Below are 57,103 nucleotides of genomic sequence, written 5' to 3'. Positions count from 1 at the left end.
CGCTGGAGCCGCGAGGTCACGAGCGTCGCGGCCAACGAGTCGAGCAGAGCGCTGGCCAGCTCGAGGTTCGCCTCGGCGTTCTCGAACCGGATCGGATTGATCTTGTGGGGCATGGTCGACGACCCGGTCGCGCCGGGCTGCGGGATCTGCCGGAAGTAGCCCATCGAGATGTAGCTCCACACGTCGGTGCACAGGTTGTGCAGCACGCGCCCGACGTGGCTGATGCGCTGGTAGAGCTGGGCCTGCCAGTCGTGCGACTCGATCTGGGTGGTGAGCGGGTTCCAGGTGAGGCCGAGCCCCGTGACGAAGTCGCGGGATGCGCTGATCCAGTCGTGGTCGGGATCAGCGGCGAGGTGCGCCGAGAAGGTGCCGGTCGCGCCGGAGAACTTGCCCCGGTACTCGACCTCGTCGACCGAGGCGAGCAGCAGCTCGAGACGGTGCACCGTGACGGCGAGCTCCTTGCCCATCGTCGTGGGGGTGGCCGGTTGGCCGTGCGTGTGGGCGAGCATCGGTTGGTCGCGCAGCTCGAGGGCGAGCGTGCGCAGGGTCTCGACGAGCGAGCGGGCGCGGGGCATCCACACGTCGCGCACGGCCGCGCGGATGGTGAGGGCGTAGGCGAGGTTGTTGATGTCTTCGCTCGTGCAGGCGAAGTGCGTGAGCTCGGCGATCTCGGTGAGGCCGAGCGCGGCGAGCTTGTCGCGCACGAGGTATTCGACGGCCTTGACGTCGTGCCGCGTGACGGCCTCCCGGCGGGCGAGGTCGGCGATGTCGTCGTCGCCGAACTCGGTGACGATCGCCCGCAGCTGGCGTGCCTCGTCGGCGGTGAGCCGCCGTGAGCCGAAGAGCTCGGCGTCGGTGAGGTGGATGAGCCACTCGACCTCGACTTGAATGCGCGCGCGGTTGAGCCCCGCCTCGCTGAGGTGCTCGCCGAGTGCGGCGACCTGGGCTTGGTAGCGCCCGTCGAGCGGGCTGAGGGGCTGGATGCTGAGCGGGCTCATGAGACGACTCCCTGTCGTATGCCGGGTTCGAGTTGGCGGAAGAGCGCGAGGCACGACCGCTCGATCATGCCGAGCACGGCGTCGAACATCGCCGCGTCGGAGTAGTAGGGGTCGGGCACGTCGAGCGCACCGCCGGCATCGGGGTCGAAGCTCAGCAGCAGGTGCACCTTCGCGCGCGCGTCGTCGTCGGGCGCCCACGATTTGAGGATGCGCTCGTGCGTGCGGTCGAACGCGATGATCAGGTCGAGGCTCTCGAACCAGCCCACGTCGAACTGACGAGCACGGTGCCCGCCGCCGTCGTAGCCTCGTGCCTGCAGTGCGCCGACCGTGCGCGGGTCGCTGCTCTCCCCCACAGGCCACTCCCCCGTGCCGGCCGAGTGCACGCTCACCTGCTGCTCCCAGCCGCGCGCACGGATCAGCTCGCGGAAGACGGCCTCCGCCATGGGCGACCGGCAGATGTTGCCCGTGCAGACGAAGCAGATGCGGAACATGCCGGGTGCATCGAGGACCCGGTCGAAGCTCATGCCCCCATTGTGTCCCAGTTCCCCCTCCTCCACACCCGGCCGCCCGGCCCCCCGGCACCCCCGTCACCTCGTCCGAGCAGGGCCGCGCGCGCGGTCGCGGCACGATCGGGGCGAGGGATGCGGCGCCGCCGCGGAGAGGAGCCTCGCGTGCTCGACACCACGGTCGCATGCCTCCCCCCGGGCTCCGGGGGCGATCCGGCCGGTGAGTTCCGCCGTCAGGCCGTGCTCGTCGACGACCTCCGTCTCCGGCTCGACGACATCGTGCGGGCCCTTCCGAGCGACGATGCGCTCGCGGGGTGGTGGGGCCCTGCGCGGGATGCCCTCCAGGGCGCGATCGATCTCGAACGGGCCCGGCTGGGGCGGGAGGCCGCGCGACTCGACGGCGTGCGCATCCAGCTGCAGGCGGCGGCCGCCGCGGCGCCCGGCCTCGGGGGCGCCTCGTCGTGACCGGGGGTCTCGCCGTCGGTGTGGGTGCGGGGGTCGCTCTCGACGAGATCGAGCGGCTGGCGCGCGCCCTGCAGGCGGCGGCGCAGCAGTGCCACGAGGTGGCGATCCGCATCCCCCCGCTGCGCACCGGGGAGAGCGCCGGACGCGACGCCGACCTCTGGGAGGTGCAGGGATCGGTGAACCGATCGATCGAGCAGCTGGGGGCGCTCTCGGGAGCGCTGCGCACGGCCGCGGGTCTCTACGACACCGCCGAGCGGACAGCGGCGCGCTCCGTCGAAGTGCTCGCAGCGCAGTTCGCCGCGGCCGCGGGCCTCGTGCTCTCACGGCTCGGCGCGCTGCTGCTGCCCTCGCTGCTCTCGGCCGCGGGCAGGGTCGCCCTCGTGTGGGGGCTCGTTCCCGACGAGCATCGGGAGACGGCGATGGCCGCCATCGCTCCCGCCCTCGCCCCGCTGCTGAGCGAGAGCCGCGTCATCGAGGTGCTGCGCGTCGCACTGTCGCTCGCCGACGATGTTGCTCTCGGCACGGTCGGCGTGCCGCCCGTTCTGGCGGGCGTCGTCGGCGAGACGGGCCTCGGGCTCTCGGGCATCGATACCGCGGCGCTCGCCGTCGCGGCGCTCGCCTCGGCGGCCGGGGCAAGCGGCACCGCCCCCGTGCGCGTCGATCGCGCGGGCAGCGACCTGCGCCGCGGTGGTGAGAGCCGGCCGGTGATCGCACCGGGCTCGCTCGCCGACCGCGTCGCACGCATCCCCGAGCCCTCGGCGCCCATCGTCATCGAGCGCTACACGCTGCCCGACGGCCGGGAGCACGTCGAGGTGTACATCGCCGGCACGGACGCGCAGGCGCCGATGGGCGGCGAGCAGCCGTGGGACATGTCGAGCAACGTGGCGATCATCGCCGGGGCCGACTCCTCATCGATCCAGGCCGTGCGCGCGGCGCTCGCTGCCGACGGCGTCACGAGCGAGACCTCGATCGTCTTCACCGGGTACTCGCAAGGCGGGGCGATCGCGACCGTGCTTGCCGAGTCGGGCGACTTCCGCACGACGGGGCTCGTCACGGTCGGCGCACCGAGCGGCGGGCTGCCCGTGCAGGGCGACTACCCGGCGATCGTGATCGAGCATCGGGAGGACCTCGTTCCGGTGCTGTCGGGCATCCGGCGCGACACGACCGCCGTCATCGTGCGCGGCGACGCGTTCGCGGGAGGCGAGGCGCCCGCAGGCATGCTGCCGGCGCACGAGATCGAGCGGTACCGGAGCACCGCGTCCGCCGCCGATGCGCACGTCAGCGCGGTGCTGCGCGCCGCCATCGATGCACTGCCGGCGCCCGGCGCGGCGGGCACGAGCAGCGCCTACACGGCGACGCGCATCCCGCGCCCGACTGGCGGGTGACGCTCGCCCGCCGGGTCAGCTGCGCTTGCGGCCGACGAACGGCCGCAGCAGCACGCCGATGAGCCAGCTCAGCAGGCCGAGCACGACGGCTCCGAGCACGCCCCACCAGAAGCCGTCGACCGTGAGGCCGAAGCCGAGCAGGCTCGAGATCCACGCCACGAGCAGCAGCAGCAACCCGTTGACGATGAGCGCGATGAGGCCCAGCGTCAAGATGTAGAGCGGGAACGCCACGATGCGGATCGTGTTGCCGATGATCGAGTTCACGAGACCGAAGATGCCGCCCACGAGCAGGTAGGTGAGCACGAGCGCGACCGTATCGCCCTCGGCACCGTACGACACCACCTTCACCCCCTCGACGATGAGCGTCGTCAGCCACAGCGCGATGGTGTTGATGATCAGGCGGATCAGGAAGCGTCCCATGCGACAACTATGCACGCGTCGTCGCAGACCCGGCAATCGAACGGCGGGCGAACGGCGGTCGCGCAGCGGGCGGCCCTCGGGGCCGACGTAGGCTGAGAGGGTGACCGAGACCCCCGCGAACCCCGTGCGCCTGCGCCCGGAGATCGTCTCGCTGCCCGCCTACAAGCAGGGGCGGGCGGCGTCGTCCGAGGCCTTCAAGCTCTCCAGCAACGAGAACCCGTTCCCCCCGCATCCCGCCGTGCTCGCGGCGATCCGCGATCTCGACATCAACCGCTATCCGGATGCCACGGCTCTCGTCGTGCGCGAACGCTTGGCCGAGCGGCACGGAGTGACCCCCGACGAGATCATCGTCGGGGCCGGATCCGTCGCGCTGCTCGCGCAGCTCATCAGCGCCGCGGCCACCGTCGGCGACGAGGTCGTATTCGCCTGGCGCAGCTTCGAGGCGTACCCCGGGCTCGTGACGGTCGCGGGGGCGACGAGCGTGCGCGTGCCGCTCACCCACGATGCGCGGCACGATCTGCCCGCCATGGCGGCCGCGGTGACCCACCGCACCCGCGCCGTCATCGTGTGCACGCCCAACAATCCCACCGGCACCGTGGTCACGGCCGCAGAGTTCGACGACTTCATGGCCGCGGTGCCGAGTGACCTCCTGGTCATCCTCGACGAGGCCTACGCCGAGTTCATCGACGACCCGGCGGCCGTCGACGGCGCGCAGCTCGTGCGGCGCTACCCCAACCTCGTGATCCTGCGCACCTTCTCGAAGGCCTACGGGCTCGCCGGTCTGCGCGTCGGATACGCGATCGGTCCGGTCGCGGTGCTCGACGCCGCGCGCAGCACGGCGATCCCGCTCAGCGTGACCGAGGCCGCGCAACGCGCCGTCCTCGCGGCGATGCAGGTCGAGCCCGAGCTGATCGCGCGCGTGCGCGAGCTCGCGGTGCGGCGCGACGCGGTGCAGGAGGCGCTGCGGGAGCAGGGGTGGCCCCTGCCGGTGTCGCAGGGCAACTTCGTCTGGCTGCCGACCGGGCCGGCTACGGCCGCCGCGGGCGAGGCCTTCGCCGCGGCCGGGATCGTCGCACGCGTGTTCCCTCCGGAGGGCATCCGCGTCTCGATCGGCGAGGCCGAGTCTGTGGAATCTCTGCTGGCCGTCGCGGGCGAGGTTGTCCGAACCCTCTGACCAGCGGCCGCACCACCGGGCCTAGAGTGGAATCCATGTCGTACACCCCGGACACGCTGCAGCTGCTCGCGCCCGACGGAACGCGGGTCGCGAGCGACGCCACCGAGGCCTACCTGCCCTACGTGGATGCTCTGACCGAGCAGCAGCTGCGCGAGTTCTACCGCACCATGCGTGTGATGCGCCGCTTCGATATCGAGGCCGGCAACCTGCAGCGCCAGGGCCAGCTCGCCCTCTGGATCCCGAGCCTCGGCCAGGAGGGCGCTCAGGTCGGCTCGGGTTTCGCGGCCCGGGCGCACGACCACATCTTCCCCGCCTACCGCGAACACACGGTCGGGCACATCCGTGGCCTCGACGTCGTGCAGATCATCAAGATGCTGCGCGGTCTCACGCACGGCGGGTGGAACCCCGCCGAGACCGGCAACTTCCACCTGTACACGCTCGTGATCGGCGCACAGACCCTGCACGCGACGGGCTACGCGATGGGCGTGATGTTCGACGGTCTCGTCGGCACGGGCGATGCGGAGACAGACACCGCCGTGCTCGTGTACTTCGGCGACGGCGCGACGAGTCAGGGCGACGTCAACGAGGCCCTCGTCTTCGCGCAGAGTTACCAGACGCCCCAGGTGTTTTTCCTGCAGAACAACCACTGGGCGATCTCGGTGCCGGTGCGCGTGCAGTCGCGCACGCCGCTCTTCCACCGCCCGCGCGGCTTCGGAATTCCCAGCGTGCAGATCGATGGCAACGACGTGCTCATGAGCTTCGCCGCGACGGCGGCGAGCCTCGACGCCGCGCGCGCCGGTGAGGGCCCGCAGTTCATCGAGGCCCTGACCTACCGCATGGGTGCGCACACCACGAGCGACGATCCGACGAAGTACCGCGACGACGACGAGCTGCACTACTGGCAGGAGCGCGACCCGATCGCCCGGTTCGAGACCTACCTGCGCGGGCTCGGCGAGAGCGAGGCTTTCTTCACCGAGGTGCACGACGAGGCCGAGCAGTTCGCCTCCGAGGCGCGCGCTCGCACGCTCGCCCTCGAACCGCCGCCCGCGGAGTCGATGTTCGCGCACGTCTACAGCCAGCCGCATCCGGTCATGGATGCTCAGCGCCAGGCGCTCGCCGACTACGAGGCCTCGTTCGAGGGGGGTGCCTCATGACGGTCGAGACCCTGACCATGGCCAAGGCCCTCACGCTCGGCCTCGCCGCCGCGATGCAGGCTGACGAGAAGGTCATTCTCATGGGGGAGGACATCGGGCCGCTCGGCGGCGTGTTCCGCGTGACCGAGGGGCTGCAGCAGCAGTTCGGTGCGCACCGCGTGCTCGACACCCCGCTCGCCGAGTCGGGCATCGTGGGCACGGCGATCGGCCTCGCGATGCGCGGGTACCGGCCCGTCGTCGAGATCCAGTTCGACGGCTTCCTCGTCCCGGCCTTCGACCAGATCACCACGCAGCTCGCGAAGCTCACGGCACGCCACGAGGGCGCGCTGCAGCTGCCCGTCGTCATCCGCGTGCCCTATGGCGGGCACATCGGAGCGGTCGAGCACCACCAGGAGAGCCCCGAGGCCTACTTCGCCCACACCGCCGGCCTGCGCCTCGTGAGCCCCGCGACGCCGCACGACGCCTACTGGATGATCCAGCAGGCGATCGCGAGCACCGACCCCGTCATGTTCTTCGAGCCGAAGAGCCGCTACTGGCCGAAGGGCGAGGTCGACCTCGCGTCGGCGGGCGCCGAGCTGCATGCCTCGCGCATCGTGCGCGCGGGCACCGACGTCACCGTCGTCGGGCACGGCGCGATGGTGAGCATGCTGCTGGATGCCGCCGAGGTCGCCGCCGAGGAGGGCACGAGCATCGAGGTCGTCGACCTGCGCTCGCTCTCGCCGATCGACTACGGCCCGCTGCTCGACTCGGTGCGGCGCACCGGTCGCCTCGTCGTCGCCCAGGAAGCGCCTGGCTCGGTGAGCATCGGCTCGGAGATCGCGGCGACCGTGACCGAGAAGGCGTTCTACTCGCTCGAAGCCCCCGTGCTGCGCGTGAGCGGCTACGACACCCCGTTCCCCCCTGCCAAGCTCGAGGGCGCGTACCTGCCCGACGTCGACCGCATCCTGCACGCGGTCGACCGCGCGCTGGCCTACTGAACGCACTGGAGGAATCGTGAGCATCTCCGAGTTCCCGCTCCCCGATGTCGGGGAGGGCCTGACCGAGGCCGAGATCGTGTCGTGGCGCGTCAAGCCGGGCGACACTGTCACCATCAACCAGGTGCTCGTCGAGATCGAGACGGCCAAGTCGCTCGTCGAGCTGCCCTCCCCCTTCGCGGGCACGGTCGACGCGCTGCTCGTCGAGGAGGGGCAGACGGTCGAGGTCGGCACGCCGATCATCACGGTGCGGGGGGATGCGGCGGGCCAGCCCTCAGACGCGACCGATCCCGGCGTCGCCGACACCGCATCCAGCATCGCCAGCGAGGCGGAGGCCGAGAAGCCCGGCGCCGTTCTCGTGGGCTACGGGGCCAAGGGCCACGTCGCCTCGCGCCGCACCCGCGGTCGCACCGCGGCCCCCGCGGCCGCCGCTCCGGCCGTCGCACCGCGCCTCAGCTCGGTGCCCGCCGCCGAGTCAGGCCCCGTCATCGCCAAGCCGCCGATCCGCAAGCTCGCGAAAGATCTCGACGTCGACCTCACCGCTGTCACGGCCACGGGTCTCGCGGGCGAGATCACGCGCGACGACGTCATCCGGCACGCGCAGCAGGCGAGCGTCTTCCGCAACATCCAGACGCCCGCCTGGCCCAACGAGCGCGAAGACCGCATCCCCGTGAAGGGTGTGCGCAAGGCGATCGCCGCGGGCATGGTGAAGAGCGCGTTCAGCGCCCCCCACGTGAGCGTGTTCGTCGACGTCGACGCGACCCGCACGATGGAGTTCGTCAAGCGCCTCAAAGCCAGCCCCGACTTCGCGGGCATCAAGGTGTCGCCGCTGCTGATCATGGCGAAGGCGATGATGTGGGCCGTGCGCCGCAACCCCACGGTGAACTCGACGTGGACCGACACCGAGATCATCGTGCACCACTTCGTCAACTTCGGATTCGCCGCGGCGACGCCCCGCGGCCTCGTGGTGCCGAACATCAAGAACGCGCAAGACCTCAGCCTGCGCGAGCTCGCCCAGGCCATTGAGGCGATGACGATCACGGCGCGCGACGGCAAGCTGCAGCCCGCCGACATGGCCGACGGCACGATCACGATCACGAACATCGGCGTCTTCGGCATGGATACCGGCACGCCGATCTTGAACCCCGGCGAGGTCGCGATCGTCGCGCTCGGCACCATCAAGCAGAAGCCCTGGGTCGTCGACGGCGAGGTGCGGCCGCGTTTCGTCACGACGCTCGGCGCCTCGTTCGACCACCGCGTGGTCGACGGCGACGTGGCGAGCCGGTTCTTGGCCGACGTCGCGAGCGTCATCGAAGAGCCCGCGCTGCTGCTCGACTAGCGCGCGCCGCCCGAGGCGCGCGTGCTCCTGCCGGCAGCCCGTCAGGGCTCGAGCGGCTCCAGGATGACGACGGGGATCTCGCGCGCCGTCTTGCGCTGGTACTCGGCGTAGCCGCGGTACGCCGCTACCGCGAGGGGCCACAGCCGCGCGCGCTCCTCCGGCTCGGCGGTGCGCGCTCGATAGGGGCGGGGATGCTCGCCGACCCTCGCCACCTGCACGGCCGGCTCCGCCACGAGGTTGAGGTACCACGCGGGCTGCAGGTCGTCGCCTCCCCGGCTCGCGATCACGATGAGCCGCTCGCCGTGCGGGCCCGGCTCGCGATGCGGCACCGTGAGGATGGCCGTGCGCGGCTGCCCGCTCGAGCGCCCGGTGGTGGTCAGCTCGATGACGGGCATGCCGCCGAGCTGCCGGCCGAGGCGCCCGCCCGTGCGGCGCAGCAGCGCGCGGTGCAGCCCGGTCATGGTCAGCATCGCGCGGCGGTTCGACATGCCCGGAACGCTAGCCGGGCATCCTGAACCGCACCCGGCAGGGCACCGCGCCGGGCTTATTGAGAATCGTTTTGACAATCATTCTCGATAAGCCCTAGCATCGAGCCATGACCTCGACCCGCCGCGCTCTTCCCGCCCTGCTCGTCGCCTCCGCCGCCGGCCTCGCCCTTACCGGGTGCGCCGCGCCCGCGCCCGAGGCGACCGGACTCTCGATCGTCGCCTCGACGAACGTCTACGGCGACATCGCCGCCGCCATCGCCGGCGACCTCGCGACCGTCACGAGCATCATCGACTCGCCTGCGCAAGACCCGCACAGCTACGAGGCGAGCGCGCAGGATCAGCTCGCCATCGCGGGCGCCGACCTCGTCATCGAGAACGGCGGCGGCTACGACCCCTTCATCGACCTGCTCGTCGAGGGCTCGGGCACGAGCGCTGTCGTCGTCTCGGCGTCCGCGGTCGCTGGCCTGGAGGAGGACGCGCACTCGGAGGAGGAGGCGCACTCGGAGGAGGAAGCCCATTCCGAGGACGAGGCGCACTCGGAGGAGGACGGCCACAGCCACCTCGAGGGTGCCAACGAGCACGTGTGGTACGACGTGCACGTCATGGGCGATGTCGCCGCCGCGATCACGGCCGAGCTCGCCGAGCTCGACGCCGCGAACGCCGCCACCTACGAGCAGAACCTCGCCGCGTGGACCAGCGAGCTCGAGGCCCTCGAGGCCGAGCTCGACGCCGCTGCGGCTGAGCTCGGCGGCGGCACGGTCGCCGCGACCGAGCCCGTGCCCGCCTACCTGCTCGCCGAGCTCGGCTTCTCCAACGAGACCCCCGAGGAGTTCCTCGAGGCCATCGAGGAGGGCGCCGACGTTCCGCCGCTCGCGCTCCAGCAGACCCTCGACCTCATCGCTTCGGGCGAGGTGCGCCTGCTCGCCTACAACGAGCAGACCGCGAGCCCCGAGACCGAGCGGGTGCGCGAGGCGGCCGAGGCGGCGGGCATCCCCGTGGTCTCATTCGTCGAAACCCTGCCCGACGGGGAAGACTACGTCTCGTGGATGCGCGCGAACATCGAAGCGGTCGTGGGAGCCGTGACCCCGGCGTGACGCCGTCGACCAGCTCGACCGACCCCGCCGCGGTGCTCAGCATCCGCGGCGGGGCGCTCGGCTTCGGCGACCGCGAGCTCTGGAGCGGTCTCGACCTGGAGGTGCGCCCCGGCGAGTTCATCGCCGTGCTCGGCGGCAACGGCACGGGCAAGACGAGCCTGCTGCGCGCCATGCTCGGCGAGCAGAAGCTCGATGCGGGCGAGGTGCTCGTCGACGGGCATCCGGCGCATCGCGGTCACCGGCGCATCGGCTACATTCCGCAGCAGAAGATCGTGGCACCGGGAACCCCCCTGCGCGGGCGCGACCTCGTGATGCTGGGCGTCAACGGTCACCGGTACGGCCCGCCGATCACGCGGCGCGCCGATCGCGAGCGAGTGGATGCCCTGCTCGCCTCCGTCGGAGCCGTCGACTACGCCGACCGGCCGCTCGGCAGCCTCTCGGGCGGCGAGCAGCAGCGCCTGCGCGTGGCCCAGTCGCTCGCGGACGACCCGACCCTGCTGCTGTGCGACGAGCCGCTCATGAGCCTCGACCTGCACCACCAACGGGCGGTGAGCGAACTCATCGACCGCCGACGCCGTGAGCACGGCACGGCCGTGGTCTTCGTCACGCACGACGTCAACCCCGTGCTCCGCATGGTCGACCGCGTGCTCTACCTCGCCCACGGCCGGTTCACGATCGGCACCCCCGACGAGGTGCTGCGCGACGACGTGCTCAGCCGCCTGTATGGCACGACGGTCGAGGTCATCCGCTCGCGCGGCCGGGTCATCGTCGTCGGTGTTCCCGATGACGAGCACCACCACGAGGTCATCGCATGATCGGCGTCGACTGGGCGACCTACGTGCAGCTGCTCGCGCTCGTGCAGAACTCGATCATCGCCGCGGCGGTGCTGGGAATCGTCGGCGGGCTCATCGGGGTCTTCGTCATGCAGCGCGACATGGCCTTCGCCGTGCACGGCATCAGCGAGCTGTCGTTCGCGGGGGCCGCCGCCGCACTGCTGCTCGGCCTCAACATCGTTGCCGGGTCGATCGTCGGCTCGCTCATCGCTGCGGGCCTCATCGGTGTGCTCGGCACCAAGGCGCGCGACCGCAACTCGATCATCGGTGTGCTCATGCCGTTCGGGCTGGGCCTCGGCATCCTCTTCCTCGCCCTGTACCCCGGGCGCAGCGGCAATAAGTTCGGCCTGCTGACCGGCCAGATCATCAGCGTCGACCTGCCCCAACTGGGCCTGCTGCTCGGCATCAGCATCGTCGTGCTCGTCGCCCTGCTCGTGGTTTGGCGCCCCCTGACCTTCGACAGCCTCGACCCCGAGGTGGCGAGCGCCCGCGGCGTGCCGGGCCGCGCGCTGAGCATCGTCTTCATGACCCTGCTCGGCCTCACGGTCGCCGTCTCGGTGCAGATCATCGGGGCGCTTCTCGTGCTCGCGTTGCTCGTGACACCCGCCGCGGCCGCGTTGCGCGTGTCGTCGTCGCCCGTGCTCGTGCCGGTGCTCAGCATGGCGTTCGGTCTCGTCTCGGCCGTCGGCGGAATCCTCCTGGCCCTCGGCGGCTCGCTGCCGATCAGCCCCTACATCACGACCATCTCGTTCGCGATCTACCTCGTCTGCCGGTTGCTGGGGTCTCGTCAGAAGGTCGCTCGATGAAGCGCAACACCTGGCAGCGCGAGGCGGTGCGTGCGGCGCTCGCCGAGCGCGAGGGCTTCGTGAGCGCGCAAGCGCTGTATGCGGCCTTGAAGGATGCGGGCTCGAGCATCGGCCTCGCCACGGTGTACCGCGCCCTCGCCGATCTGGCCGAGGAGGGCGATGCCGACGCGCTGCAGCAGGAAGGCGAAGCGCTCTACCGCGCGTGCACTCCCGGTAGCCACCATCACCACCTCATCTGCCGGACCTGCGGGCTCACCGTCGAGATCGAGGCGCGCGCGGTCGAGGAGTGGGCGCGGCAGATTGCGGCTCAGCACGGCTTCACGCGCGCCGAGCACGTCGTCGACGTGTTCGGGCTGTGCAAGGCGTGCTCGAGATTGCAGGCCGACCACCTTTCGTCGTAGGCTAGGGGTTTGTGTTGGGCGGCCATCCGCCCATCTTGTACGCGCTCCCGTCTCGCCAGCACCACCGGCGAGAGCAGCGGGTGTCTGCGTGCCGACAAGTGACCTTGGGTACGGCGCTCGCCGTACGGTAGCCACATATTGGAGGAACCATGGCAGCCGTCTGCCAGGTGACCGGAGCCGTTCCCGGCTTCGGGCACAACATCTCGCACTCGCACCGTCGCACGAAGCGCCGGTTCGACCCGAACATCCAGAAGAAGACGTACTTCGTGCCGTCGCTTCGCCGCAACGTCACCCTGACGCTTTCGGCTAAGGGCATCAAGACGATCGATGCCCGTGGCATCGAGGCCGTCGTGAAAGACCTGCTCGCGCGTGGGGAGAAGATCTAGTGGCCAAGCAGCAGGACGTCCGTCCGATCATCAAGCTCAAGTCGACCGCCGGCACCGGGTACACCTACGTGACCCGCAAGAACCGTCGTAACGACCCCGACCGCCTCGTGCTCAAGAAGTACGACCCGGTCATCCGCAAGCACGTCGAATTCCGCGAGGAGCGCTAAGTCATGGCGAAGAAGAGCAAGATCGCGCGCAACGAGCAGCGCAAGGTTGTCGTGGAGCGGTACGCCGCGAAGCGCCTGGAACTGAAGAAGGCCCTCGTCGACCCGAACGGCACCGACGAGTCGCGCGAGGCCGCCCGCAAGGGCCTGCAGAAGCTGCCCCGCAACGCCTCGCCCGTGCGCGTGCGGTCGCGCGACGCCGTCGACGGCCGCCCCCGCGGTGTGCTGACGAAGTTCGGCATCTCGCGTGTGCGGTTCCGCGACATGGCCCACCGCGGCGAGCTGCCCGGCATCACCAAGTCGAGCTGGTAGCACCCGCTCGCACCACGCACTGCCTCGAGGAGGGGGCGCCCCGACCGGGGCGCCCCCTCCTCCTGTTATCGCCACGCGGTCGCGGGTTGCGGCACACCGCGGCGAAATGCCCGGAATCATGCGGGAGTGCTGGTACCGTCAAGGCGGTTCGCGGTCAGATCACGACCGGGAACCATCTCCACCAAACTGTTGAGGTCCGAGGAGGACACCATGAACCGTTCCGAGCTTGTCGCGGCCATCGCCGCAGAGTCGGGCCTGAGCCAGGCTGATGTGAACCGCGCGATCGACGGCCTCTTCTCGGTCGTCTCCGGCGCCGTCAAGGGCGGCACCAAGGTCGCCATCCCCGGCTGGATCGCCTTCGAGCGCACCCACCGCGACGCCCGCACCGGCCGCAACCCGCAGACCGGCGAGGCCATCCAGATCGCCGCGTCGTACGGCGTGAAGGTCAGCGCCGGCAGCAAGCTGAAGGCCGCCGCCAAGTAGGCAGCTGCTTCTCGACGCGCGAAGGGCGGCGACCCCATGAAGGGGGCCCCCCGTAGCGCGGCGGGCGGGTGTGCGCGGTCAGCGCCGTGCCCGGCCCCTGAGCAGCCGCTCAGCCCGGTCGCCTAGCCTGGAGGGGTGACGATCACGGCCCCTGCGACCCGCACCGCCCTGCTGCCCTGGGGTCTGATCGGTGTCGTCAGCCTCGGTGGGGCGGCGCTCGCGGCCCTCCTCATCGGCCTCGTGCTCGGCGGCGGAGCGGAGGCCCCGCTGCTGACCGACCCCGGCGCGGTCGTGCGCTACGGCCTGCCGATCGCGAAGCTCGCCGCGACGCTCGGCGCGTCCGGCGCGATCGGCGGACTGCTGCTCGCGGTTCTCGCCCTCGCCCCCGCGCGGCCCGAGCACGGCCGCGCCCTCGATATCGCCGCCGCATCCGCCGCGGTCTGGACGGTCGCCTCGGCCGCGTCGGCGTTCTTCACCTTCCTCGCGGCCTACGTCGAGCCCGTCGCCCTCGATGACCGGTTCGGCCGCCTCATCGCCGCCTTCCTCAGCACGACCGAGCTCGGCCAGGCGTGGCTCGCGACGACGCTCATGGCGGCCGTCGTCACGGTGCTGTGCTTCGCGGTGCGCAGCCCCGCCGTGCTCGCGGTCGTGGCGCTCATCGCCGTGGCAGCTCTGTGGCCCGTCGCGCAGACCGGCCACACCGGCGGCACCGCCGATCATGACGCCGCCGTCACGGCCGTCTACCTGCACAGCGTCTTCGCGGCAGCGTGGGTCGGCGGGCTCCTCACCATCGTGCTCGCGCGCGGTGCGCTCGCCGACCGCCTGCCGGTCGTGCTCGCGCGCTACTCGACCATCGCCCTCGTCGCCTTCATCGTCGTCGCGACCTCCGGGCTCGTGAGCGCGCAACTGCGCATGGGCGGTCTCGACGCGCTCGCCACGCCCTACGGCGCCATCGTCGCCGCCAAGGTCGTCGCTCTCATCGGGCTCGGAGCCTTCGGCGCGGCGTACCGGCGATCCCTCATCCGCCGGCTCGAGCGCGAGCAGCGGCCGCGCTCGACGTTCTGGATCATCGTCACGGCCGAGCTCGCGCTCATGGGCATCGCGTCCGGGCTCGCGACCGCCCTCGCGCGCACCCCGACCCCGGTGCCGCAGGTGCCCGTCGATCAGCTCGCCGACCCGAGCCCCGCCGAGATCTTGACCGGTGCACCGCTCCCTCCCGCATTCGAGACCTGGCGCCTCGCGACGGAGTGGGACCTCAACCTGCTGTGGGCCCTGCTCGCCGGCTTCGGCGCCTTCTTCTACCTCGCCGGAGTCGTGCGCCTGCACCGTCGCGGCGACGCGTGGCCACTGCACCGCACCATCCTGTGGACGCTCGGCATGCTCACGCTCATCGTCGTGACGAGCAGCGGCCTGGCCGTGTACGAGAAGTACCTCTTTAGCGTCCACATGCTCGGCCACATGGTGCTCAGCATGGGCATTCCCGTGATGCTCGTGCTCGGAGCGCCCGTGACGCTCGCGGCACGGGCCATCCACGCACGCAAAGACGGGTCGCGCGGACCGCGCGAATGGATCCTCGCCATCGTGCACTCGCGCTTCGCCGGCATCGTCGGGCACCCGCTCGTCGCCTCGATCGTGTTCGCCGTCTCGCTGCTCGTCTTCTACTACTCGCCGCTGTTCTCGTGGGCCGTGAGCGACCACCTCGGCCACCAGTGGATGGTGCTGCACTTCCTGCTCAGCGGCTACCTCTTCGTCAACGCGCTCATCGGCGTCGACCCGGCGCCGTACCGGCCGCCGTACCCGATCCGGCTCATCATCCTGCTCGCGACGATGGCGTTCCATGCGTTCTTCGGGCTCTCGCTCATCACGGGCACGGGGCTCCTGCTGCCCGAGTGGTTCGGGGCGATGGGGCGCGAGTGGGGCCAGGCGCCGCTCGCCGACCAGCAGACCGGCGGCGGCATCGCCTGGAGCGTCGGCGAGATCCCGACCCTCGTGCTCGCCATGCTCGTGGTGTGGAGTTGGAGCCGCGCCGACAAGCGCGAGAGCACGCGTCTCGACCGCAAGGCCGACCGCGACGGCGACGCCGAGCTCGAGGCCTGGAACGCCATGCTCGCCGACCGCGCGCGCACCACGGCCGCGGCGGGCGCGGGGCGCACGGGTGCCCCCGATCAGACGCCCGGCGGGTAGATCGTCAGCACCGGGCCAGCCGGGTCGAGCACCACATCACCGCGCACGACGAATGCGACCTGCTCGTCGCGCTCGACGGTCAGACCGTCGAAGAGCCTCTGCAGCGTGACGGTGAGGCGCACCGAGCCCTCACCGCGCACCCGCCAGACGCCCGGATCCTCCCCCGGCTCGACGATCACCTCGGGGGCGGCCTCGAGCCGCCACACGGGCGGGGCCGTGACACGATCGATGATCTCGATGCCGAAGGGGCACCCCGTGGGCTGCAGCACCGGCTGCTCGGCGCAGGCGATGAGCAGGTGCTCGACCTCGGCGGCGACGAGCCGCTCGAGCCGATCGCCCGGCGCGACGACGAGCTCGACCTCCTGATCGCCGGTGGCTCCGGCGCGCACCGTCACGGGGTCCGCGCGCAGCAGCGGGTCGGTGATGCGCACCGTGATGCGTGCTGGCACGAACGCGGTGACGTCGACCGGCTGACCGGCGACCTCGGCCACGACGACGCGCTCGTTCGCGACCAGCCGGTCGTGCTGGTCGGCCGCGACCGAGAGCGTCGTGACCGGCGGCTGCGCGAAGGCCCAGGCGGGCACGAGCCCGAGCGTCGGCGGCGCGGGTTCGAGGCGGAAGCGCACCGTCACCGCATCCGTCTCGCTCCCGTACTCCGCGACGACGGTGACGCCGCCGTCAGCGTCGGGCGCGCTGCTGACGACGCGGTGGATGCTGGGCTCACCGTCATCGCCGAGAGGCATCGCCGTGGGGGCCTCGAGGCCGGCGAGCCGCGCGACAGCCGCGAGATCGTCGCGCGCGAGCGCGTCGAGGTAGCGCTGCACATGGTCGGCCGCCGTGGCCGTCGTCGAGAGCGCGAGCGCGAGCGCGAGACCGCCGAGGCCGACGATGCCGGCCGCGGCTCCTCCCCACACGAGCGGTGCCCGGGTCATGCGCTCAGCCTACGCACGCCGGGCGCGCCCTCCTCGTCGGCCTGCCAGTCTGCTGACGGGGCCGCGGCTACAGTGGAAGATCGCTGATCGGCGACGGCACGAAGGGCAGGCGGGCGATGACGCAGAGCACCGGCGCGGCGCTCAGCCCTGAGCAGTCGGCGGTGCTCGAGGTCATCGAGTCGACGCGAGAGCACGTGTTCGTGACGGGTCGAGCGGGCACGGGCAAGTCGACCTTGCTCGAAGCCTTCATCGCCTCGACCGAGCGATCGGTCGTCGTCTGCGCCCCGACCGGGGTCGCGGCCTTGAACGTGGGCGGGCAGACCATCCATTCGCTCTTCCGGTTGCCGATCGGGCTCATCGCCGACCACGACTTCGACGACCCGCCCGAGCTGCGGCGCCTGCTCGCCTCGATCGACACCGTCGTGATCGACGAGGTCTCGATGGTGAGTGCCGACCTGATGGACGCGATCGACCGTCGACTTCGTCAGGCGCGTGCTCGTCGGCACGAGCCGTTCGGCGGGGTGCAGGTCGTGCTGTTCGGCGACCCCTACCAGCTGGCGCCGGTGCCGGGCCGCGATGAGGGAGAGCGCGCGTATTTCGCCGATCACTACCGGTCGATGTGGTTCTTCGACGCGCGGGTGTGGGCCGAGGCCGAGCTGCGCATCGTCGAGCTGCAGACGATCCACCGGCAGCAGGACTCCGACTTCCGGGCGATGCTGACCGCCGTGCGGCACGGCACGGTGACGCCCGAGATCGGGCGCGCCCTGAACGAGGCCGGAGCCCGTCCGGCTCCCGACGACGGCGTTCTGACGCTGGCCACGACCAATGCGACGGTCACCCGCATCAACGCGGATGCCCTGCGCCGCCTGCCCGGAGACCCCAAGACGGCTCGGGCCGACATCGCTGGCGAGTTCGGGCCGAAGGGCGGGTACCCGGCCGACGAGGAGCTGCAGCTGAAGGTCGGCGCGCAGGTGATGTTCTTGCGCAACGACACGGGAGGCGATGGCCACCCGCGCTGGGTCAACGGCAGCCTCGGCACGGTCGAGCGCATCGGCCGCACCGTGTTCGTCGAGGTCGACGGCGAGAGCCACGAAGTCGTGCCCGCGACCTGGGAGAAGTACAAGTACACCTACTCCGCGGCGACGAAGCGCGTCTCGAAAGACGTCGTCGCCGAGTTCACCCAGTTCCCGCTTCGCCTCGCCTGGGCCGTGACGATCCACAAATCGCAGGGCTCGACCTACGACCGCGCGATCGTCGACCTCGGGCCCCGTGCCTTCGCGCCCGGGCAGACCTATGTGGCGCTCAGTCGCATCCGCTCACTCGACGGGCTGCACCTCGTGCGGCCGCTGCGCCCGAGCGACATCATCGTCGACGACGACGTGCGACGGTTCATGGCCGAGGCCGAGCCGGGCATCGGTCGGGCGATCGCGGCGAGCGGGTAGCCTCCGCTCAGGGCTGGTAGCCGATGTGGCCGGAGTGGCCGCCGAACACGATGGTCGACGGCACCTTCTCCTCCTCCGGGGCGATGCCGGCGCTCGGCAGCGTCGCCGCCACCGAGGGCGTCACGACGAGCACGGTCAGCACGGCTGCGGCCGCCACGGCGAGACCGGCGCGGGCCGGGCGCACGCGGGCCCCCACCCGCGTGCGCCGCGCATCCGCCCCCGCGGATGCGGCACCGGCCAGTCCCAGCACGGTCGCTCCCGCCAGCGGCACGGTCGCGAGCGAACCCGCGATGGCCGGCGAATCGGCGGTGACGGCGACCAGCAGCAGCGTCGCCCAAAGCAGCACCGGTGCCACGAGCAGCAGCGCGACCGTGCGAGGGGCGGGGAGCCACCGGGCTGAGGTCGCGGCCCCCACCGCGATCGTCAGCTCGGCGGCCCCCACCACTGCGAGCACAGCGCCGACGCCCCCGTCGACGGCCGAGACCGACGTCGCGCCGTGGATGGCGGCGGCCCCCGCCGCCGACAGTGCCACGACCCACCGACCTGTCGTCCCGTTCATGCGTCTGCCTCGCTCATGACCACTGTTCGGAGCCGGTGGCCGCTCGGTTGGGAGCGATCTCGAGAGAGCTGCGCCGGCCGCGCGAGCGAGCCCCGCGCGGCGGTCAGCGCGAGAGCAGAGGGGTGTGTGCCGCGATCAGGTCGACCATCGATGCCGCGCGGCGCAACGGTCGAGCCCCGACGCGCCCCGCTCCGGTCACGACCAGGTGCGCGCCGGAGCACTCGTCGCGCGAGAACGGGCAGGCCGCCTCGTGACCGGAGCCGTTCAGGAGCATCCGGTGCAACGAGGAGTGCGTATCGGGATGGAACCCCGCGCGCCGCGTCATCTCGACGATCCGGTCGAGAACCTCGCGCTCGTCGAGCCCGCGGTCGGCGAGCCGATCGAGCGGCGCCGACCAAAGCCACTGCACGCTCGCTCCCGTGTGCTCGGGCTGGCAGAACAGGTCGACCGTCATGCCGCACGCGACCTCGACGAGCTGAGCGGACTCGCGTCGTGCTGTGCGTCTCATGGCGGCTCCCTTTCGAGTCGACAGCTGCCCCCCGGCGGCCTCGCCGGAATCGTGCCGCTCAGCCTAGAGCACGGCGGTCACGCCCGGTCAGAGTCCGAGGTCCTGCCGCTCCGTCGCGGGGACCGCCTCAGGATTCGGCCGTCTCCCAGCCCACGAGGTCGTCCGACGTCGCTGCCGTGGAGTCGCCGAGGTCATCGGTGAACAGGTGCCCCGGCACGACGCTGAGCGCGGCCGCGATACGGAACACCGTGCGAAGAGAGGTCGAGTAGTGGCCTGCTTCGAGCCGGTTGATCGTCTTGCGATCGAGCTCGACCTGCTCGGCGAGCTGCGACTGCGTGAGCCCTCGCTCCACGCGGAATCGACGCACTCGCTCTCCGAACGAGCTCAGATCGTCACTGTCGGCAGTCGGCATTCCTGTCTTCCGGTCGGGGCGCATCACGCGCGGTGACAACCGTCGACAGACGCCGTCGGCGGCGGTCTCCATGGTACGACAGCGTCTCGTTGTACCGACCCCCCTCGGTCGGGGGGCGCAGGGGTGTCGGAGCCCGATCCTGACCGGCACCGCGCGCCGTAGGCTGGCGCCATGACGCGACGTTGGTGGCATCTCGACCCGGGAGGTTCGCTCATCGGCCTCGCGTTCGTCGCGCTCTCGCTCACCCCGTCGCTGTTGCCGCGCCCCGCGATCCTGCAGGGAGTGCTCGCGGGTGTCGCGTGTGGCCTCGGGTACCTGCTCGGGGCGCTCGTGTGGTGGGCGATCCGCTCGGCGACCCCCTGGCGACCGTCTCCGCGGGTGCACCGCGCGTTCTGGTGGGGGATGCTCGCGCTCGCCGCGACCATCATCGTGGTCATCGGCCTCGCTGCGGTGGGCTGGCAGAACGAGGTGCGCGCGCTCGTCGAGGTCGCCCCTCTCGATGCCGTGGCGGTCGGCGCGTTCTCGGTCGGCGCGCTGGTCACCGCCGTGCTGCTCGTGACGATCGGCCGGGGGGTGCGGCGCCTGACGGTGCACCTCGTGCGGCTCACCGGGCCCGCCCTCGGCCTTCTCGGTGCGACTGCCGTCGTGGCAGCGGGGGTGCTTGGGCTCGGCATGGCCGCCGTCGCCGCGATCGATGCGATCTACGCCGACCGCAACGGCGCGCCCGATGCGCTGCTTGTCGAGCCGCCGAGCGACTACCGCTCAGCGGGGTCGAAGTCGGCGGTCGAGTGGAGCGGCCTCGGTCGGCACGGGGGCACGTTCGTCGCGGGAGGCCCGACGGCGGCGGAGATCTCGGCGCTCACGGGAGTCGACGCGGTCGAGCCCGTGCGGGTCTACGTCGGGCTCGGCAATGCAACGACGATCACCGAGCGCGCCGAGCTCGCGGTCGACGAGCTGCGGCGCACGGGTGCTTTCGAGCGAGAGCTGCTCGTGGTCGCGACCACGACGGGGTCGGGCTGGCTCGAAGACCAGGCGGTCGACGCGGTCGAATACCTGCATGGCGGTGACACGGCGATCGTGGCTCTGCAGTACGCTTACACGCCGAGTTGGGTGTCGTTCCTGTTCGATCCGGATGCTCCTGTCGAGGCCGCGCGGGCGACCTTCGAGGCCGTCTATGCCGAGTGGTCGAGCCGACCGGTCGACAGCCGACCGCGGCTCGTCACCTACGGCCTGAGCCTCGGCGCTCACGGTGGTCAGGAGGTCTTCGCCGACCTCGCCGACCTGCGCGAGCGCACCGATGGGGCGCTCTTCGTGGGCAGCCCAGCGAGCGCGACGATGTGGCAGGAGCTGCAGGGGGCCCGCGATGCCGGGTCGCCCGCCTGGCAGCCTGTGCTCGATGAGGGCGCGCAGGTGCGCTGGATGTCGCAGCCCGGCGACACCGATCGTCTGCCGGGCCCCTGGGAGGAGCCGCGCGTGCTGTACCTCCAGCACGCGACCGACCCCATCACATGGCTCGCTCCCGAGCTGCTGTGGTCGTCGCCCGAGTGGCTCGAACCCGACCAGCGCGGTGCGGATGTGAGCCCGGCGATGCGCTGGATCCCCGTGGTCACGGGCCTGCAGGTGACGATCGACATGCTCATGGGGCAGAGTGTTCCGGCGCGACACGGCCACAACTTCGGCGACGTCGTCGTCGATGGCTGGCTGGCGGTGACGGGGGATGCGGGGCTCACGCCCGCCGCCCTCGATCGCGTGCGCGCCGAGATCGCGAGCTACGCCCTCACCGACGAGGACTGACCGCGGAGCGCGCTGCGCCGCAGGAGCGGCGGCCGGCTCGGCGCGAGCCGGGACGCGAAGCGCGGCGACCGCGCTCGTCGCGCGGGAGCGGCGCGACGCCGCAGGAGCGGCTGACAGTTCTCAATCCAGATGAGATTTCTCAGCTAGTTGAGACTGGATGAATCGGGGGAATCTCCGCGCCGCTGCCGCGCGCCGTCTCAGCGAGGGTGAGACAAGTCGCCCGTCACGGCGCAAACGATCAGACTTTGCGTTCTAAGTCGAGACTCGCGTGCCTTCGTCGGTCGCGCCGGCCCCGTGACCACACCGTGCGAATTGCGCGTGTGGCAGTCCCGGTTGCTTCGCCAGAGACTGGCCTCGCCCTGCTACCGTGCGGTCATGCGAATCTTCGTCAGAATCCTGGGCTTTGCACTGCTCTTCTTCCTCGTGATCGGGTTACTCAATTGGAATGGCGGCCGCCCTGGACCGGGGGGAACGCTCGGGGCGATCGATGCCGGCGCACGCGTGCTGGATGCTCTGCTCTTGTTTGTAGCGGGCGTTGGTCTGATCGCCATTTCCTTCTACAAGCGGCCGAGACCTTCGGATACTGCGATTCCAACGCCCCAGTACCGGACGACGAACACCGAGGCTAATTCCCGCCAGGCACCGACTCGGCCCGTGACACCCGACGTTGGCACACGCGCGAGTTCTGCCCTCGACACGAACGATGGCGCCCGGCCAACGGAGGTCTCAGTTCGCGGATACAGAGAGATGTTCGCCGTGAATCCTCGTGTGAAGGTCCTCTGGAACGAAGTGCCCGTCGGTGAGGTTGGTCGCGACGAGAGCCTCCAGGTCAATCGCCAAGGAAAGGGAGTCTTGAAGTTCAAGTCATCGTTCCGTTCCGCTGCGATCGATGTTCCAGCGGGCGCGAAGGTGGTCGTGCAGCTTGCCTGGGACAGATTCTCGGGGAAGTTGATCGTTCACGTTGTTCCGTAGTCGCATCTGCTCGCGCGTTCGCGAAACACTCGTCCGTTAGGAGCAAGTTGACGTGTCCGACGGCACGCAGCGCACAAAGGGGGTAGGTCCTCTGGGCGGCTATCTGAGCGCGATGCGGCACGTCGAAGAATGCTAAGTCTGGAACTCGTCGTTCCTCCGGCGGCACTTCGCGGCAGACGGGCGACATTGTTGATGTCATATCATTTACGACATCGGCCGAGAGCAGCCAGTCATCCTTGCGATCTCAAGTCAGTACGACGCTGAAGGAGGGCAAGGCCCCATGTTCTCCCAGGTGCCCGTCTCCAACTTGCCGTGGACCAGCAAATGAGCTGGACGGTCTCGGGGCGGTCCGCGAGTGTCGGCAAAGAGTGGGCCCGTCATCTCTTCTATGGTCCCGACTCCGATGGCGAGACGCCGCTATTGACGTTGAAGTCGCTGCTCTCGCAGGTCGGGAGGGATCTCGTCGAAGGACTCGACACTGCCGCGGCGGAAATCGAATCGTTGAGCGTCCTTGCGGGAGCGCAGTCAACCCTCGACCCCACTGTCACCCGTTTGCGAGATGCCGAAGCGCGCCTTCAACTCGTTCTCGACCAGATCGCGGAGAGAGATGTTGATCTACCGTTCCGGGTCGTACTCATGGGACGCACCAAGGCTGGAAAGAGCACGCTTTTCGAGTATCTGTCCGGCGGTTCAGGAGACCTGGTAGGGGATGGTCGTCAGAGGTTCACCAGGCATGCCCAGCGACGGGAGGCCTTGGCTCTCGGTATCGAGATTGTCGACACGCCTGGCGTTGGGGCGCATGACGGTGAAGAGGACTACGCGGCCGCCTTTGCGGAAGTCGCGAACGCGGACCTAGTTCTCTGGGTGGCCCCAACTCAGGCCACTCAAGCCGAGACCGGTGAGGCCCTCGAACGACTGGCTGACATGGGGAAGCCGATTCTTGTGGCACTGAACTGTCTCAAGGATGTCACCAACGAGGATGGACTCCTCGACTTTGTGGAAGAGCCGGAGCTCGTATTCGGCGGTGACGCTGAAGGGAATCTCGCGCCAATCCGACGACACCTTGCACGGGCGGGTGGCATGTATTTACACGCCGTCCCTTTCCACGCGCAGGCGGCTCTCCTTTCCGTGGGGGGTGGGTTGGACGAGCAGTTGTCGGCAGTTCTGCGCACCAACAGTCGGATTGACGCGCTTGTTTCAGCGTTGGCCGACCAGCGGGATCGCACCGCGACTCAGCGACGCGTGGTCAGTTTGTTTGACGCCGCTCAAATCGAGCTAACGGAAACATCCAGTGCTCTTGTTGGCGAAACGTGGGCCCTCCAGGCGGCATACGAGGCAATGGTCGGGAGCCGCGAGAGCTTCCGGATCCGTGCACTTCGAAGGGTTCAGGATGCAGCCGACGAACTGGAGGGAACCTTCACCTCAGAAGTCAGATCCCGGGAGCGGTGGATTGAGGAGGTCGACGTAGATCAGCCTGCTAAAGAGATCAATCGCCGTTGGGCGGAGGAAGTCGACACTCTTCGAGTCCGCCTGGCGCAGGCCGCAACTTCGATCGGGGATCGACTGGTGGAGGACTTGAGGACGATCGCAATAGACGTTGCGGAGGACTGGGCGCACTTTGAATCTGGAGGATTCAAGAACCTCGGTCTTCGCGGTGCGATCTGGGGAAACCGTGCGGTGAAAGCAGGGGGTCGAGTCTTGGTGGGCATCGCAGGCACGATTGGAGGCGCGAAAGTCGGGGCCCTGATCGGCACCTTTCTTGGGCCCGGGGTTGGAAATGCCGTCGGGCTTGTGCTTGGCGCCGTGATCGGCCTCGTCGCCTCACTGCTGGGGGTGAACCGTCTGATCGACTGGATTGGTGACCGCGCGTTCACCTCTCCAACCGAGCTTCACACGCGACGTAGGAAGCGCATGAGAGAGCAGCTCTCTCCGCTCCTCACACAGCTTGAACTTGACCTTGGTTCGGCGGCGATGAGGGTGCGTGAAGACTGGACAGCGGCAGTCCAGTTCGAGCTTTCGCGCCAGTCGAGGGTCATGGCTGCGTTGCCACGTGCAATTGCGAAACTAGAGAAGGCAGCTGAGAAGATCGAGTCCGGAATCGGTGTACTGGACGCAGAGCTGAGCCGCGAAATCTTGAAGCTGACCGGACGCAGTCGGAACGCGGACTCTGTGCGCAAGGCAACACGATGGCGCGGTGCAGGCTACGTAGTTGACGTGGCGGAGCCGTGTTACAGCGAGCTCGTGTTGTTCCCTCCGTCTGAGGCCGTGGAACGGATCATGCCGGTCTGGGTCGGTGATGCTCCGGCAACGCAGGCGCTTCACATCATGCGAAACCTCTCGGAGCAGGAGATCACGGTCAAGCACATGGATGAAGACCGCTTGGTGCTTTCCTATCCGGACCCCTTGCCCTCAGGAGTACGGGAGGCGTGGGAGTCGCTGGCCCGTGCGCACACAGGCATTCACGTACGAATCGATGAAGGAGACCGACAGTGACTCACATGCTCGTCCACGAACTTGCCACCGAAGGCAATGACCTCATAGTCCGTCTCCGGACGGTGCTTTCGCGCCAGCCGGGGCCGATCGCGTCGGATCTCCTTGCGAGGGCGAAGTCGGAACCGCGCGAGAAGCCCATGATGGTGCTCACCGGCCAATACAGCAGTGGGAAGTCCAAACTCATTGAAGCGCTCACGGACGGAGCAGTTCGGCCCATCAGTCACGCTGATATTGCGACCGACGAAGTGACGCCATATGAGTGGGATGGCGCTGTTGTTCTCGTCGACACGCCGGGCGTGAAGTCGGGGCTCAGGGAGCACGATGACAAGGCGAGGGCGGCCGTGGGGGATGCTGACTTCATTCTGTTTGTAGTGAACGTGGGCCTTCTCGACAATGCGGCAAGTGAGTATCTTCGGCGCATCACAATTGACTTGCGGCTTCACGGCCAAACGATCGTGGTCATCACTCAATCTGGAATGCAGTCGGCGGCTCCGGGGATCCGAGAAAACGAAGTCCACGGAGCTCTAGGCACCAGTTCGTTCACGCTCCCCATCGTGGAGGTGGACTCGGTTTACTACCTGAGAAGTCTTGAAGGGGGCCCCAGGTCGGAGCAGTTGCGAGCCCGATCAGGGATCGACTCATTACGTAGTGCGATCAATACCATCAGCGTGGCGCGTGGCGATCTTGCCCAGCTGAGGCAACCGATCCACCTTGTCCGTCAACTGTGTGACGAAGCACAGGAGCTCTTTGTACCGGATGACAACTCCAAATTGGCGTTGAGCCTGCTTGCGAGTCAGCATGCGGCCGCGGCCGAGCGGCGCAACATGATCGATCATCTCTTCAAGTCAGCAGAGGACACCTTCAAGTCAGCCTGCCGCGTAGACGTGATCGGATTCGTGGACACCGCGACGAGCGTCCCGGCAGACGATGCCGAGGCGCGATTGATCTTGGCCGAAGCGAAAGAACGACTCGCAGATGCTCTGGGTCGCCACGCCCAACAGTTCGCCGACGTCGTCAATCGCTTGGTCGAGGTTCAGACCACGAAACTGACCGAGCAGCTACTTGAAATCGAGCAAGGCAACAGGGCGGGTCAACTCCTGATGGCAGCAGGGGAAATCATCCTTGACGGACCCGTCGAGCTAGACACAGAGACAGGGCGCTCAGCGGGACGTCAGAGGCCGCAAGAGCGTGCATCACGCGAGATTGACTTGACCCGGGTGGTGGAGCAACTCAAGCAAGGCCGGACATGGTGGGGTGCCGGTGACGGGGTACGCAACTCGGCTGGCACCGCCGGCCACAAGATGGTCAAGGAGGTCGGCCACGTCGTCTTCGACAAGAAGTTCGCGCCGTGGGAAGCAGTGAAGATCGCTGACAAGATCGGCAAGGCCGTAAAGGTGGCTGGCTTCGTGGTGCAGATCGGAAGCGCCGGGTACGAAATCTGGAGAGATGAGCGCGAAGCGCGACGTACCCAGGTAGCGGGCGACCGGCAGCACGCCGCGTTCGTCACCGAGATCATGGGGCACGCGGACAGGATTTCCGCGAACGCGCGTAGTCAACTCGCCAGCGTAGTCGACCCGCGAATGGAGGCATTGATCGACGGGATCCGAGCGGCGCAGGAGTCGATCATCGGCGCGGATGAAGCGCGTAGCGATGCAGGGCGAGAGATCGCCGCTATCTCTGCAGAGGCAGACCGATTGCTCGCCGAAAGCTCTGACCTCAGCGCGGTGGAAAGGGATACAAGCGACCAGGCAGGGACAGGCTAGAAGCGCCGGGTGACCACCAACTGTCCGCCAACAAGACCTACGCCCGATGCATTACACGGTCAGCAGGATCACACTGGGGGCAACCCATGGACTTGCGACGATGGTCAACGGTCTGCTCGTACTCATGCCCGCTCGCAATGCACTTCCACCAGAACAGCTTGTCGATCGACATCAGCTCACTGGCGCTGGCCGAGTTCTTGTGGGGATGCCATTCGAGAACGAGTTCGGGGTCGGTAGTCGCGAGATCGTTGACGCCGGGGGCGAACTCACGCTTGCTGCACATTCCGCACCGGTAGTTGGCCCGGGTTCGACGCTCGATGCGGGACTCAAACGCGTGGCCTCGCGGACATAGCCACCAGGCGGTCTCTCGTGACCCGAAGCTGAAGTGCTCAGGCTTCCGCTGATGGTTGCGCCACGGGTGCCACTCATTCGCGACCTCAGGGTGCGTGTCAACGATGCTCTGCTTTGAAGCCCTCAGGCCGTCTTCCGTGCACGTCAGGCATCCCTTTCCGGCAACGCGGTCGACGATGCGCCTCTGGTAGCGGTGTCCGCTGGGGCAGCGGAAGGACGTGATGTGATCGGATGCCTTAGAGAGGAGGGCCGGAGCGAAGTCATCGTCGATCTCCCCCGCGATCTCTGGATGGGTCGTCATCAAATCGTTCACGCCGGCGACGATCAACCGGTTCATGCAGACGGGGCATCGTGACTTGTTGATGTGTCGATTGCTCGGCGTGGCAGCGAATGGGTGTCCGTGTGCGCACCGCCACCACCGCTTCTCGGAGCTGCCAGCGGCGAAATTCTCGGGCATTGCGCCTCCGTTTGCTTCTGCATCCCATTCCGACACGAGTCGAGGCGCGAGGGTGTAGATGTCGTTGATGCCGGGGCGTACGCCATGCCCGCAGGTCTGGCAGGCGCCGAATCGGCGTCGGTTGGCGGCGGTGAGTAGAAGGTGCCCGTTGCCGCAGGCCGTGCGGTATTTGGCGTGCTCGTCCGGGTCGAGTTGCAGCAGGTGGTGCTGCACTTCGAAGTCGACCGCGTCTTCCAGCGTGACGTTGACGGCAGTGAGGAATCCGCTGAACGACTCGAACGGCGCGGCAGCCACCGACGAGCTGGCGAGCAGCTCGGGCGCGATCGGGAAAGCGTGGGCCCATGGCTCGGGGATGGGGCCGCCTCGATGCCGGCTGAGGTGGATCGACGCGAACACGACCCGCAGGGAGAGCCAGAGAGCTCGGACCACTTCTTGGTTCGAGGTGTGTAGCGCAACGACCTCGGCAAGCAGCCGATGCGCGTCGGCGTAGGTGATGCTCGGGTCGAGCAGACGGGCCAAGAATGCGCAGCTGGTCACCGATTGGAGAATGCGAACGGCCAGCGGAAAGGCCGCAGATTGAGCGGACCAATCAGGGGCGAGCGTGCGAAGGAGGACCAGGAAAATGCGGTGCTCATAGCGGCCGTCGCGGTGCACGCGGCGTAGCTGTCGTTCTGCAGTGAGCAGTTCGGGGCTCACGGGCCGTTGGGGCACGGCGTCGAAGCCCACCCATCGACGGTGACGTCGACAGACGGGTGAGTCGACGTGGGCATGCTGCTCAACAACGGCGCCGTGAGAGCAGTGGGTGCAGAGTCTTCGTGCCGGCGTGAGTTCAGCGCATTGGCCGCAGTGGCCGCCGTCGCGGTGGGTGATCAGCCCGCCTACTGGTGCTTCGAGGTGCAGCTCTCCGCGGCCCGTCTTCGCAGCGAGCACCTCAAGCCAGGTGACGGATTCTGAGCCCTCTGCATCGTGGGCGCGCATCAGGCGTTTGGGCAGGCCGGGGTCTTCGTGGTTGGCCAGCAGGAGTCGGCGTGTGTAGCTGTCGATCGTCTCGCGGTGAAGTGGGCGGACGGAGAAGGGGAAGGTGCGTTCGGCTGGCATCAGCTGAAGTCGATGTCTGGTTCGAGAAGCTTTTCGGTCGCACGGCGGCGGGCCTCTGCTGTGTGGTCCACGCGGATGGTTTCCAGAAGCGCTTGGGTGATCACCTCGGGCAGCTCCCGGTTCGTGATGGCTTCGATCGCGGCGCTACTGAGCAGTCGGCTGAGGCTGCCGACTGATCCGCTGGTGCGCTCGTACAGGTAGCCGCGCATCTCCGGAATGGAACCAGACGGGTGCTCGGTGAGAAGCAGCTCTCGCTCGTACGAGGCGAGGAGCTTGACCCAGTCGCCTCTCTCTGTGTCGTGGGGCAGGTACGGGAGCATCTGGAGGGCCTCGAACCGGCTGGCGATCTGTTGTCCGCGGGTGCCGGCAAGGAGGTTGCCGCTGAGCAGGTCGATGCCGGCGTAGACGAAGGTTGCGGCGACGTCGTTGTGCAGGCTCTTCAGCACATCGACCGAGTCGCCGTTGCCGACATTGCGGTGGGCGAGGTTGTGCAGTTCATCGACCACGATCAGCTGCGTGCCGGCGTCGTGCAGGGTGTCGATCACGCGTTTTCGGATGCTGTCCATCGACTCGCTATTGCGCACGCTGAGACCGAAGAAGTCGGCGAAGGTGCGCATGAGCAGCTTCGCGGTGGAGGCTGCAGGCACTTCGATGTAGACGATCGGGATGCGGTTGTGGGCTTCGAAGTCGGGGAACTGTTTGCAGTACTGCAGGAACGTGTACTGCATCAGTGCCTTGGTGGTGGTGGTCTTGCCGACAGTGGAGTTGCCGGAGATCATCAGGCCCGTGTGACCGGAGTTGCGGCCGACGTTGGCGGCGAAGCTCCGGACCAGCATCTTCTTGGCCGTCATCAGGTACGGCGTGTTGATGAGGATGCCTCCGGAGAGGTGCACGATGCGCTGCCGGTTGTACTCAGCCCGAGCCGGCTCGCTGAGCGCCGCGAGCTGCTCCCGGTTGAGCAGTTCTGGTCGCCTCGGCGGGTTCTGGAGGTACTGCATGAGCCCTTCGCGTTGGTTCAGGGTGGCGGGTCGATCGATGGAGTGGAAGAACATGGTCAGTCCTTTGCTGGGTCGAAGACGTCGTAGCCGTCGAGGTCGGTCGGAAGCGGTGCCCACTCGTGCGGAGCACGGGCGGGTGAGGGCAGAGGCGGCTGGTGGATCGGGACGCCGGCGAGTGCGGCACCTTCTCGGGCGATCTTGGTGCGCTCCGTTTCCTCGTACTCGTCGCTGGCCGGCTCCGCGCTGTCGGGGTCTTCGTCGAACAGCCAACGGGAGTCGTCGAACTCCGTCGAGTAGGGGTGAACTGCCAGGTGTGCGTTGCGCTCCGTGCAAGGAATCAGTTCGCCGTCAGTGGCGACCAGCCACACGGTCTGCCAGTTGTACGGGTCGTAGTGCACCGCCCAGCGGCCACCCCGAGAGGGGATGCTGCTCTTGGCACCGCGCAGCGGGTGCAGCAGGTCGGAGTCATAGAAGCGCTTTCCGAGTTGGATCCCTGTGGATCCGATCGCGCGATGCTCGATGGGGAGTAGTTCGATGTAGTCGCGCTCCGTCAGCGGAAGGCTCAGAGTCGTGGTGATGCCGGCCGCCACAGCAATCATCTGATTGGGCGAGCGCTTGATCGTCGGCTCGTACCGATCCGTCAGGCCCTCATGAGGACGGTTCTGCCACACGTGCGCAACGAAGTCGTCGAACAGTTCGTACAGCGACCACAGGTCCAGCAGTGTGTCGTTCTCGACCTTGTAGCCGCGGTCGACTGGGCTCTTACCGACGTAGCCCGGCAGGTACTGCACGAACAGCGTGTTGATCGAGCTGAAAGTGCGCTCGACGTGCGGCTTATCGGTGGGGGTGTGGGGGGCGGAGAGGGTGACATCGATGCCGAACTTCTTCAACGCGGATGTGAACGTGCCGCTGACGTAGTCCCTGCCGTTGTCGATCGTGACCGCCCGGGGGAACACGTGCGGTGCTGAGCGGCGTGCCCGCTCATGCTCCTGCTCGCCGAGCAGAGCCAAGTGCGGGAACCGTGCGCGCACGGCAGCACGATGCTCGGTGCGGGACGGCCGGTTCTCGAACGGGGTGAGCGCTTGCGCCAGCAGCACTGCGTGGTCGACACCCTTCGTGGCGGTCAACCGCAATGTCCACGCCAAAATGCTGCGCGTCGCCACATCGAGCATGATCGTCAGCGTGGGTCGCTCCGGGCCGTCAGCGCCCTGAATCAACACGTCCAGCTTGGTGGAGTCGATCTGAATCTGCGCGCCGGGAAGAAGCATGCTGGCGTCGGCAAAGGTGCGCTTGGGGCGGTTCGCCTGCGAACGCCTGGTGGTGGCGCGGCCGGTCGTGTGGCGGCCAGCGTCAAGGATCTCGACGTAGCGGTACATCGTCGCGCGTGACGGCATCTCGGGAGCGTCGGCGCCGTAGGTGCGCAGCAGCATGGCCCTGGTTTGGTTGATGATGCGGGACTTCGTGCCGGACGACTTCTGAGCTTGAGCGGCCATGACCTGACACAACGCTTCGTGTACTCGTTCATCCAGTCGGTCCACCGGTCCGTGGGCGCGCGTGGCGCGACCGTCGATGAGGCCGACCACACCGCAGGTGCGATACTCCTTGAGCTTTCGCATGACCGTTGCCCGCGACACGGAGCGGCCGTGGTGGACGGCGAGCTCCTTGATCTTCTCGGCCACGCGCTGTTCTTGACTTGTGGCGGACGGGTCGTACTGCGGTCGCATCTCGCCGTTGCGGCCGAGACCGGTTTCGATCTCGACCAGATGCTGCTCCCAACTGAAGGCGTGGTCGCGGGCAGCGTCTGGCACTACCTCGATCGACCGCGGCGAGATGGTGTAGCTGTGGGCACCGACGAGGCGCCGCGATAGCTCCCACACGGGCATGTCGACCGGCTCTCCCGGGTGGTGGGGCCGGAGTCGAATCCAGTTGCCGGCGCGCTGCACCGCGTCGTACACGCCGGTGTCGAGTTGAAGCGGCTCGGTCAGGTCTACTTCACGCATCATGGGACACCTCGATCACGGATGAGTCGGACAGGCGGATGCCGGGTGCGGTGTGGAGGGTGCGCAGCCACAGCAGGTGGAAGATGCCGGCGCGGCCGTGAGGCATGTTGCCGGGTTGCAGGGCGGCTGCGGCGATAGCCAGCGAACCGGGCAAACAGGGCAGCAGTCGTCTCACGGCGGCGCGGTCGGGGTGGAAGCCGGGGTGCTTGAACTGGCGAATCCACTGCAAGTTGATCTCGTCGATGGGATCGAAGTCGGTGAGAACGCGGTATCCCCAGCCGACTCGATCGCACATGGCCTTCGTCCGGGCGAACTGGTCGAGGTACTTCTCCGTCAGGTACTTCGTCGGCTTTACGTCGTACAAGACCTGCCGGTGCGAGTCGTGCAAGGCGAGGAAGTCGGGGTAGTGCTCGGTCCCGTCATCGAACTGCACTTTCATCGGTTGGCTTGAGATCGCCAGCACACCCGTGCCCTGATCGAGGGCGGCCAGTTGCGAGGCTTCGAACTTGGATTCGCACCACACGTGGCTGGAGGTCTGGGAGAAGTAGTACCAGCCGTGGTAGTTGCGCTGGCGCGGGTAGTGATTGCCGCGACGCATCGGTTCGGCCAAGTAGAGCTCGCGATCCAGCAAGGCCGAGTCGGCATTGGCGCGCTGGAGTTGGCCCGTGGCATCGAGCCACGATACGGATGCGCGACCGCTGAACTTCTGTGCGCGCAAGGCGACGACTGCGGTGGGGTTGGGGTTCACGTTTTCGTTCACGCAATGTCTATGCGCGGCATCGCCTCGTCCGGAGGCCATTCTTGAGATCAAGTGATACCGAAGGCGAAGACCCCGTCACCTCGGCGATTGCGGAGAAGGCTCCAACCTCCGCTTGGCGGTTACCCTGAGTCCAGGTCAGCGGTCCCTGGCGAAGATCGTCGCCGCCTCGCAGTGGTTGGCTACTTGTGTGCGGCGGGTGCGGTCAGGCCACGAGCTCAACCGCCGGCTAGGGGTCGCGCCAGGGTAACCGGGCAGGGATCGGCTGGCACGATAGCGTGGTGGTTCAAGCCCACGCCGGAAGGATCTGCTGCTGTCTGCCCGAGCACCCCAGCCGAGCGACTGGATGACGCTCCTCACCTCTGAGGAGATTGACAACGCGGTCATCGCTTTGTCAACGATCGCCATCGACGCGTACCGCAGCGGCGCGATCGCGCAGCCCACGTTTGAGGATCTAAATCGACTGACGTCGAACAGACTGAACGACCGGTGGCGGCGCATCCAGTACTGCCTCACGACTCGGGAACTCGTGTTCCACCGCCGCCACAAACACAATAGGTATTCGACAACAGAATTGCCCCGTGAGCTCAGCGGACACCACTCACCCGAGGTCGATATCTTCGCCGCAACAATGCACCGAATGGCCAGCGAAGAAGGGGTAGGTACCACTCGCGACAGTCGCGTGAGCAGTCCTGTCGACATCGGGGACGACGATTGGGGAGAGCTCCGAGACCAGTATGAGCAGCGCATCGAAGAGTTCCTCGCGCCGTTCGAGCAACAGATCGAAGACAGCCGCGAGCGCCATTTCGCTGAGCAAGCAGCCGAGCAAGCTGCTGCAGAAGCAGCCCGAGCAGCGCTCATTCGCAGCCGACCGGCCCCGGCTCCGCAACCGCTGCCGTACGGAGCGTCGCCTCGCGGCGCGGAACTCCTTGTTGTCGAATGGATGCGCCACCTCGGCTTCCTTGACGCTCAAGCAACACCCGAACGTGCAGACGGAGGCATCGACGCCACTTCTGAAACCGCCGTTGCGCAGGTGAAGCACTACAAGGGCAAGGTCAGCGTGGTTGAGGTTCGAGAGCTGTTCGGCGTCGCCGCATCCCGCGGCATGCGCGCCCTCTTCTTCACCAGCGCGGGTTACACAGCCGAAGCCATCGCCTTCGCAACCGCAACCGAAATGCCCTTATTCGTCTACAGTGCCGAGCTTGGCACTCTGCGCGGGATGACGGCGCCGGCGACCGCGCTCTTGTAGGTGGCACGTGGCCGTCCAGCGTGTCGAAGTCCCGGAGACGACCAGCAACCGGTCACGTCTTTCGCAGCAACTAGGGCGACCATGGCCGAATGGTCCGCAGAAGACATGGTCTTCTCGTAGCGGCAACCTTTCGGCCGGGAAGACTGACTAGGTGGAAGAGTCGACAGCGCGACAGTGGCACGCCTTCGCCAACTTCTTCCCCTTGATGGATCAGCATGCGCTTGGTGAGTTGACCCAGTCGATTCGCGCACATGGGCTACGCGAACAGATCGTCCTCGATACTTCGGGCGCGATTGTCGATGGCCGGAACCGATTCCTCGCCTGCCAGGCCGCAGGTGTTCAACCGCGGTTCGTCACGACGACCCGTTCAGAGAGCGAGCTGTTGGCGTGGGTTGTCGACATCAATCTGCACCGACGCCACCTCACCGAAAGCCAACGAGCCGTGGTCGCAGCCCGCCTGGCCACCTTTGGACACGGCGGCGCACGCGCGACACAAGCGGCACACGCGCCGCTTGATCAGGTCACACAACGGCAAGCAGCCGACAAGTTGGGGGTGTCGGAGCGCAGCGTTCGCGACGGCCGCGTCCTACTGGAACACGGTCCAGAAGACATGCTTCACGACGTCGAGGCTGGCATCCTGGCGATCCGAACAGCTGCCGAGCTGATCCGCGCGGCCGGTAAAGACCGCGTGCTCGCGGCGGAGTACTACCGGATGCGTCGGTCTTCTCGGTCGCAGGAGTGGTACACACCCAAAGATCTCCTTCATAGGATCGAGTCGTTCCTGGGCGCGATCGACTTGGACCCCGCCTCGAACTCACACGAGGCTCCTTGGGTGCCAGCGAAGACCCACTTCACTGCCAGCGACGACGGGCTGGCGCACGCGTGGCGGGGTCGAGTGTTCCTGAACCCCCCATTTGATCGGTCGCCGCGGCAGTGGGTGCAGAAGCTTCACGACCATCACCTAGCGGGAGATGTCCCCGAAGCGATTGCGTTGCTTCCTGCTCGGACGAACACTCAGTGGATGCGCGTTCTGGCGCCCTATCCAAGATGCTTCTTGTGGGGTCGACTGCGGTTCAGCGATTCGGCTGGTGAGGCTCAGTTCCCATCGGTGTTGATCTATCTCGGAGGCCGGACGGAAGCATTCGCCTCCCACTTTGGTGAAGTCGGCGACGTGTACGCGCACGTGACCTCGCCGACTGTCTAGTGTCTAGACGCTCCGGCCAAGCAAATAGTCAGTAGATGTGGCGGTTGTCGGCCGCTTCGAGCGCCGCGTTCCAGAGGGTCTCGGCGTTGTCGGCGTTCCGAACGAAGAAGTCGGCAATGTCACGGGCGTCACCGTCGTGCACGATGTCGAACGCTTCGAACATGAGGCGGCTCGACTCGGTGAGAACTCCGCTGTAGTAGTACTGGTCCGAAAGGTGAACCACTCCGCCAGCGGCCGCGATCTCTTCTCGCATGAAGCTGGCGGAATGGGGCAAGCCCGCACTGGTCGTGAAGCTCAAGCCCTCGTTCTTCGCGACGCTGTTCCACAACCGCACCCGCTCGCGCCGAGTGCCAATCTTCTTCGCATCGACGTGGTCGGCGAGGTCATCCGGTTTGGTTTGAGCCTCAACGCTCACGACCGGCACCTCCGACTGCACAGGAGGCGACGCTGATGCGGACAACGAAGCTCGCACGAGCTGCATGAAGTTCTCGACAGCCGTGGTGACTGCGACGCCGCAGGGACACAGGTCCCCTGTTTCTCGGTGCGGGCAGGCCTGCGCGGCGTCGCTGGCGAGCACGTATTCCTTGAACAGCAGACGGCGGGCTTCGCGCTGGGCGAGCTGGCTGTTGGACTCGTTCACGGTGTTCTCCTGTCTATCGGGACGAATTTCGTCCGTCGAGATTCCCTATGCGCGGCATGACGTCCTTGTCGAGCAACTTGCCTCACGCTGTGCGCCGCGCATCAAGTGGGCGATGTCCCGTGACTGAGGAATCAGGCCGACAACGGGCTTTGGCGATGGCCAAGTTGGAGCCGATCGGCTGATGCCGCGCATAGGGACGCCGGGTGCACCTTGCACTCGGAAAGGACCCGGTGTGCTGTGCACCCCAACCCAGAAGGCCTTCACCAACTGCACGAGCTGTGGTCAGAGGAAGCCCGTCAGCGCCGCTTCGCACCGAGCGAGGCAGTCGACCACTATCTCGCGGCCCTCGATCCCGAATCGGCATCCAAGCGGTATCGCCAGTGGGTGATTATCTGCCAGCAGCTTGAAGCGCATGTTTCTACCCACGGCCGCCTGCCGACGCTGCGCTCGACGCAACCCCTCCCCGCGGCGAAGCACCTCGTGGCTTGGGCTCGGTATCAGCGACGCAACTTCTATCGTCTCTCGGCCTACCAGCGCGCACGGCTGGACTTGATTCCGGGGTGGTCGTGGAGCCCGGCGGAGGAGGCCTGGCTGAACTCGATGCAGCAGTTCGAGTTCTTCGTGCGTGAACACGGCCGCCGCCCTCGTCGTCGAAGCAATGACAAGGCGGAGGTGCGCCTGGCGATTTGGTATCGAAATCAGGGGCGGCGGGTGCGGGCGGGGGCTATGGGTGCCGACCGGTTGGCCATGCTCAAGCAGCTACAACAGCGCATGACCGCCTTGAACTTCCGTCGCTGAGAACTCGCCTGCGGAGGTGGGCACTTGTGCGGCGAAATCGAAGTGGGGGAAATGCGAGCGTTGCCCGATGCCCGCAAATCGAGCTGCTCTCTGCGACAAGTCCCCCGCCCTCCTATTTCGGTGTCGTTCCGGTCCACATGCACCTCTCTCCCCAATGGCTCCAGGGCATGGACCTTGCGGCATTCGAGATCGCGTATGGGCTCGGCTGTTGCGACACGATCGCGGCCACTGCGAGTTCACCTGAGACAACGGGAGCCTGCCGTGACCGTGCACAAGACCATCGAGGATCAGGGAACGTCATGACCATCAGCAGCGCTCACCCGGCGGCGGCGCCGCGACGAATCGTGTTTCTCGATGTCGACTCGACGGTGCTGCGCCCGCGCACGAACAGCGTCGAAGTCTTCCTCGCCTGGATGGGAGGACGCGCGCCCGAAGAGAAAGAGCCGCGATCTCGGGAGTCGCGCGTGAGTGTGCTCATGCCGCTGGCCGAGAAACGCGGCTACATGTACTGCCGCCCGCGCGTTCTGACAGCGATCCGCCGCCTTCCGGCCGAGCTCGACATTCAATGGTTGACCTCGTGGATGGTCTCCCCTGACCACTTGCGACAGTTGCAGGCTGACCTTCGCATTGCCGAAGACCGCGTCCGGATTGCTGAGATCCCCGATGGCGTCGAGCCCTCACGATTCGGGTTCCGGGACGATTACCGGGCTGCCGACCACTGGAAAGCCAAGACCGTTGTGCACGCACTTCGCTCCGACCCACACGCCGTCGCGCTCTGGATTGACGATGAAGTGGGCCAGCGAATCCACGCGCTTTTGCCTGCGGACGTTCAACCTCGCCTGCACTTTCTACGACCGACTCCGTGGGTCGGGATGCTCTCCGAGGCGGATCTCGCGAAGGTACACCTATGGGCGAAAGGGGAACTGAAGGAACTGCGTGTGGATCGCACATCCCACTACTAACAGGGCGCCCACGTCAGCCACGTAAGCCGCGTGATCCCACTTCGAGTCGCGGCGACCAAGGGACTTTGAGTCTTTCCGAGGCTCGTGCCGCGCATAGGGAGGGCATAACGACATTGAAGCGATTCCAGAGACTAAGCCGCCGGAACCAACTCCTGGTCCTTGACCCCGGGGCACAGTTGACGACCGTAAATGACGGGAGAGGTTGCATGCACAAAGCGATGGTGCTTTCTGAACAAGCGAGCCACTCTGACCGCCTGAGCATTTACAGCATCGCCCGCGCTGCGGGCTTCCTGGTTCACGCGGCCCACAGTGGGGCTCAATTCACCCGACGCCCGTCCGAAGCGCACACCAGCTCTCCGCTACGCGCCCTTTCTCCCGAAGCCGCCACATCCGGCCCGCCCGTTCACCTGCCCACCAAACAAGGAGCGTCCATTGACCACTGAGCTTCCCCCGGAAGGTGCTTCACTTCCTGATGACGAGCACGAAGACCAATACTGGATGATCGAAGTCGCACGCCACGAAGCCCTCGATCGGAACTACGTCGAGGAGGAACAGGGCACCGTGCAGCGTTGGGACGCCAAACTCTTCTTTGAAACGGAGGAAGGCCCGCAAACGCAGTTCCAGACGCAAACGCACGTGGTTGGGCGGGCATCCTTTCGACTTCACCCCGACGCTAGGTTCAGCTCAAGCTTCTGGGATCTCTGTGATGAAGAGTCGGGAGACCTGGCGCTCATTGCGGAATCGTTGATGGACAAGGACGGTCGGGCGCAACGCCGTCTGTTCAGCGGTATCACTGATGACGCGCGGGCTGTTCTGATCATCGACCGAGTCCACATCGTCAAGAAGTTTCGCGGGCAGGGTCTCGGTAGCGAGTTCGTCAGGCGGGCCATCGAGTGCATTCTTGGCTCCACTCCCGCCGTGGTCACTGCCTATCCGGCGCCGGTCGCGGTGTCGCTGAAAAAGCGCACTCCTGAGCACTGGCTGCACATTCGGGGCTTCTGGACCAACGTCGGCTTCGTCCACTTTCAAGATGGTGTCTTTGTTGCTCCGCACGGTGGAATGGTGAGTCACGACGCCGAGCGGGAGCGGTTTCGCGACGACCTTCAGCAGTGGAAGAAACGCGTTCGCCGCCCGCTCCCGAAAGGCAAGCCGTGATCTGCCCACGCCCAGCGTGCCGTGCCAAACGCGGGGAGGCTTGCCGCCGCGGCAACATGTCAAGACAGCGCTCTGCCGCGGGGCGCACTTCGCTCGGCAAAACACTGATCCGTCCAGAGGGGAGGATCTAGGTTGGCGCGGCAAACGCTTCGCTCAGCAAAGCGCCTCGGGTTACTCGGCGACACCCACGGCAACCTGGAGCACCTCTTCATCGCGGCGAAGACACTCCGCGATCAAGATGTGTCGACCTTCGTGGTGCTCGGCGACTGGGGTTTCGTGTGGCCGCGCAAAGACTGGAACCGCACTCTGGACCGAATCGAGCATCAGCTCGGCCAGCAGACGATGCTGTTCGTCGACGGCAACCACGACTGGATTCCTAAGCTTGTGGAGTTCCCGATCGGTCGAGACGGAGTCAGATGGCTTCGCCCCAACATTGGACACCTGCCGCGCGGATGGAGGCTGACACTCGACAACGGCCACGTACTCGCAGCGCTCGGCGGTGCGAGCTCCGTCGATCGACACCTTCGCACCGAAGGAGAAGACTGGTGGCCGGAGGAGTCCATCACCGAGCCGGACCTCGCCGCCCTTGGCGAGGAGATGGTCACGATCCTGCTCGGCCATGAAGCTCCAACACCACTCCCCGTCCTCGACAAGATCCTCGCTGCTGGTGATCCCGAGTGGCCGGCTGACGCGATCGCCGCCAGCGATGAGAGCCGGCGGATGCTGTCGCGTGCGCTGGAACACACCTCGCCCCGCTGGTACTTCGGCGGCCACATGCACCACTTTGTCGTTGACTACTGGATGGACACCCGCGTGATGCTGCTGGATCGAGACGAGTATCACGTGATCAACGTCGGCGTAGTGGACCTGTCGGACCTGTCAGTGATCGTCTCGAAACGATCCGGCGCGCAACGAAGTGCTTTCAAGTCCAGCTGAAACATCGAGTGAAGCCGACGAGAACCCGCGAGAAGACTCCGATCGAGTTCTCGCAGAGGGAGGAGAAGCAGACATGGCACGCAAGTCTCAGGCAGAGATCGCACTGGCAGCCGACACGTCCGACACGGAGTGGATCACGATGCAGGAAGCCGCACTGATCGTCAGGGTCGACCCGGTGACCATCCGCCGGTGGATCAGCGCGGGCTACATCCGGGCGGAGCGCTTCGGTCCACGACTCATTCGCGTGGACAAGGCCACCTTGGATGCCTCCGGCGAAACGCTCGTCTGGGGCCACCAAGCGAGACGGTGAGGCGATGACAACATGGTGCTGGGCTCCTTCCGGAGCCACCACCGCGTCAGCCCGCCGCGCAGATCGCTCGACCTGACTGCGAAAGGCGTCGTCGGGACACGTCACTTCAAATCGACGAGGTGCGCCGGGTATCCGACGGTGGATGAATCGGGTCCATGACTTCGGAGGTATCGGGCATGCGCTGCTTCGCAGGCTGACCTGAGGGTGCGCCAGTACCCGACTAGTTCGCGATCTTGTGAGCGTTCAGCCCACGTGACGACACGGTAGCCCGCTTCGTCAGCGATGCGGAGCGCCTTGATCACCGCGTACGGTCTGGCGCTGGGATCAATCATCACCCACTCGCCGGCCGTGTACTCGTGGGCTGCGAGGAGGGGGTGCCAGCTGCGGGCCATCGGATGCTCCTGGTCGTGAGCACTCCGGCCAGCGCGTTCACGAGACTAGTCCGGTTCGCGGACACTTCACGGGTTGGAGCGACGATGGTCACATCGACAGTTCGAGGTGCTGAAGGGCCTTTGTTGGAAGGCCACGGATTCAGCTGCCGGATGCGGGCGTGCGTGTTGCACGAAACGGTGCCTCTGGATCTGCATGGGTGTCGATCACGATCTCGCACCACGCGCGGGCGCTATTGAACGCGAGACGAGCGTGCCGCGCCGTAAGCCTGCTCCGCGCAGAGCGTCCGTGCCCACCTCCCTCAGCGTTACGCAGCTCAGCCACTCCCTGGGCAATTGAGGCTAGGCCGCCAAGCACCCTGCGAACCGCGGGCGCGGAGTCGATCGAATTCGTAACATCCCCTGCCCCAAGACCGAGCAGGGCTTGAGCACGAGCGACAAGCGCGGGAGTCTTTTCGTTTCCCATCAATGGCTCCTCAAACGCGGCCACAATGCTTTTCGCGGTGGCTTCGATAAGTTCCTTGCTCGCACCGACGACTCCGGCCGGGTCCTCATCCATCAACAATTCGATGCGGCGAAACGCCTCCCGAATGCCATCGGCATCACGAAGGGCACTAAGCCCCGATAGTCCGGCCAGATCGAGCTTCGCTGGCGCGATCCGTCGGTTCCCATCAATCGTGAACCCGTCCAGACCAAGAGCTCTCTCAAATCGCTCTAGTCCCTCTTCGGCAGCAAATTCAAGCAGCACGCTCTCGTACACTCGCAGAACCCTTCGAGTGTGCGAGTCGTCCAGCCAGTCGACCGCCGCCTCGTACTCCGACCATCGACTCATTCTTTGGCTGCTCAGCACGCTGGTAGTGACCCTCGGAGCGAATCCTTCTGCTTGCCAGATTCGATCGATGTCGGCCAGGACTATTCCTCTCGCTTGGTCTCGGAACAGCCCACGGATTCGGCCAGAGACGCGCAGTGTCATGAGATCAACTTACGAGGAAGTGTTGACATTGGCGCTCACGTGTCCGTCGCTCGCGAACCCAATGCGTTCGATCTGTGTGTTCGCACGGTCAGCTGTCGGTGCGGCGCGACACACTAAGTGAACTATGCCCGCGAATACGAGAGCCCTGCGTCTACGTCAGCTCATCGACGACGACGCATCGCTGCGGCTACTTCGCGCGGGCGACACCGCTGCGCACGCTGCTGCTGTTATGGCGTTGCTCGCTGAGCATCTCGGTGGTGAAGAACGCAGGTTGGGATCAGAGGAGTTGCATGAACGCCTCGACGCCGACTTGGAGCAGCTTCGAGCGGTCGGATTCGAGTTGAAGAACAGCGCTCGCGGATACGTGGCGCAATGGCGGACAGCCGGATTTCTCGTGCGACGCGCGAGTGAAGACGCACGGGGCGAAACTTATGAGCTCAGCAGCCACGCTCTTCTCGCGATCCGCTTTCTGGATGACGTTGAGGCTCCGCGCCAATCGGCAACGGAGTCGCGCCTTGCGAGTCTCGCCGCACAGCTGCGCCAGCTCGCGATCGATACAGACCCACTCTCGCAGCGGCGACTGGAACGCCTGCGTCGGGAGCGGGAACGCATCGACGCCGCGATCATTTCAATCGAAGCCGGCGACGATGAGCCCATGGCGGGCGCGCGAGCTGCAGAGCGGGTGCGAGACCTCCTCGCACAAGCGGCGGCAGTGCCGGACGACTTCACACGAGTCCGCGCAGAGTTCGAAACCCTCAACGCCAAACTGAGAGAGAAGATCGTCGAGTCTGACGCATCCCAGGGCACCGTACTCGACGACATCTTCCGCGGCGTGGATCTCATCGCCACGAGTGATGCCGGCAGAACCTTCAAAGCGTTCACGGACCTCGTTCTCGATCCAGCAGTCAGCGGCGAGTTCGAGGACAACATCGATCAGATCCTGGAACGAGATTTCGCCCTCGAACTCACAGCTGAGCAACGCCGTGCCCTTCGGCACTTCGTCGCGACCTTGAAGGGGCGAACCTCAGAAATCCAGGGTGTTGCCACGGAGTTCGCCCGCGGCTTGCGACGCTATGTGGAGTCGCAGGACTACGGCCGCGATCGAGTACTTCGTGGAGTTCTGCAAGAGGCAATGCAGCACGCGCTCGCCGCTAGTGAGGTGGTGAAGCCCTACCAGAGGCTCGGCTTCGATCTCGCCCTGACCGGAGTCGCCCTGAAGAGTGTGGGTGTTCTGCGCGTTCATGACCCGTCTGAGTTCGATGCTTCGTCCGAGGTAACCATGAACGAGACCGGAGTCGCCGACCTCGCGGCGCTCCGAGCGCAAGCCCGCCTCACCGAGATTGACTTCGATGAGCTCGTTGAGCAGGTCAACTCCGTTCTTGCGGAACACCCCACGGCCACTGCCGGCGAGGTGCTCGCTCAGTTCCCTGCGTCGCAAGGGGTGGCGAGTGTCGTCGGCCTACTCGTGCTCGCCGCCGTCCATGGTGTCGTCGACGAGGAAACGGAGCGACTCATTTGGGCTGGGACAGACGGTGTTGAGCGCGCTGCAGACGTTGACCAGCACAGGTTCGTTGGAAGGATCACATGAACGACCACGATCCGACCATCGACACGATCCAGACCGAGGCTCTGTGGGTCGGCGACACCGGTGGGCTCCGCGAGAGCTCTCGCCGTGTGCTGGTCGATCTGGTCAAGGGCCCCTACCTCTCGCAGGCAAGGAAGAGAGAGCTGTGGGAAGCCCTGCTCGCCGACGAGCGAGCGATTCGCTCTCGACTCCACGACCTGTTCCTCGACGTCGTGATCGACCGGGAACACGAGATCGCGTTCGTGCGACCGGTCGATGTAGACGGCGCACCAGAAGTGGTGCGCACCAGGCCCCTGACGTTCATGGATACGGCCATGCTTCTCGTGCTGCGCCAAACCCTTCTCGCCGAAGAGGGCCGTGGCCGAGTGATCGTCGGGCAGGACGAGTTGGCCGACCAACTCTCGGTATATCGCAAGGGTCGAGACGAGTCCGACTTTCGCAAGCGCGTAAACGCCTCCTGGTCGAACATGAACACGCTCGGCCTCCTTCACACCACTGAAGAGGGCCGCGCCGAGATCTCCCCGATCGTGCGCTTCCTCATCGACGCTGAGCGGGTGGCCGCGATCCAGGCGACGTACGACGACGCGGCAAGCGGGCAGGGTGGTGGGGTCGAGTGACGCTCTTCGCTCTCAACGATGCCACCACTTCGGACGGTGTACTCCATCGGGGACAGTGGCGTCTGAGCCGCATCGAGGTCGTCAACTGGGGAACCTTCGATGGATTCCACGCCGTCGACGTAGCTCGAAAGGGTCACCTCGTCACCGGCGCTTCCGGATCAGGCAAATCGTCGCTCCTCGACGCCATCGCGGCAGTGCTTACTCCGAAGGGCGCGGTGACTTTCAATGCCGCTGCGCAGGAGTCGGTTGGACGAGCCTCTGATCGGACGTGGGTCACCTACGTGAGGGGGGCATGGAGCAGGGAAGCCGACGAGATCGAGGATCGCACCGTCGCCACCTACCTCCGCACCAACGCGACATGGAGCGGAATCCTTCTCCGATTCGAGAACGAAGAGCACGACCCCGTCTCACTGATTCGTCTGTTTCACCTGCGCGGGACGAGCACCGATTCGAGCGACCTCAAGGAGATGAACGTCATCACCCGCACCCTTGACGGTCTGATGACATACGCTCCCTACGCAAGCGGCGGAATCGACGCCCGCCGCCTCGAAGCCGACCACCACCCCGTGATCGTGACGACCACTGGCAAGCACGGCGGCTACTTCCAGCGACTACAGCGGCTATTGGGTATCGGCAACGAAACCGCTCTACAGCTTCTGCACAAAACTCAGGCGGCGAAGAACCTCGGCACCCTCGACACGTTGTTTCGGAAGTTCATGCTCGACGAACCCCCGACCTTCAAGCGGGCTGACAGTGCTGTGGAACAGTTCGGCGAGCTCCGAGACGCCTACGACCATGTCGTTGACTTGCGCCGACAACGCGATGCCCTCCTGAAGGTGTCGAACGCAGCTGAGGCCTACGAGAAAGCCCAAGCAGAAGCGACGAGCCTTTCTGACCTCGCCGACGCAGTTCAACCCTTCGCCGTCAGCCTTCAACTGGACTTGTCACGCAAGGCGCTCATCGACGCGAACACTGACCTTGCCAAAGCCGCAGCCCATCTCACCAAAACGCAAAAGGCTCTCAACGAAGCCGAAGAGCAACTAACTGCCGCACGAGATCGAGTCAACGCGCTCGGGGGCAGAGACCTCGCACCTCACCAGGCGCGCATCAATGACGCCAAACGCGCTCTCCAGGAGGTCCTTAGCCGTCGTGGGCGCCTCGCGAATCGACTCACCGGCGCCGGGCTCCAGATGGCAGAGACGGAAGGCGAGTACGCCGATCTGTGCACGATGGCCCGAGAAGCCCTGCTGGTGCCGGTGCCGGACGCGCTGGACCATGCGCTCTTGGAGCGTCTGTCCCTGACGCGAAAGACGCTTCGCGAGCTCGAATCCGATCTCAAGACGCTCAATCTGCACAAGAGCAACATGAACCCTCGTCTACTAAATGTGCGGGACCAGCTCTGCCGAGACCTCAATATCCCCCAGGAGCTGATGCCTTTCGCGGGAGAGCTCATCTCCGTGCGCCACGATCACGCGCAGTGGAGCGGCGCGATCGAACGAGCTCTCGCCCCGATTGCCACGGCGCTTCTCGTGAGGGATGACGAGATCGCGGCAGTGCGCAAAGCCGTCAATGAGAGGCACCTCGGCGTCAACCTCACCATCGACGCGGTCCCCTCGACCAGCCACGCGCCGTTGCCAATCAGAGATGACCGATCGCTCGTGTATCGGGTCGATGTGGCGGAAGGGATCTTCGCCGAGTACCTCAACCGGCGCCTCAGTGACGAGTTCGACTTCACCTGCGTTGACAGCGCAGATGAATTGGAGGACGTCAGTCGAGGCATCACCGTCAACGGCCTCATCAAGCGGGCGGCACGCCGGTACATCAAAGCTGATCGTCACGACGTCAACGACCGAGCGAGATGGGTGCTCGGCGGCAACATCGAACCCAAACGCGACGAACTCCAGCGGCAACTGGCCACCGTGGGCGCCGAGCTCGTCGAACTGGACCGCCAAGCCAACGATGCGTCAGCCGACCGGGACCGCCATGTCACCCGCAAAGGGCTCTTCGAAGACGTGCTCACCCTGCCATGGTCAGAGATCGACGCTGAGAGTGCCGAACGACGCATCGCCACACTTCAGGGACTTTACGATCAGGTCGTCTCGCCGGACAGTGACCTGGGACGAGCAAGCCAAGCGGAATCGGCCCTCGTCCAAGAACGGGACCAGCTACGTGGTAAGGCGGAGCGAGCTGGAGGGCAGCGCGCGGTGGCACTCGAAAAGCAGGCTCTACTCCAGGCGTCCATCGACGAACTCGCACAACAATCCATCGCCGACCTTTCGGACCACGTGAAATCGAAGCTCGATGAGCATTTCCGGCGACAGCAGAACATCATTCGCTTCGATCAGGTCAACGCGGTTGCGTTCCGGGTCCAGAGCATCCTTCACGCGGAAGGAGACAAGCTACGAACCCTGGTCGAGGTATCAATCGCTGAGTTTGTCGAGCGTGCCCGCGACTTCAACAACGAGTGGCGCGCTATCGCCACCAACGCGAACCTCTCGTCACGGATCGAGGATCGAAGTGGCTACCGGGACCTGCTTGCAGGAATCCAGTCCCGCGGGCTCCCCGAGCACGAAGCGAACTTCCGCCGACTGCTCGACACACGATCCAAGGAAAGCGTGACGTTTCTGCGCGATGACCTCACCGGCGCGCTTCGACAAATCGAAAGTCGGATCACGCCCGTGAACGAGTCCCTAGGGCGGTCGCCGTTCGATCGGGATCGCTACCTGAACATCAGAGTCCGTCTTCGTCGCACCCAGGAGGTGAAAGACTTCCTCGGCGACCTGAAGTCGATCGTCGACGGAAACTGGGCCAACGAAGATTTCGCGGCGGCAGAGCATCGATTCGCAGTGCTTGCGAACATCATGCATCGACTCGGCTCAAGCGACAGGGTCGACCGAGAGTGGCGCACACGAGTGCTGGACACTCGCGAGCACGTGTCGTTCATTGCCGAAGAGGTTGACCGCAACGGCAAGGTGCACAACGTCCACGACTCCAGTGCGGGGCTCTCAGGCGGCCAACGGCAGAAGCTTGTGGTCTTCTGTCTTGCTGCGGCCCTCCGCTATCAACTGGCGGTGCCGGAAGCTGACTTCTCCAACTACGGCACAGTCGTTTTGGACGAGGCCTTTGACAAAGCAGATGCCGACTACACGCGCATGGCGATGGACATCTTCGTCGCCTTCGGTTTCCAGATGATCCTCGCTACACCGGGAAAGCTCCTGCAAACTCTGGAGCCCTACATCGGCGCCGTCACCGTCGTGACCAACCCCGACCGCAAGGGTTCCCAGTTGACGAACGTCGAGTTCTAGCTGATGCCCACCCCCGTCACAGTCAATGACCTTCGAGAGCGTGCCCGAAAACTATGGGTTCGAGACGGTCGGCAATGGGCTGCAGGCGACACGTCGACGGCAACGCTGGATATCCCGCTCCACCCGCCGACCGAGGCAGAGGTGTTGCGCGACTACTCGGCGGCAACGGGCTGGGTCGATTCGTGGCGGGCAAACGAGGACAGCGCGATCGAGCTCGTCTGGGAGACGAGACGATGGGGACGGGTCGGCGAGCAAGTCGTTCCCGCACGCGCATGCGTCGCCGGAGTTGATGCGCTCACCGAGGTCGCCCAAGTTGGGGCGCAGTGGAAGCGGTGGCGGAGCCGTGCGGATGAGCTCTCGGAGACTCTCGCCCCACAGGCGTCCCTGAAGCCGGCGATTGCCAAGCACGCTCGAACGATCGGCGAGCTCGACACCACAGACTTCCTCCGCCTGCGCGATGTGTCCCGGTGGCTTCAAGACAACCCCATGTCTGACCGGTACATCCGCGAGCTGCCCATTCGCGGGATTGACTCTAAGTGGCTTGAACGGCACCGCGCCGTCGTCGAGGCTTTGGTCGGTGGCGACGGGTTGTCGTTGCGGCGCCCGCCTGCTCTCGTGCGTATCCGTTTCCTCGATCGATCTTTGGCGCCAGCAGGTTTGGGCGACGTGACCGCACCACTCTCTGATCTCAACAACTGGGACCTCAAGCCGAGCACAGTGCTGATCGTTGAGAACCTGCAGACGTTTCTCGCGCTCCCAGAGCGGCAAGGCGTAATCGCTGTCGATGGGCGCGGGAACGTGGCGCCGACGCTCAGTTTGGTCGGGTGGATCAAGTCGAGGCCGGCAATCTACTGGGGCGACTTGGATTCCCACGGGTTCCGCATTCTCAGCCACGCGCGCGGTGCGGGCCTGAGCCTTGAATCCTGCTTGATGGATTCGGAGACCCTGTACGCGCATCGCGACCTCTGGGGCACTGAACCACAACCCCACCAGGGGAAGCTCGCGTTCCTGACGCCGGCGGAGCATGAGGCATTCGCCACTCTTCGAGACCAAGGCAACGTGCGACTCGAACAAGAACGCATCGACTGGGCTTACGCGTTGGAGCGCATCGACGATTGCCTTCGAACGCGGCTCTAGATCGCGCGCTACACCCAGGTTGCACAAATGAGCGGCGTAGCGCTCGAAAGTGCAATCTCCCGATTTGATCGAGGCTGGATCTGGAGGGCGACCCCTAGTGGCTAGGTGACCTAGCCACTGAACGCCGCCTTCACATGACGGTTAGGCAAAGGGTCGATCTGGGGCAACAACGCGGTCCCCTCGCAGGCACTAAACGAGCATCGCTCGATAAAAGTGGTGGAAGTCAGCTCGTTGGGAATCCCATCACGCGCGGCATGGGCGTTCACAATGTGAACGACACCAAAGTTCACAGCAACACACAGGACTGTGAACTTAGACGCGGCAATGACGTTGTCAGAGCTCACGCAGCTTCACTAAGAGGTAATGATCCGTGGGGTGAGCAGGGCTGTAAGTTACAACCCAAAAGGCCCATGAACACTGCGGTTTGCTGTTTTGATTGAGTAAAAACGGCATGAGCAATAGTCAAGACACGCCTCAAGACCAACCAGCTCTGGGGCATTCTGACGTGTGAATTAGAAACACTTGACAGCCAGAACGAGACGGGATACCTTCCTCATGTGAGTTCCTCTCTCCTTGCGAGCCAGCTTCCCGAGTTGGTGACGCCGCCCCCCGTCCGCCAGGCAGGTATCCGCTGCCTCTACCTCGTCGACATCGAGAACGCAGTCGGCGGCCCCTGCCCCTGCAACACCGATGTGTTGGGTGCACGCGCAGCACTTGCTGCCGCCTATCCCGTGCAAGAGGGCGACCTCGTTGTCATCGGCGTTGCCCACAACGGACTTCTGGAGGTCGGTTGCTCCTGGACCGGCGTGCGGTACGTCGTTCGCTCGGGTCCGGATGGAGCCGAACTGGCTCTGCTCGATGAGCTCAACGACGCTGTTGTGGCTCGCTTCGATGAGTTGGTGATTGTGTCTGGCGACGGCAAGTTCGCTGACCGCGTCGCCGAGCTCGCGTCACTTGGTCTGCCGACGACAGTGGTTGCTCACGCAGAGTCGCTGTCGAATCGACTGCGGTTGGCCGCGACCAAAGTCGTCTACCTTGAGAGCGAGCGGCGCCCCGGCCCCAGCGCTGTCGCCATGGAGGTTGCGTGAACAACGACGGTATGCTGAGCCCGAGCGACATCGCCGAGCTCGCCGGCGTATCCCGCGCAGCGGTCAGCAACTGGCGCACCCGCTACTTCGACTTCCCCGCTCCCGCAGGCGGCACTGAGGGCCGCCCCATGTTCGAACGCTCCCACGTGACCGCGTGGCTGCAGTCGCAAAACAAGCCGTTCAACGAAAGCGCCGCGCTCCAGGTCTGGTCGAGCCTCAATTCGCTTCGCGACACTACAGAAATCGACGAGCTCGTATTCGAAGCCCACCGCCTTATCGCGATCTGCTACCTCGCGCACCGCGGCGACAACGCCGCAACCGCACTGTGGGCTGACCTGCGCAACCCCAACACCGTCAACGCCATCGATGCTGAGCGGCTCAACCACGTGCTGGAATCCATCGCGCCGACGAATGTGATCGCGCGCACCGCAGCCCGCCGAAGCGACCGCCCCTCCGCCGTCGGGCTCCTCACTCTCGCCAACGCTATCTCTGCCGTTGAACCCTCATCACTGATCGACGCGAGCACCCTCTTGCTCGATCGCGCGGGTGCCGCCGCCGCCCGCGCGGGTAGCGCACACGGACTCGCAACCTCGCGCGCCGCCGCAATCCTCGTCGCCGCCGCAGACCACGGCACCACCATCTATGACCCCGCCTGTGGCATCTCGGAAGCAGCCCAGACTCTCGCCGCCCGCAACCTCATGCACTCCACCGTCACCGGAGTCGACGTCAACGCAGACGCGCTCTTCATTGCGGCAGTGCGAGCTGGACTTCGAGGCATCAAGGCCACCTTCGCCCTCGCCGACGTTCTCGCCTTCGATCCTCATCCTGAGCTTCGGGCAGACCTCATCGTCGCCGAACCGCCCTACGCCCTTCGATGGGACGCAGCCGGTGCGATCACCGACCCGCGCTGGCGCTACGGCATCCCCCCACGATCCTCAGCGGACTTTGCCTGGATTCAACACGTTCTAGCGCACCTGGCGCCCGGGGGAAGAGGCTACGTTCTGACAACGCGAACCCCGCTCGCCCGCCCCGGCACTGAGGGACGGATCCGCGCGGAGATTCTCAAGAACGACCTCGTCCGCGTCATCATCGGCCTACCCGGCAAGCTTCTGCCGAACACTTCGATTCCTCTCGCCCTCTGGGTCCTCGGATCACCCCGTGCGAACGAGGAGCCCGGGTACGTGCACATCATCGACGCGACCAGCGTTGAGAGTCCCGAAGATGAAATCAACACCTGGCTCACGTCCGACAAGATCGATGCCCCGAACCGACGCGTGCCAATCGCCGAGATCCTTGCCGCCGACGCGGCCCTGACCCCCGCGCGATGGGTCGGCGCCGTTGCGGAGGCGCCTACCGCCAGAGCCGTCAGCAGAGCGATCGAACAACTCAGCCATGCGCGCGCTGCGATCGCGAACCTGCCGGAAGTGTCCGCTCCCGTCCACACCGAACCGCCACGGGTAGTTCGGCTCAACGAACTCGTCGAGCATGGCACCGTGCAGTTCTCCGCCGGGCGAATCGCTGCCATCGAAGTCGATGACGACCTCGTCGTTCGCCCTTCACACATTCGAGACGGGTTCCCACCTGTGCCCACGAGCTCAGCGAACTTGGGATCGGAGAGGCAAACCTCCCCCGGGGATGTGCTGGTGACGCGACTGTCTCGCATCTACTCTCGCGTCGACCACGAGGGCGGCCGAGTACCAGCCCGAGGCGTCTACGTCCTCACGCCCAACTCGGACGAGATCAACGCCGAGTACCTCGCGCATTGCATCGCCGGCAGCTGGAACGAAGCGCTGCAAACCGGCCCCGGGATCTTCTCCGTCAAGGACATCGAGATCCCCCTGCTACCTATCGCCGCGCAAGCACAAATCGCTCAACAGCTGCGCGACCTGCACGCTGCTGACGCAGCAGCCGCAAAAGTGCAGCAGGCGAGCGCTCAGGCGGCCGAGCAGCTCTTGAAGGTTGCCCGATACGGCCTTGGCGATTAGGCAACTCCGATGAATGGACTACTTGCCATCGACACGACGGGACCGGGACTCGACCGGCCCGGCCGCAGTCAAGAATCCACACCGGCGCGCGAAGCACCGCAAGCGTCGATCGAAAGCATCGAAGGAGCCACCCAGTGAGACTCAACCTCAAGGCAGTCGAAGAACGAGTCCGACCACTTGGCGGACGCACCAGCTACGACCGAGAGTTCATCTTCGAACTCCTGACGGCCTACGGCCGCTCGGCGAGCAACATCACGCGCCTGCGAAACGGTTCCCTCAACGTCGCTGATAACCCGGCGACCGAGGTCGCACAGAAGAGCGTCGTCTACTTCAAGCACACAGAAGATGACCTCTACGGAGTCATCGACGAGCTCCGACGCTCCCCGTCGGTCGTGCGCTATGGCACGCGCTTCGTCATCGTCACCAACTACACCGACCTGCTCGCGGTGGACACCAAGACGAGTGAAACCCTCGCCATCCCCATCGCCGAGATCGACAAGCACTTCACCTTCTTCTTGCCCTGGGCCGGCATGGAGAAAGCACAGTACGTTGCCGAGGCGCACGCCGATGTCAAGGCAGCCGAGCGCATGGCGAAGCTCTTCGACGAGCTCCTGGCGGTCAACCCCGAGCTGAACACCACGATCATCGGCCGCCACGCCCTCAACGTCTTCTTCACCCGCCTGCTGTTCTGCTTCTTCGCCGAAGACACCGGCATCTTCCGCACCGGTCAGTTCACGGACGCAGTCGCGACTTTGACGCAGCCCGACGGCTCCGACGTCAGCCAGTTCCTGTCCGATCTCTTCACCGCACTCGACATCGCAGACCCCGCAGCCAAACCGACGCACCTCGCGGGGTTCCCCTACGTGAATGGGCGCCTCTTCACTGTCACAGCGGATCACACGGTGCCGGCCTTCAACAAGAAGGCACGGGAGCTGCTGCTAGAGAGCGGTCGGCTTCTGTGGAATGAGATCAATCCCGACATCTTCGGCTCCATGTTCCAGGCCGTCGTCACCCCCGGCCAACGCTCCGATCTCGGCCAGCACTACACCTCGGTGCCGAACATTCTGAAGACCATCGAGCCCCTGTTTCTCGACGGCCTGAAGGAACAGTTCGATGACTCCTTCGACAGTGCTCCGAAACTGGATGCTCTCCTCCGGCGAATCGCTCAGATCAAGGTCTTCGACCCGGCCTGCGGTTCGGGCAACTTCCTTGTCATCGCTTACAAGGAGCTGCGCAAGCTGGAACACGCAATCCTGGAGCGCCTTCAAGCGTTGCAGGGGGACAAGTACACACTCGACCTTCTCGGCTCACGCATCAACGTCGAGCACTTCTACGGCTTGGAAATCGACGACTTCGCCGTCGAGGTAGCGATCCTGTCCCTCTGGATCGCCAAGCACCAGATGAACGTCGAGTTTCGCGAGAAGTTCGGCATCGACTTGCCCCTCATCCCCCTGAAGGAGACCGGCCAGATCAAACAGGGCAATGCGGCGAGAACAGATTGGCAATCGGTCTGCCCGAACACTAGTGCCGAGGAGATATATCTCATCGGAAACCCCCCGTACAAGGGCGCCAGGGGTCAGAGCAAGGACATGAAGGCCGACTTCGACTACGCGTTTGGGTTGCGGCCGTACTCGAAGAACCTCGACTACATCGCGATTTGGTTTGCCAAAGCGGCCGACTACATTGTTGGCACACGGGCAGAGGTGGCCTTCGTAACGACCAACTCTGTTGCCCAAGGCGAGCACCCCGGCCTCATGTTTCCTGCGATCTTCGATAGCGGGCTGGAGATCGGTTTCGCTTACACCTCCTTCAAGTGGGAGAACAACGCCAGGCGCAATGCGGGAGTGACCGTGGCCGTGATCAGTCTCCGTAACAGAAGCCAGCGCGCCAAGTTCATCTTCACCGATGACATCCGCATCGAAGCCAAGAACATCAACGGGTACCTCGCGGATGGCGAGAACATCTTCATCGGAACGCGACGCAAACCTCTCTCCGCCATCCCGGTGATGACTTTTGGAAGCATGCCCAATGACAACGGTGGCCTTGTCCTTAGCCCGGCAGAACGCCAAACCCTCGTGGAGCGAGCACCCCAGGCGCTTCCCTGGATCAAGCGCTTCCTTGGCTCCATCGAGTTCATCGGCGGAGGAGAGAGGTATGCACTCTGGCTCACGGCCTCTACAGCCGAGACCGCTATGGAGGTTGACAGCGTCGCCCAGCGGATTGAGCGAGTGCGTCAACATCGGCTCGCAAGCGATCGGGAATCCACCAAGAAGCTCGCCAGCGTTCCCTGGCGGTTTGGCGAGGCGCGCCACAAGTCAACTGAGTCCATTATTGTGCCGCGCGTCTCTTCAGAACGGCGCGAATACATACCGGTCGGATACCTCGGTCCGGACACCGTCATCTCCGACGCTGCAAACGCGATATCCGGGGCGGAGCCGTGGGTCTTCGCTTTGCTCACATCGCGACTGCACATGGTTTGGGTGGAAGCCGTGGGTGGCCGCCTGAAGACCGACTACCGCTACTCGGCGACCATCGTCTACAACAACTTCCCTGTACCGTCGATCGGCGCGTCCACGAAGGAACTGCTAACTAAGTCTGCGCTTCGTGTGCTCGACGTGCGCGAGTACCACTCAGAGAAGACCCTGGCTGAGCTCTATGACCCAGACTTGATGCCTCACGATCTTCGAGTGGCGCATCAAGAGCTCGACAGACTTGTGGACTCGGTCTACCTGAAGCGCGGTTTTGAGACCGACGAAGAGAGGCTGTCTTCCCTCTTCGCCCTGTACGAACGAATGATCGCCGAGGAAAAGCTCAAGTGACCCCGCATACGAAGCCGGCAAATGTTGTCAACGCTCAGTACGCGCAGACTGGTAGCAGCGTGCACACCGACGCGCTCGGCATGCGCGAGATGCAGCAACGTGTCTGGGAGCAGCGCGCAGCTCAATACCTGTTGGTGAAGGCCCCGCCCGCGTCGGGAAAGTCGCGTGCTCTGATGTTCATCGCGTTGGACAAGCTGTACAACCAGGGGCGCAAGAAGGTCATCGTTGCGGTGCCCGAACGCTCCATCGGAGGCTCCTTCGCCAGCACCAGCCTGACCCGCTTCGGCTTCTTTGCAGACTGGAACATCAAGGACGAGAACAACCTCTGCACCCCGGGCTCCTCATTGAGCAAAGTGCAGCAGTTCATCGATTTTCTCGGTGGAGCCGATGCGGTGCTCGTCTGCACCCACGCGACACTTCGCTTCGCCTTCGAGAAGCTGGCTGCGTCTGCTCTTGACGGCGTCGTGCTCGCGATCGATGAGTTCCATCACGTCTCGGCCGATATCGCCAGCAATCGCCTCGGCGAGCTCCTCAAGGGCGTGATGGCCGGCTCTGACGCGCACATCGTGGCGATGACCGGCTCATACTTCCGCGGGGACTCCGTCCCTGTCCTCGTGCCGGAGGACGAGGCGAAGTTCACGCCGGTGACCTTCAACTACTACGACCAACTCAACGGCTACGAACACTTGAAGTCACTCGGTATCGGGCACCACTTCTACCAGGGTCGCTATACAAGCGCGATCCACGAGATTCTCGATCTGGACAAGAAGACGATCGTCCACATCCCGAACGTCAACAGTGGCGAGTCCACCAAGGACAAGATCGAAGAAGTTGGCTTCATCCTCGACGCCATCGGCGAGGTGATCAGCCAGGAGGAATCGGGCATCTTGCGCGTTCGTCGTCGCGACAACGGTGAGATCCTGAGAGTCGCTGACCTCGTCGACGACACCGACCAGATGGCGCGCGCCGAAACGCTGCACTATCTGACATCCGTCGCCTCGAAGGACCCTGACGCGGTCGATGTAATCATCGCGCTCGGGATGGCAAAGGAAGGTTTCGACTGGCCTTTCGCAGAGCACGCTCTCACCGTCGGCTACCGCGCCTCACTCACCGAAGTCATCCAGATCATCGGGCGCGTGACCCGTGACAGCGCCGGCAAGACCCATGCGCAGTTCACGAACCTGATCGCCCAGCCTGACGCCGCGACCGACGAGGTGAAGCTTTCGGTCAACAACATGCTCAAGGCGATCACCGCATCCTTGCTCATGGAGCAGGTTCTCGCGCCGAACTTCACCTTCAAGTCCAAGGTCGGAAACGACGACGCGCCATCCCCTGGAGTACTCAGGATCAAAGGCTTCAAGGAGCCGTCCACAGACCGGGTGAAGCAGATCGTTGCGACCGACCTCAACGACCTGAAAGCGACCATCCTGCAGGACGACACCTTCGTCAAGGCGGCTGCCGGCAACCTCGACGCTGAAGTCACAAACAAGATCTTGATCCCGAAGATCATCCGTGAGCGGTATCCCGACCTCAACGAGTCGCAGGTCGAAGAGTTGCGTCAGCAGGTGGTCGTCGATTCGGTCATCAAGAACGGCGAAGTGCGAGAGGTCGGCGACAAGCGATTCATTCGCATGTCAGACAAGTTCGTCAACATCGACGATCTCGACATCAACCTGATCGACAAGGTGAACCCATTCCAGCGAGCCTTCGAAGTGCTCTCCAAAGCTGTGACACCGCAGGTGCTTCGCATCATTCAAGACACGATCACGGCGACTCGAATACAGATCACCGAGGAAGAAGCCGTGCTGCTGTGGCCCAAGGTCCAGCAGTTCAAGAAGTTGAATCTTCGGGAGCCCAGTCTTCGCAGTGACGAACCGACCGAGAAGCGGTATGCCGAGGCGCTTGCGTTCCTCCGCAAGAAAAAGCGCGAGCTTGAAGCACAGCGGAAACTGGAGCAGGCATGAGCGACCTTGACTTTCAGAGCGTTTTCGACTCGGACGAAGACGGGCTGCTAGACACGCCAGAGAGTGCGCCGAAGCTCACGAGCTCCGATCGGCTCGAACGGTCATTCCTGGAGATCATCGAGTTCTACCGAGAGCACCAGCGGGTGCCTCGCTCAGACACCCGCGACATTGCAGAGCGCAAGCTCGGCGCGCGGCTCGATGGAATCGTTGCGAACGACGAGAAGGTAGCCGCGCTGAAACCAATCGACGAGTTCGGACTTCTCGTCGAGCCTGAGGCGCCGAAGTCGCTTGACGACCTGCTCGACGCTGATGAGCTTGGCCTTCTGGATGATGACTCAGACATCCTTGACACGTCTGACCTGCCTCAGCGAAAGAAGCCGGAAGCCGCCGGTGATGTCGCGCAGCGAGTTCGCGCCGAAGACTTCGCCCAGTTCGAGGCGCTCTTTCGGCAGAAGCAAGGAGAGCTAGCGGATCACACGTCGAAGCTCGTGCCGTTCCCCGGAATGCAGTACATCGTCGAAGGTGCCTTCTTCGTTCTCAATGGCGTGATGCTCTTCGTCGCCGAGGTGGGGGAGACCGAGTACAAGGAGACGACGATTCGCGCGAATCGTCGTGAGCGGTTGCGCGTCATCTTCGAAAACGGGACCGAGTCATCGATGTACCGACAGTCCCTCGGCATCCGGATGGGTGAGGGTAAAGGTCAAGCCGTCGTGGCAACGAATTTCGACTCGATTCTGGCGGAGGACGTTGCGACGGGGTATTTGTACGTGCTCCGGAGCCTGAGTGACGATGAAGCAATCGCCGCGGTTCCCGACCTTCACAAGATCGGCTTTTCTCGTGGGCCCGTAGAAAAGCGAATCGCCCGCGCGGTGCATGAACCTACCTATCTCATGGCGCCGGTCGAGATCGTGGCCAGCTACAGGACCTACAACCTGAAGACCTCGGCGTTGGAGCACCTTCTGCATCGGGTCTTCGCGGACGTTCGACTGCGGGTGAGCCAGGTGGGCAAAGACGGTCGGGTCTACGAACCGACTGAGTGGTACTCCGTGCCAATCGCGGTCATCGATCATGCCATCGAGCTCATCACGTCAGGCGGCATCATCGACTACGAATACGACGCACAGGAGCGGCAGCTGAAGCTGCGTTGATTCTGGTCGCCGCGTGGCTCTCTCAATTTGGCGAGCTAGACCAAGGTGCAATCGGTCAGGCGGGATCGAGCTTTCCCCCACCGGTCTCTCACGAAGGGAACAATATGCAAGAAGAAGATGAAGCGTTCTTCGACTCACTCTTCGATCGTGAAGCCGAAGAGCTTGTAGCCACTGCGAAAGATGTACTGCGGCGGCTGCTGGACCGCTCACCGAGGGCGTTCGCGAGAGTGATTCGCGAGCATCTCCCAGAATGGGAAAAACTGCGATCGCTGCCGGTCGACTACCCCCACGACCTCAACGTTGAGGGAGCCGAACCGGGGGTCGGAATTCCGTTTTGCCCACTGTGCGCAACGCCGCTTGAAAAGTTCATCTATGTGGAAGAGGGCACGAGGCGCGTCTGGTACGCCTGCGATGATGCAGACCAGGAAGTGTGGAGGGAACAGTTCTCTGACCGCTTCCGGGTCAACAACGTCATCTACCTATGCGACGCGTGTGAGGCGCCGTTCGAGTTGCCCGAGAGCATGCCCATGCATGGTCCACGCTTCTACTGAGTCTCGTCAGGGATGATCGAAAAGATCGTCGCTGTCCCCAAGTCGTCTAAAGCTTGTCTCATCTGGTTTGAGACAAGTCTCATCTGGATTGAGAACTGACAGCGGCGGCGTCGCCATAAATACCGAGGGGATGACGGTGTCTGGTTTCAGCACATCGTGGACACTTGTCTCCCGACATCGTGGACA

Annotated in this window: 52 protein-coding genes (1 of these 52 cut by a window edge); 37 read left to right on the top strand and 15 right to left on the bottom strand. The window is 65.5% G+C overall.

Features of this window, described 5'->3' with window-relative positions:
- Together purB and ACTIE9_RS07520 are read right to left on the bottom strand one after the other, a co-directional pair.
- A protein-coding gene (gene purB, locus ACTIE9_RS07525) for an adenylosuccinate lyase (RefSeq protein WP_439564964.1) crosses the window boundary here: on the bottom strand, nt 1-998 show its 5' portion. Its footprint begins 403 nt before the window's first position; only the first 998 of its 1,401 coding nucleotides appear in the window; its start codon is at nt 996-998; its stop codon lies beyond the left edge, outside the window.
- Nucleotides 995-1,522 carry a low molecular weight protein-tyrosine-phosphatase gene (locus tag ACTIE9_RS07520; RefSeq protein WP_439564963.1) on the bottom strand — a complete coding sequence of 176 codons (528 nt, stop codon included), beginning with the start codon at nt 1,520-1,522 and terminating at the stop codon, nt 995-997. Before ACTIE9_RS07520 ends, purB begins: the two co-directional genes overlap by 4 nt.
- 147 nt (nt 1,523-1,669) lie before the next feature.
- Here ACTIE9_RS07520 and ACTIE9_RS07515 point away from each other — a divergent pair, with 147 nt between their 5' ends.
- Entirely contained in the window at nt 1,670-1,969 is a 300-nt protein-coding gene (locus ACTIE9_RS07515; RefSeq protein WP_439564962.1) for a hypothetical protein, read from the top strand.
- The gene (locus tag ACTIE9_RS07510) at nt 1,966-3,354 is read left to right on the top strand and encodes a hypothetical protein (RefSeq protein ID WP_439564961.1); all 1,389 of its coding nucleotides are present in this window, start codon (nt 1,966-1,968) and stop codon (nt 3,352-3,354) included. The genes ACTIE9_RS07515 and ACTIE9_RS07510 overlap by 4 nt, the downstream gene beginning before the upstream one ends.
- Nucleotides 3,355-3,369: 15 nt before the next feature.
- Here the strand turns inward: ACTIE9_RS07510 and ACTIE9_RS07505 are convergent, their stop codons facing one another.
- Nucleotides 3,370-3,774: a phage holin family protein gene (locus ACTIE9_RS07505; RefSeq protein WP_439564960.1), complete on the bottom strand. Its 405-nt coding sequence runs from the start codon at nt 3,772-3,774 to the stop codon at nt 3,370-3,372.
- Nucleotides 3,775-3,874: 100 nt separating this feature from the next.
- Between ACTIE9_RS07505 and ACTIE9_RS07500 the strand changes: the two genes are divergently transcribed.
- The 4 genes from ACTIE9_RS07500 to ACTIE9_RS07485 are packed head-to-tail and all read left to right on the top strand — an operon-like array spanning nt 3,875 to nt 8,415.
- Nucleotides 3,875-4,948, top strand: coding sequence for a histidinol-phosphate transaminase (locus tag ACTIE9_RS07500; RefSeq protein WP_439564959.1), 1,074 nt, complete (start codon nt 3,875-3,877; stop codon nt 4,946-4,948).
- Between the two features lie 35 nt (nt 4,949-4,983).
- Nucleotides 4,984-6,102 (top strand): thiamine pyrophosphate-dependent enzyme, encoded by a 1,119-nt coding sequence (locus ACTIE9_RS07495; RefSeq protein WP_439564958.1) that lies wholly within the window; start codon nt 4,984-4,986, stop codon nt 6,100-6,102.
- Entirely contained in the window at nt 6,099-7,079 is a 981-nt protein-coding gene (locus ACTIE9_RS07490; protein WP_439564957.1) for an alpha-ketoacid dehydrogenase subunit beta, read from the top strand. The genes ACTIE9_RS07495 and ACTIE9_RS07490 overlap by 4 nt, the downstream gene beginning before the upstream one ends.
- 16 nt (nt 7,080-7,095) lie before the next feature.
- Nucleotides 7,096-8,415: a dihydrolipoamide acetyltransferase family protein gene (locus ACTIE9_RS07485; protein ID WP_439564956.1), complete on the top strand. Its 1,320-nt coding sequence runs from the start codon at nt 7,096-7,098 to the stop codon at nt 8,413-8,415.
- 41 nt (nt 8,416-8,456) lie between these two features.
- Here the strand turns inward: ACTIE9_RS07485 and ACTIE9_RS07480 are convergent, their stop codons facing one another.
- Complete coding sequence (locus ACTIE9_RS07480; protein WP_439564955.1) at nt 8,457-8,903, bottom strand: nitroreductase/quinone reductase family protein; 447 nt, start codon at nt 8,901-8,903, stop codon at nt 8,457-8,459.
- A 107-nt stretch (nt 8,904-9,010) separates the two neighbouring features.
- Here ACTIE9_RS07480 and ACTIE9_RS07475 point away from each other — a divergent pair, with 107 nt between their 5' ends.
- The 9 genes from ACTIE9_RS07475 to ACTIE9_RS07435 all read left to right on the top strand — a co-directional run bounded on the left by ACTIE9_RS07475 (nt 9,011) and on the right by ACTIE9_RS07435 (nt 15,566).
- The gene (locus tag ACTIE9_RS07475) at nt 9,011-9,997 is read left to right on the top strand and encodes a metal ABC transporter solute-binding protein, Zn/Mn family (protein WP_439564954.1); all 987 of its coding nucleotides are present in this window, start codon (nt 9,011-9,013) and stop codon (nt 9,995-9,997) included.
- Complete coding sequence (locus ACTIE9_RS07470; protein WP_439564953.1) at nt 9,994-10,812, top strand: metal ABC transporter ATP-binding protein; 819 nt, start codon at nt 9,994-9,996, stop codon at nt 10,810-10,812. Before ACTIE9_RS07475 ends, ACTIE9_RS07470 begins: the two co-directional genes overlap by 4 nt.
- Complete coding sequence (locus ACTIE9_RS07465) at nt 10,809-11,636, top strand: metal ABC transporter permease (RefSeq protein WP_439564952.1); 828 nt, start codon at nt 10,809-10,811, stop codon at nt 11,634-11,636. The genes ACTIE9_RS07470 and ACTIE9_RS07465 overlap by 4 nt, the downstream gene beginning before the upstream one ends.
- Nucleotides 11,633-12,037 carry a Fur family transcriptional regulator gene (locus tag ACTIE9_RS07460; RefSeq protein WP_439564951.1) on the top strand — a complete coding sequence of 135 codons (405 nt, stop codon included), beginning with the start codon at nt 11,633-11,635 and terminating at the stop codon, nt 12,035-12,037. Before ACTIE9_RS07465 ends, ACTIE9_RS07460 begins: the two co-directional genes overlap by 4 nt.
- Nucleotides 12,038-12,186: 149 nt before the next feature.
- A complete protein-coding gene (gene rpmB, locus ACTIE9_RS07455; RefSeq protein WP_255160589.1) occupies nt 12,187-12,423 on the top strand; it encodes a 50S ribosomal protein L28 in 237 nt (78 codons plus the stop codon).
- Entirely contained in the window at nt 12,423-12,590 is a 168-nt protein-coding gene (gene rpmG / locus ACTIE9_RS07450) for a 50S ribosomal protein L33 (protein WP_137737339.1), read from the top strand. Before rpmB ends, rpmG begins: the two co-directional genes overlap by 1 nt.
- A gap of 3 nt (nt 12,591-12,593) precedes the next feature.
- On the top strand, nt 12,594-12,899 hold the full coding sequence (rpsN, locus tag ACTIE9_RS07445) for a 30S ribosomal protein S14 (RefSeq protein WP_255160588.1): 306 nt from the start codon (nt 12,594-12,596) through the stop codon (nt 12,897-12,899).
- 210 nt (nt 12,900-13,109) lie between these two features.
- Complete coding sequence (locus tag ACTIE9_RS07440; protein WP_409648643.1) at nt 13,110-13,382, top strand: HU family DNA-binding protein; 273 nt, start codon at nt 13,110-13,112, stop codon at nt 13,380-13,382.
- Between the two features lie 135 nt (nt 13,383-13,517).
- Entirely contained in the window at nt 13,518-15,566 is a 2,049-nt protein-coding gene (locus tag ACTIE9_RS07435; RefSeq protein ID WP_439564950.1) for a cytochrome c oxidase assembly protein, read from the top strand.
- Here the strand turns inward: ACTIE9_RS07435 and ACTIE9_RS07430 are convergent.
- A complete protein-coding gene (locus tag ACTIE9_RS07430) occupies nt 15,548-16,498 on the bottom strand; it encodes a hypothetical protein (protein ID WP_439564949.1) in 951 nt (316 codons plus the stop codon). The two genes, ACTIE9_RS07435 and ACTIE9_RS07430, sit on opposite strands and share 19 nt — an antisense overlap.
- A gap of 116 nt (nt 16,499-16,614) precedes the next feature.
- Here ACTIE9_RS07430 and ACTIE9_RS07425 point away from each other — a divergent pair, with 116 nt between their 5' ends.
- Nucleotides 16,615-17,940: an ATP-dependent DNA helicase gene (locus ACTIE9_RS07425; RefSeq protein WP_439564948.1), complete on the top strand. Its 1,326-nt coding sequence runs from the start codon at nt 16,615-16,617 to the stop codon at nt 17,938-17,940.
- A 7-nt stretch (nt 17,941-17,947) separates the two neighbouring features.
- On the opposite strand, the gene ACTIE9_RS07420 is transcribed toward ACTIE9_RS07425, so the two are convergent.
- From ACTIE9_RS07420 to ACTIE9_RS07410, 3 genes are all read right to left on the bottom strand, one after another.
- On the bottom strand, nt 17,948-18,499 hold the full coding sequence (locus tag ACTIE9_RS07420; protein ID WP_439564947.1) for a hypothetical protein: 552 nt from the start codon (nt 18,497-18,499) through the stop codon (nt 17,948-17,950).
- A 103-nt stretch (nt 18,500-18,602) separates the two neighbouring features.
- On the bottom strand, nt 18,603-19,007 hold the full coding sequence (locus ACTIE9_RS07415; RefSeq protein WP_439564946.1) for a hypothetical protein: 405 nt from the start codon (nt 19,005-19,007) through the stop codon (nt 18,603-18,605).
- A gap of 127 nt (nt 19,008-19,134) precedes the next feature.
- Nucleotides 19,135-19,491: a helix-turn-helix transcriptional regulator gene (locus ACTIE9_RS07410; RefSeq protein WP_439564945.1), complete on the bottom strand. Its 357-nt coding sequence runs from the start codon at nt 19,489-19,491 to the stop codon at nt 19,135-19,137.
- 99 nt (nt 19,492-19,590) lie between these two features.
- Here ACTIE9_RS07410 and ACTIE9_RS07405 point away from each other — a divergent pair, with 99 nt between their 5' ends.
- From ACTIE9_RS07405 to ACTIE9_RS07390, 4 genes are all read left to right on the top strand, one after another.
- Nucleotides 19,591-21,213 (top strand): alpha/beta hydrolase, encoded by a 1,623-nt coding sequence (locus ACTIE9_RS07405; RefSeq protein ID WP_439564944.1) that lies wholly within the window; start codon nt 19,591-19,593, stop codon nt 21,211-21,213.
- Nucleotides 21,214-21,588: 375 nt separating this feature from the next.
- Nucleotides 21,589-22,185 (top strand): hypothetical protein, encoded by a 597-nt coding sequence (locus ACTIE9_RS07400; RefSeq protein WP_439564943.1) that lies wholly within the window; start codon nt 21,589-21,591, stop codon nt 22,183-22,185.
- 324 nt (nt 22,186-22,509) lie between these two features.
- Nucleotides 22,510-24,678, top strand: coding sequence for a GTPase (locus ACTIE9_RS07395; RefSeq protein ID WP_439564942.1), 2,169 nt, complete (start codon nt 22,510-22,512; stop codon nt 24,676-24,678).
- A 5-nt stretch (nt 24,679-24,683) separates the two neighbouring features.
- Nucleotides 24,684-26,441 (top strand): GTPase, encoded by a 1,758-nt coding sequence (locus ACTIE9_RS07390; protein ID WP_439564941.1) that lies wholly within the window; start codon nt 24,684-24,686, stop codon nt 26,439-26,441.
- A gap of 37 nt (nt 26,442-26,478) precedes the next feature.
- Here ACTIE9_RS07390 and ACTIE9_RS07385 read toward each other — a convergent pair whose 3' ends face one another.
- Genes ACTIE9_RS07385 through ACTIE9_RS07370 form a run of 4 tightly spaced genes read right to left on the bottom strand, consistent with a single transcriptional unit; the run spans nt 26,479 to nt 32,105 of the window.
- Nucleotides 26,479-28,347, bottom strand: a complete 1,869-nt coding sequence (locus ACTIE9_RS07385; RefSeq protein WP_439564940.1) for a zinc-ribbon domain-containing protein — start codon at nt 28,345-28,347, stop codon at nt 26,479-26,481.
- Nucleotides 28,347-29,399, bottom strand: coding sequence for a TniB family NTP-binding protein (locus tag ACTIE9_RS07380; RefSeq protein ID WP_439564939.1), 1,053 nt, complete (start codon nt 29,397-29,399; stop codon nt 28,347-28,349). The genes ACTIE9_RS07385 and ACTIE9_RS07380 overlap by 1 nt, the downstream gene beginning before the upstream one ends.
- A gap of 2 nt (nt 29,400-29,401) precedes the next feature.
- Entirely contained in the window at nt 29,402-31,348 is a 1,947-nt protein-coding gene (locus tag ACTIE9_RS07375; RefSeq protein ID WP_439564938.1) for a hypothetical protein, read from the bottom strand.
- Nucleotides 31,338-32,105, bottom strand: coding sequence for a TnsA-like heteromeric transposase endonuclease subunit (locus ACTIE9_RS07370; protein WP_439564937.1), 768 nt, complete (start codon nt 32,103-32,105; stop codon nt 31,338-31,340). The genes ACTIE9_RS07375 and ACTIE9_RS07370 overlap by 11 nt, the downstream gene beginning before the upstream one ends.
- Nucleotides 32,106-32,448: 343 nt before the next feature.
- Here ACTIE9_RS07370 and ACTIE9_RS07365 point away from each other — a divergent pair, with 343 nt between their 5' ends.
- Nucleotides 32,449-33,351: a restriction endonuclease gene (locus ACTIE9_RS07365; protein WP_439564936.1), complete on the top strand. Its 903-nt coding sequence runs from the start codon at nt 32,449-32,451 to the stop codon at nt 33,349-33,351.
- A gap of 151 nt (nt 33,352-33,502) precedes the next feature.
- The gene (locus ACTIE9_RS07360) at nt 33,503-34,555 is read left to right on the top strand and encodes a DNA N-6-adenine-methyltransferase (RefSeq protein ID WP_439564935.1); all 1,053 of its coding nucleotides are present in this window, start codon (nt 33,503-33,505) and stop codon (nt 34,553-34,555) included.
- A 28-nt stretch (nt 34,556-34,583) separates the two neighbouring features.
- Here ACTIE9_RS07360 and ACTIE9_RS07355 read toward each other — a convergent pair whose 3' ends face one another.
- Nucleotides 34,584-35,195, bottom strand: coding sequence for a hypothetical protein (locus ACTIE9_RS07355; protein WP_439564934.1), 612 nt, complete (start codon nt 35,193-35,195; stop codon nt 34,584-34,586).
- A 237-nt stretch (nt 35,196-35,432) separates the two neighbouring features.
- Here ACTIE9_RS07355 and ACTIE9_RS07350 point away from each other — a divergent pair, with 237 nt between their 5' ends.
- The 5 genes from ACTIE9_RS07350 (at nt 35,433) to ACTIE9_RS07330 (ending at nt 39,356) form a co-directional block, all read left to right on the top strand.
- A complete protein-coding gene (locus ACTIE9_RS07350) occupies nt 35,433-35,993 on the top strand; it encodes a helicase associated domain-containing protein (protein WP_439564933.1) in 561 nt (186 codons plus the stop codon).
- Between the two features lie 299 nt (nt 35,994-36,292).
- A complete protein-coding gene (locus tag ACTIE9_RS07345) occupies nt 36,293-36,955 on the top strand; it encodes a hypothetical protein (protein ID WP_439564932.1) in 663 nt (220 codons plus the stop codon).
- A gap of 432 nt (nt 36,956-37,387) precedes the next feature.
- Nucleotides 37,388-38,110, top strand: a complete 723-nt coding sequence (locus ACTIE9_RS07340; RefSeq protein WP_439564931.1) for a hypothetical protein — start codon at nt 37,388-37,390, stop codon at nt 38,108-38,110.
- Nucleotides 38,111-38,242: 132 nt separating this feature from the next.
- Nucleotides 38,243-39,046, top strand: a complete 804-nt coding sequence (locus tag ACTIE9_RS07335) for a metallophosphoesterase family protein (RefSeq protein WP_439564930.1) — start codon at nt 38,243-38,245, stop codon at nt 39,044-39,046.
- A gap of 73 nt (nt 39,047-39,119) precedes the next feature.
- Nucleotides 39,120-39,356: an excisionase family DNA-binding protein gene (locus ACTIE9_RS07330; RefSeq protein ID WP_439564929.1), complete on the top strand. Its 237-nt coding sequence runs from the start codon at nt 39,120-39,122 to the stop codon at nt 39,354-39,356.
- Between the two features lie 531 nt (nt 39,357-39,887).
- Here the strand turns inward: ACTIE9_RS07330 and ACTIE9_RS07325 are convergent.
- Nucleotides 39,888-40,505, bottom strand: coding sequence for an abortive infection family protein (locus ACTIE9_RS07325; protein WP_439564928.1), 618 nt, complete (start codon nt 40,503-40,505; stop codon nt 39,888-39,890).
- Between the two features lie 337 nt (nt 40,506-40,842).
- Between ACTIE9_RS07325 and ACTIE9_RS07320 the strand changes: the two genes are divergently transcribed.
- From ACTIE9_RS07320 to ACTIE9_RS07305, 4 genes are read left to right on the top strand one after another with little or no spacing between them, the layout of a single operon-like run.
- On the top strand, nt 40,843-42,306 hold the full coding sequence (locus ACTIE9_RS07320) for a DUF3375 domain-containing protein (protein ID WP_439564927.1): 1,464 nt from the start codon (nt 40,843-40,845) through the stop codon (nt 42,304-42,306).
- Nucleotides 42,303-42,920: a DUF4194 domain-containing protein gene (locus tag ACTIE9_RS07315; RefSeq protein WP_439564926.1), complete on the top strand. Its 618-nt coding sequence runs from the start codon at nt 42,303-42,305 to the stop codon at nt 42,918-42,920. The genes ACTIE9_RS07320 and ACTIE9_RS07315 overlap by 4 nt, the downstream gene beginning before the upstream one ends.
- On the top strand, nt 42,917-46,225 hold the full coding sequence (locus ACTIE9_RS07310; RefSeq protein WP_439564925.1) for an ATP-binding protein: 3,309 nt from the start codon (nt 42,917-42,919) through the stop codon (nt 46,223-46,225). Before ACTIE9_RS07315 ends, ACTIE9_RS07310 begins: the two co-directional genes overlap by 4 nt.
- A 3-nt stretch (nt 46,226-46,228) precedes the next feature.
- The gene (locus ACTIE9_RS07305; RefSeq protein ID WP_439564924.1) at nt 46,229-47,362 is read left to right on the top strand and encodes a Wadjet anti-phage system protein JetD domain-containing protein; all 1,134 of its coding nucleotides are present in this window, start codon (nt 46,229-46,231) and stop codon (nt 47,360-47,362) included.
- A 110-nt stretch (nt 47,363-47,472) separates the two neighbouring features.
- On the opposite strand, the gene ACTIE9_RS07300 is transcribed toward ACTIE9_RS07305, so the two are convergent.
- A complete protein-coding gene (locus ACTIE9_RS07300; RefSeq protein ID WP_439564923.1) occupies nt 47,473-47,706 on the bottom strand; it encodes a hypothetical protein in 234 nt (77 codons plus the stop codon).
- A gap of 213 nt (nt 47,707-47,919) precedes the next feature.
- On the opposite strand from ACTIE9_RS07300, the gene ACTIE9_RS07295 reads away from it, so the two are divergent.
- From ACTIE9_RS07295 to ACTIE9_RS07270, 6 genes are all read left to right on the top strand, one after another.
- The gene (locus ACTIE9_RS07295) at nt 47,920-48,450 is read left to right on the top strand and encodes an NYN domain-containing protein (RefSeq protein WP_439564922.1); all 531 of its coding nucleotides are present in this window, start codon (nt 47,920-47,922) and stop codon (nt 48,448-48,450) included.
- Complete coding sequence (locus ACTIE9_RS07290; protein ID WP_439564921.1) at nt 48,447-50,435, top strand: HsdM family class I SAM-dependent methyltransferase; 1,989 nt, start codon at nt 48,447-48,449, stop codon at nt 50,433-50,435. The genes ACTIE9_RS07295 and ACTIE9_RS07290 overlap by 4 nt, the downstream gene beginning before the upstream one ends.
- Nucleotides 50,436-50,569: 134 nt before the next feature.
- Complete coding sequence (locus ACTIE9_RS07285) at nt 50,570-53,254, top strand: DNA methyltransferase (RefSeq protein ID WP_439564920.1); 2,685 nt, start codon at nt 50,570-50,572, stop codon at nt 53,252-53,254.
- 59 nt (nt 53,255-53,313) lie between these two features.
- Nucleotides 53,314-55,218, top strand: coding sequence for a DEAD/DEAH box helicase (locus ACTIE9_RS07280; RefSeq protein ID WP_439564919.1), 1,905 nt, complete (start codon nt 53,314-53,316; stop codon nt 55,216-55,218).
- On the top strand, nt 55,215-56,366 hold the full coding sequence (locus tag ACTIE9_RS07275; protein ID WP_439564918.1) for a GIY-YIG nuclease family protein: 1,152 nt from the start codon (nt 55,215-55,217) through the stop codon (nt 56,364-56,366). Before ACTIE9_RS07280 ends, ACTIE9_RS07275 begins: the two co-directional genes overlap by 4 nt.
- 104 nt (nt 56,367-56,470) lie before the next feature.
- Nucleotides 56,471-56,917 carry a hypothetical protein gene (locus ACTIE9_RS07270; RefSeq protein WP_439564917.1) on the top strand — a complete coding sequence of 149 codons (447 nt, stop codon included), beginning with the start codon at nt 56,471-56,473 and terminating at the stop codon, nt 56,915-56,917.
- Nucleotides 56,918-57,103 lie beyond the last annotated feature (186 nt).

Origin of the sequence: Microcella sp. (assembly GCF_051860105.1) — a bacterium.
GTDB lineage: Bacteria > Actinomycetota > Actinomycetes > Actinomycetales > Microbacteriaceae > Microcella.
Note: the sequence above shows the minus strand (reverse complement) of the source record. Positions and strands in the feature narration are given on the sequence as shown.

Bases quoted from the DNA above. Each gene is read 5' to 3' on its own strand.
- ACTIE9_RS07520 (WP_439564963.1), bottom strand. From the start codon at position 1,522: ATGAGCTTCGACCGGGTCCTCGATGCACCCGGCATGTTCCGCATCTGC.
- ACTIE9_RS07505 (WP_439564960.1), bottom strand. From the start codon at position 3,774: ATGGGACGCTTCCTGATCCGCCTGATCATCAACACCATCGCGCTGTGG.
- ACTIE9_RS07495 (WP_439564958.1), top strand. From the start codon at position 4,984: ATGTCGTACACCCCGGACACGCTGCAGCTGCTCGCGCCCGACGGAACG.
- ACTIE9_RS07490 (WP_439564957.1), top strand. From the start codon at position 6,099: ATGACGGTCGAGACCCTGACCATGGCCAAGGCCCTCACGCTCGGCCTC.
- ACTIE9_RS07480 (WP_439564955.1), bottom strand. From the start codon at position 8,903: ATGTCGAACCGCCGCGCGATGCTGACCATGACCGGGCTGCACCGCGCG.
- ACTIE9_RS07475 (WP_439564954.1), top strand. From the start codon at position 9,011: ATGACCTCGACCCGCCGCGCTCTTCCCGCCCTGCTCGTCGCCTCCGCC.
- ACTIE9_RS07465 (WP_439564952.1), top strand. From the start codon at position 10,809: ATGATCGGCGTCGACTGGGCGACCTACGTGCAGCTGCTCGCGCTCGTG.
- ACTIE9_RS07460 (WP_439564951.1), top strand. From the start codon at position 11,633: ATGAAGCGCAACACCTGGCAGCGCGAGGCGGTGCGTGCGGCGCTCGCC.
- rpmB (WP_255160589.1), top strand. From the start codon at position 12,187: ATGGCAGCCGTCTGCCAGGTGACCGGAGCCGTTCCCGGCTTCGGGCAC.
- rpsN (WP_255160588.1), top strand. From the start codon at position 12,594: ATGGCGAAGAAGAGCAAGATCGCGCGCAACGAGCAGCGCAAGGTTGTC.
- ACTIE9_RS07440 (WP_409648643.1), top strand. From the start codon at position 13,110: ATGAACCGTTCCGAGCTTGTCGCGGCCATCGCCGCAGAGTCGGGCCTG.
- ACTIE9_RS07430 (WP_439564949.1), bottom strand. From the start codon at position 16,498: ATGACCCGGGCACCGCTCGTGTGGGGAGGAGCCGCGGCCGGCATCGTC.
- ACTIE9_RS07425 (WP_439564948.1), top strand. From the start codon at position 16,615: ATGACGCAGAGCACCGGCGCGGCGCTCAGCCCTGAGCAGTCGGCGGTG.
- ACTIE9_RS07420 (WP_439564947.1), bottom strand. From the start codon at position 18,499: ATGAACGGGACGACAGGTCGGTGGGTCGTGGCACTGTCGGCGGCGGGG.
- ACTIE9_RS07415 (WP_439564946.1), bottom strand. From the start codon at position 19,007: ATGAGACGCACAGCACGACGCGAGTCCGCTCAGCTCGTCGAGGTCGCG.
- ACTIE9_RS07410 (WP_439564945.1), bottom strand. From the start codon at position 19,491: ATGGAGACCGCCGCCGACGGCGTCTGTCGACGGTTGTCACCGCGCGTG.
- ACTIE9_RS07405 (WP_439564944.1), top strand. From the start codon at position 19,591: ATGACGCGACGTTGGTGGCATCTCGACCCGGGAGGTTCGCTCATCGGC.
- ACTIE9_RS07400 (WP_439564943.1), top strand. From the start codon at position 21,589: ATGCGAATCTTCGTCAGAATCCTGGGCTTTGCACTGCTCTTCTTCCTC.
- ACTIE9_RS07395 (WP_439564942.1), top strand. From the start codon at position 22,510: ATGAGCTGGACGGTCTCGGGGCGGTCCGCGAGTGTCGGCAAAGAGTGG.
- ACTIE9_RS07390 (WP_439564941.1), top strand. From the start codon at position 24,684: ATGCTCGTCCACGAACTTGCCACCGAAGGCAATGACCTCATAGTCCGT.
- ACTIE9_RS07385 (WP_439564940.1), bottom strand. From the start codon at position 28,347: ATGCCAGCCGAACGCACCTTCCCCTTCTCCGTCCGCCCACTTCACCGC.
- ACTIE9_RS07380 (WP_439564939.1), bottom strand. From the start codon at position 29,399: ATGTTCTTCCACTCCATCGATCGACCCGCCACCCTGAACCAACGCGAA.
- ACTIE9_RS07375 (WP_439564938.1), bottom strand. From the start codon at position 31,348: ATGATGCGTGAAGTAGACCTGACCGAGCCGCTTCAACTCGACACCGGC.
- ACTIE9_RS07365 (WP_439564936.1), top strand. From the start codon at position 32,449: ATGACGCTCCTCACCTCTGAGGAGATTGACAACGCGGTCATCGCTTTG.
- ACTIE9_RS07345 (WP_439564932.1), top strand. From the start codon at position 36,293: ATGACCATCAGCAGCGCTCACCCGGCGGCGGCGCCGCGACGAATCGTG.
- ACTIE9_RS07330 (WP_439564929.1), top strand. From the start codon at position 39,120: ATGGCACGCAAGTCTCAGGCAGAGATCGCACTGGCAGCCGACACGTCC.
- ACTIE9_RS07320 (WP_439564927.1), top strand. From the start codon at position 40,843: ATGCCCGCGAATACGAGAGCCCTGCGTCTACGTCAGCTCATCGACGAC.
- ACTIE9_RS07315 (WP_439564926.1), top strand. From the start codon at position 42,303: ATGAACGACCACGATCCGACCATCGACACGATCCAGACCGAGGCTCTG.
- ACTIE9_RS07305 (WP_439564924.1), top strand. From the start codon at position 46,229: ATGCCCACCCCCGTCACAGTCAATGACCTTCGAGAGCGTGCCCGAAAA.
- ACTIE9_RS07275 (WP_439564918.1), top strand. From the start codon at position 55,215: ATGAGCGACCTTGACTTTCAGAGCGTTTTCGACTCGGACGAAGACGGG.
- ACTIE9_RS07270 (WP_439564917.1), top strand. From the start codon at position 56,471: ATGCAAGAAGAAGATGAAGCGTTCTTCGACTCACTCTTCGATCGTGAA.